56 protein-coding genes and 1 pseudogene (2 of these 57 only partly in view) are annotated in these 57,671 nt (G+C 36.3%); 25 read left to right on the forward strand and 32 right to left on the reverse strand.

The window, feature by feature from the left end; all coding sequences use genetic code 11:
• The 3 genes from BK577_RS02550 to BK577_RS02560 form a co-directional block, all read right to left on the reverse strand.
• Positions 1-502, reverse strand: the 5' portion of a protein-coding gene (locus BK577_RS02550) for a carbohydrate ABC transporter permease (RefSeq protein ID WP_078431475.1). It extends 392 nt beyond the left edge of the window; the window shows 502 of its 894 coding nt (coding positions 1-502); its start codon is at positions 500-502; its stop codon lies off the left edge, out of view.
• A 14-nt stretch (positions 503-516) separates the two neighbouring features.
• On the reverse strand, positions 517-1,371 hold the full coding sequence (locus BK577_RS02555) for an ABC transporter permease (RefSeq protein ID WP_078433437.1): 855 nt from the start codon (positions 1,369-1,371) through the stop codon (positions 517-519).
• 334 nt (positions 1,372-1,705) lie between these two features.
• Positions 1,706-3,388, reverse strand: coding sequence for an extracellular solute-binding protein (locus BK577_RS02560; protein WP_078431476.1), 1,683 nt, complete (start codon positions 3,386-3,388; stop codon positions 1,706-1,708).
• Positions 3,389-3,651: 263 nt separating this feature from the next.
• Between BK577_RS02560 and BK577_RS02565 the strand changes: the two genes are divergently transcribed.
• Positions 3,652-5,208 (forward strand): response regulator transcription factor, encoded by a 1,557-nt coding sequence (locus BK577_RS02565; RefSeq protein WP_078431477.1) that lies wholly within the window; start codon positions 3,652-3,654, stop codon positions 5,206-5,208.
• Positions 5,208-6,920, forward strand: a complete 1,713-nt coding sequence (locus BK577_RS02570) for a sensor histidine kinase (RefSeq protein WP_078431478.1) — start codon at positions 5,208-5,210, stop codon at positions 6,918-6,920. The genes BK577_RS02565 and BK577_RS02570 overlap by 1 nt, the downstream gene beginning before the upstream one ends.
• A gap of 61 nt (positions 6,921-6,981) precedes the next feature.
• Here BK577_RS02570 and BK577_RS02575 read toward each other — a convergent pair whose 3' ends face one another.
• Positions 6,982-8,418: a glycoside hydrolase family 1 protein gene (locus BK577_RS02575; RefSeq protein WP_078431479.1), complete on the reverse strand. Its 1,437-nt coding sequence runs from the start codon at positions 8,416-8,418 to the stop codon at positions 6,982-6,984.
• A gap of 276 nt (positions 8,419-8,694) precedes the next feature.
• Here BK577_RS02575 and BK577_RS02580 point away from each other — a divergent pair, with 276 nt between their 5' ends.
• The 3 genes from BK577_RS02580 (at position 8,695) to BK577_RS02590 (ending at position 11,382) form a co-directional block, all read left to right on the forward strand.
• Positions 8,695-9,834: a YibE/F family protein gene (locus BK577_RS02580; RefSeq protein WP_425435895.1), complete on the forward strand. Its 1,140-nt coding sequence runs from the start codon at positions 8,695-8,697 to the stop codon at positions 9,832-9,834.
• Positions 9,831-10,595 (forward strand): YibE/F family protein, encoded by a 765-nt coding sequence (locus BK577_RS02585; protein WP_078431480.1) that lies wholly within the window; start codon positions 9,831-9,833, stop codon positions 10,593-10,595. The genes BK577_RS02580 and BK577_RS02585 overlap by 4 nt, the downstream gene beginning before the upstream one ends.
• A gap of 142 nt (positions 10,596-10,737) precedes the next feature.
• Positions 10,738-11,382, forward strand: coding sequence for a hypothetical protein (locus BK577_RS02590; protein ID WP_078431481.1), 645 nt, complete (start codon positions 10,738-10,740; stop codon positions 11,380-11,382).
• 167 nt (positions 11,383-11,549) lie between these two features.
• Here BK577_RS02590 and BK577_RS02595 read toward each other — a convergent pair whose 3' ends face one another.
• The 3 genes from BK577_RS02595 to BK577_RS02605 form a co-directional block, all read right to left on the reverse strand.
• Positions 11,550-12,464 carry an NAD(P)/FAD-dependent oxidoreductase gene (locus BK577_RS02595; RefSeq protein WP_078431482.1) on the reverse strand — a complete coding sequence of 305 codons (915 nt, stop codon included), beginning with the start codon at positions 12,462-12,464 and terminating at the stop codon, positions 11,550-11,552.
• A 78-nt stretch (positions 12,465-12,542) separates the two neighbouring features.
• Positions 12,543-12,983, reverse strand: coding sequence for an Rrf2 family transcriptional regulator (locus BK577_RS02600; RefSeq protein WP_078431483.1), 441 nt, complete (start codon positions 12,981-12,983; stop codon positions 12,543-12,545).
• A gap of 100 nt (positions 12,984-13,083) precedes the next feature.
• Positions 13,084-13,635 (reverse strand): PadR family transcriptional regulator, encoded by a 552-nt coding sequence (locus BK577_RS02605; protein ID WP_169908068.1) that lies wholly within the window; start codon positions 13,633-13,635, stop codon positions 13,084-13,086.
• Positions 13,636-13,901: 266 nt separating this feature from the next.
• On the opposite strand from BK577_RS02605, the gene BK577_RS02610 reads away from it, so the two are divergent.
• The 3 genes from BK577_RS02610 (at position 13,902) to BK577_RS02625 (ending at position 17,385) form a co-directional block, all read left to right on the forward strand.
• Complete coding sequence (locus BK577_RS02610; protein ID WP_078431485.1) at positions 13,902-15,134, forward strand: cytochrome P450; 1,233 nt, start codon at positions 13,902-13,904, stop codon at positions 15,132-15,134.
• 736 nt (positions 15,135-15,870) lie between these two features.
• Positions 15,871-16,527, forward strand: coding sequence for a GntR family transcriptional regulator (locus BK577_RS02620; RefSeq protein WP_169908069.1), 657 nt, complete (start codon positions 15,871-15,873; stop codon positions 16,525-16,527).
• Positions 16,528-16,614: 87 nt separating this feature from the next.
• Positions 16,615-17,385: an SDR family NAD(P)-dependent oxidoreductase gene (locus BK577_RS02625; RefSeq protein ID WP_078431488.1), complete on the forward strand. Its 771-nt coding sequence runs from the start codon at positions 16,615-16,617 to the stop codon at positions 17,383-17,385.
• A 52-nt stretch (positions 17,386-17,437) separates the two neighbouring features.
• On the opposite strand, the gene BK577_RS02630 is transcribed toward BK577_RS02625, so the two are convergent.
• Genes BK577_RS02630 through BK577_RS02640 form a run of 3 tightly spaced genes read right to left on the reverse strand, consistent with a single transcriptional unit; the run spans position 17,438 to position 19,364 of the window.
• Positions 17,438-18,226 carry an ABC transporter permease gene (locus tag BK577_RS02630; protein ID WP_078431489.1) on the reverse strand — a complete coding sequence of 263 codons (789 nt, stop codon included), beginning with the start codon at positions 18,224-18,226 and terminating at the stop codon, positions 17,438-17,440.
• The gene (locus BK577_RS02635; RefSeq protein ID WP_078431490.1) at positions 18,223-19,128 is read right to left on the reverse strand and encodes an ABC transporter ATP-binding protein; all 906 of its coding nucleotides are present in this window, start codon (positions 19,126-19,128) and stop codon (positions 18,223-18,225) included. The genes BK577_RS02630 and BK577_RS02635 overlap by 4 nt, the downstream gene beginning before the upstream one ends.
• A complete protein-coding gene (locus tag BK577_RS02640; protein WP_078433439.1) occupies positions 19,125-19,364 on the reverse strand; it encodes a PLD nuclease N-terminal domain-containing protein in 240 nt (79 codons plus the stop codon). The genes BK577_RS02635 and BK577_RS02640 overlap by 4 nt, the downstream gene beginning before the upstream one ends.
• Positions 19,365-19,486: 122 nt before the next feature.
• Here BK577_RS02640 and BK577_RS02645 point away from each other — a divergent pair, with 122 nt between their 5' ends.
• Entirely contained in the window at positions 19,487-20,029 is a 543-nt protein-coding gene (locus tag BK577_RS02645; RefSeq protein WP_078431491.1) for a helix-turn-helix domain-containing protein, read from the forward strand.
• A 49-nt stretch (positions 20,030-20,078) separates the two neighbouring features.
• On the opposite strand, the gene BK577_RS02650 is transcribed toward BK577_RS02645, so the two are convergent.
• Positions 20,079-20,570 carry a hypothetical protein gene (locus tag BK577_RS02650; protein ID WP_078431492.1) on the reverse strand — a complete coding sequence of 164 codons (492 nt, stop codon included), beginning with the start codon at positions 20,568-20,570 and terminating at the stop codon, positions 20,079-20,081.
• Positions 20,571-20,808: 238 nt separating this feature from the next.
• Between BK577_RS02650 and BK577_RS02655 the strand changes: the two genes are divergently transcribed.
• Positions 20,809-21,798 carry a glycerophosphodiester phosphodiesterase family protein gene (locus tag BK577_RS02655; protein WP_245823415.1) on the forward strand — a complete coding sequence of 330 codons (990 nt, stop codon included), beginning with the start codon at positions 20,809-20,811 and terminating at the stop codon, positions 21,796-21,798.
• Positions 21,799-21,999: 201 nt separating this feature from the next.
• Here the strand turns inward: BK577_RS02655 and hxlA are convergent, their stop codons facing one another.
• From hxlA to BK577_RS02700, 9 genes are all read right to left on the reverse strand, one after another.
• Positions 22,000-22,611, reverse strand: coding sequence for a 3-hexulose-6-phosphate synthase (gene hxlA / locus BK577_RS02660; RefSeq protein ID WP_078431494.1), 612 nt, complete (start codon positions 22,609-22,611; stop codon positions 22,000-22,002).
• A gap of 69 nt (positions 22,612-22,680) precedes the next feature.
• Complete coding sequence (locus BK577_RS02665) at positions 22,681-23,631, reverse strand: sugar kinase (protein ID WP_078431495.1); 951 nt, start codon at positions 23,629-23,631, stop codon at positions 22,681-22,683.
• An 85-nt stretch (positions 23,632-23,716) separates the two neighbouring features.
• Positions 23,717-24,388: a ribose-5-phosphate isomerase RpiA gene (gene rpiA / locus BK577_RS02670; protein ID WP_078431496.1), complete on the reverse strand. Its 672-nt coding sequence runs from the start codon at positions 24,386-24,388 to the stop codon at positions 23,717-23,719.
• A 17-nt stretch (positions 24,389-24,405) separates the two neighbouring features.
• On the reverse strand, positions 24,406-25,692 hold the full coding sequence (locus tag BK577_RS02675) for a TRAP transporter large permease (RefSeq protein ID WP_078431497.1): 1,287 nt from the start codon (positions 25,690-25,692) through the stop codon (positions 24,406-24,408).
• Positions 25,692-26,177 (reverse strand): TRAP transporter small permease, encoded by a 486-nt coding sequence (locus tag BK577_RS02680; RefSeq protein ID WP_078431498.1) that lies wholly within the window; start codon positions 26,175-26,177, stop codon positions 25,692-25,694. The genes BK577_RS02675 and BK577_RS02680 overlap by 1 nt, the downstream gene beginning before the upstream one ends.
• A gap of 17 nt (positions 26,178-26,194) precedes the next feature.
• Positions 26,195-27,217 (reverse strand): TRAP transporter substrate-binding protein, encoded by a 1,023-nt coding sequence (locus BK577_RS02685; RefSeq protein ID WP_078431499.1) that lies wholly within the window; start codon positions 27,215-27,217, stop codon positions 26,195-26,197.
• Positions 27,218-27,237: 20 nt separating this feature from the next.
• Positions 27,238-27,870 (reverse strand): bifunctional 4-hydroxy-2-oxoglutarate aldolase/2-dehydro-3-deoxy-phosphogluconate aldolase, encoded by a 633-nt coding sequence (locus tag BK577_RS02690; protein WP_078431500.1) that lies wholly within the window; start codon positions 27,868-27,870, stop codon positions 27,238-27,240.
• A gap of 17 nt (positions 27,871-27,887) precedes the next feature.
• The gene (hxlB, locus tag BK577_RS02695; protein ID WP_078431501.1) at positions 27,888-28,445 is read right to left on the reverse strand and encodes a 6-phospho-3-hexuloisomerase; all 558 of its coding nucleotides are present in this window, start codon (positions 28,443-28,445) and stop codon (positions 27,888-27,890) included.
• Positions 28,446-28,469: 24 nt separating this feature from the next.
• Positions 28,470-29,474 carry a LacI family DNA-binding transcriptional regulator gene (locus tag BK577_RS02700; RefSeq protein WP_078431502.1) on the reverse strand — a complete coding sequence of 335 codons (1,005 nt, stop codon included), beginning with the start codon at positions 29,472-29,474 and terminating at the stop codon, positions 28,470-28,472.
• A 249-nt stretch (positions 29,475-29,723) separates the two neighbouring features.
• Here BK577_RS02700 and BK577_RS02705 point away from each other — a divergent pair, with 249 nt between their 5' ends.
• Positions 29,724-30,440 (forward strand): sugar phosphate isomerase/epimerase family protein, encoded by a 717-nt coding sequence (locus tag BK577_RS02705; RefSeq protein ID WP_078431503.1) that lies wholly within the window; start codon positions 29,724-29,726, stop codon positions 30,438-30,440.
• A 98-nt stretch (positions 30,441-30,538) separates the two neighbouring features.
• Here the strand turns inward: BK577_RS02705 and BK577_RS02710 are convergent, their stop codons facing one another.
• The gene (locus BK577_RS02710; protein ID WP_078431504.1) at positions 30,539-31,420 is read right to left on the reverse strand and encodes an aldose 1-epimerase family protein; all 882 of its coding nucleotides are present in this window, start codon (positions 31,418-31,420) and stop codon (positions 30,539-30,541) included.
• A 154-nt stretch (positions 31,421-31,574) separates the two neighbouring features.
• On the opposite strand from BK577_RS02710, the gene BK577_RS02715 reads away from it, so the two are divergent.
• From BK577_RS02715 to BK577_RS02730, 4 genes are all read left to right on the forward strand, one after another.
• Positions 31,575-31,946, forward strand: a complete 372-nt coding sequence (locus tag BK577_RS02715; protein ID WP_078431505.1) for a group-specific protein — start codon at positions 31,575-31,577, stop codon at positions 31,944-31,946.
• Positions 31,947-31,962: 16 nt separating this feature from the next.
• On the forward strand, positions 31,963-32,478 hold the full coding sequence (locus BK577_RS02720) for an RNA polymerase sigma factor (protein WP_139367316.1): 516 nt from the start codon (positions 31,963-31,965) through the stop codon (positions 32,476-32,478).
• On the forward strand, positions 32,459-32,701 hold the full coding sequence (locus BK577_RS02725) for a hypothetical protein (RefSeq protein WP_078431507.1): 243 nt from the start codon (positions 32,459-32,461) through the stop codon (positions 32,699-32,701). The genes BK577_RS02720 and BK577_RS02725 overlap by 20 nt, the downstream gene beginning before the upstream one ends.
• Positions 32,702-32,927: 226 nt before the next feature.
• Entirely contained in the window at positions 32,928-33,212 is a 285-nt protein-coding gene (locus BK577_RS02730; protein WP_078431508.1) for a hypothetical protein, read from the forward strand.
• 199 nt (positions 33,213-33,411) lie between these two features.
• Here the strand turns inward: BK577_RS02730 and BK577_RS02735 are convergent, their stop codons facing one another.
• Positions 33,412-33,783: an iron chaperone gene (locus BK577_RS02735; protein WP_078431509.1), complete on the reverse strand. Its 372-nt coding sequence runs from the start codon at positions 33,781-33,783 to the stop codon at positions 33,412-33,414.
• Between the two features lie 367 nt (positions 33,784-34,150).
• On the opposite strand from BK577_RS02735, the gene BK577_RS02740 reads away from it, so the two are divergent.
• Positions 34,151-35,986 carry a hypothetical protein gene (locus tag BK577_RS02740; protein WP_078431510.1) on the forward strand — a complete coding sequence of 612 codons (1,836 nt, stop codon included), beginning with the start codon at positions 34,151-34,153 and terminating at the stop codon, positions 35,984-35,986.
• A 106-nt stretch (positions 35,987-36,092) separates the two neighbouring features.
• Here the strand turns inward: BK577_RS02740 and BK577_RS02745 are convergent, their stop codons facing one another.
• Positions 36,093-36,881 carry a MerR family transcriptional regulator gene (locus BK577_RS02745; protein WP_078431511.1) on the reverse strand — a complete coding sequence of 263 codons (789 nt, stop codon included), beginning with the start codon at positions 36,879-36,881 and terminating at the stop codon, positions 36,093-36,095.
• A 226-nt stretch (positions 36,882-37,107) separates the two neighbouring features.
• Complete coding sequence (locus BK577_RS02750; protein ID WP_078433440.1) at positions 37,108-40,194, reverse strand: efflux RND transporter permease subunit; 3,087 nt, start codon at positions 40,192-40,194, stop codon at positions 37,108-37,110.
• 228 nt (positions 40,195-40,422) lie between these two features.
• On the opposite strand from BK577_RS02750, the gene BK577_RS02755 reads away from it, so the two are divergent.
• On the forward strand, positions 40,423-41,274 hold the full coding sequence (locus tag BK577_RS02755; RefSeq protein WP_051475598.1) for a TetR/AcrR family transcriptional regulator: 852 nt from the start codon (positions 40,423-40,425) through the stop codon (positions 41,272-41,274).
• Between the two features lie 367 nt (positions 41,275-41,641).
• Positions 41,642-42,208 (forward strand): VanZ family protein, encoded by a 567-nt coding sequence (locus BK577_RS02760; protein ID WP_245823416.1) that lies wholly within the window; start codon positions 41,642-41,644, stop codon positions 42,206-42,208.
• A 63-nt stretch (positions 42,209-42,271) separates the two neighbouring features.
• On the opposite strand, the gene uidA is transcribed toward BK577_RS02760, so the two are convergent.
• Complete coding sequence (gene uidA / locus BK577_RS02765) at positions 42,272-44,080, reverse strand: beta-glucuronidase (protein ID WP_078431513.1); 1,809 nt, start codon at positions 44,078-44,080, stop codon at positions 42,272-42,274.
• Between the two features lie 114 nt (positions 44,081-44,194).
• On the opposite strand from uidA, the gene BK577_RS02770 reads away from it, so the two are divergent.
• Complete coding sequence (locus BK577_RS02770) at positions 44,195-45,358, forward strand: helix-turn-helix domain-containing protein (RefSeq protein ID WP_078431514.1); 1,164 nt, start codon at positions 44,195-44,197, stop codon at positions 45,356-45,358.
• Between the two features lie 17 nt (positions 45,359-45,375).
• Here BK577_RS02770 and BK577_RS02775 read toward each other — a convergent pair whose 3' ends face one another.
• From BK577_RS02775 to BK577_RS02785, 4 genes are all read right to left on the reverse strand, one after another.
• The gene (locus BK577_RS02775) at positions 45,376-46,788 is read right to left on the reverse strand and encodes an MFS transporter (RefSeq protein WP_139367254.1); all 1,413 of its coding nucleotides are present in this window, start codon (positions 46,786-46,788) and stop codon (positions 45,376-45,378) included.
• A gap of 265 nt (positions 46,789-47,053) precedes the next feature.
• The gene (locus tag BK577_RS02780) at positions 47,054-47,482 is read right to left on the reverse strand and encodes an organic hydroperoxide resistance protein (protein ID WP_078431516.1); all 429 of its coding nucleotides are present in this window, start codon (positions 47,480-47,482) and stop codon (positions 47,054-47,056) included.
• Between the two features lie 192 nt (positions 47,483-47,674).
• Entirely contained in the window at positions 47,675-47,845 is a 171-nt protein-coding gene (locus tag BK577_RS25855; RefSeq protein WP_169908070.1) for a hypothetical protein, read from the reverse strand.
• Positions 47,846-47,875: 30 nt separating this feature from the next.
• Positions 47,876-48,421, reverse strand: coding sequence for a cupin domain-containing protein (locus tag BK577_RS02785; protein ID WP_078431517.1), 546 nt, complete (start codon positions 48,419-48,421; stop codon positions 47,876-47,878).
• Between the two features lie 142 nt (positions 48,422-48,563).
• On the opposite strand from BK577_RS02785, the gene BK577_RS02790 reads away from it, so the two are divergent.
• Positions 48,564-49,184, forward strand: a complete 621-nt coding sequence (locus BK577_RS02790; RefSeq protein ID WP_078431518.1) for a LysE family translocator — start codon at positions 48,564-48,566, stop codon at positions 49,182-49,184.
• Between the two features lie 67 nt (positions 49,185-49,251).
• Here BK577_RS02790 and BK577_RS02795 read toward each other — a convergent pair whose 3' ends face one another.
• Positions 49,252-49,833, reverse strand: a complete 582-nt coding sequence (locus tag BK577_RS02795; protein ID WP_078431519.1) for a LysE family translocator — start codon at positions 49,831-49,833, stop codon at positions 49,252-49,254.
• 132 nt (positions 49,834-49,965) lie between these two features.
• On the opposite strand from BK577_RS02795, the pseudogene BK577_RS02800 reads away from it, so the two are divergent.
• A pseudogene (locus tag BK577_RS02800) lies at positions 49,966-50,846 on the forward strand (LysR family transcriptional regulator).
• A gap of 111 nt (positions 50,847-50,957) precedes the next feature.
• Positions 50,958-52,100 (forward strand): NADH-dependent flavin oxidoreductase, encoded by a 1,143-nt coding sequence (locus tag BK577_RS02805; protein ID WP_078433441.1) that lies wholly within the window; start codon positions 50,958-50,960, stop codon positions 52,098-52,100.
• A gap of 56 nt (positions 52,101-52,156) precedes the next feature.
• Here the strand turns inward: BK577_RS02805 and BK577_RS02810 are convergent, their stop codons facing one another.
• Positions 52,157-52,621, reverse strand: coding sequence for a 2-thiouracil desulfurase family protein (locus BK577_RS02810; RefSeq protein WP_078431520.1), 465 nt, complete (start codon positions 52,619-52,621; stop codon positions 52,157-52,159).
• A gap of 212 nt (positions 52,622-52,833) precedes the next feature.
• Entirely contained in the window at positions 52,834-53,427 is a 594-nt protein-coding gene (locus BK577_RS02815) for a GNAT family N-acetyltransferase (protein WP_078431521.1), read from the reverse strand.
• A 225-nt stretch (positions 53,428-53,652) separates the two neighbouring features.
• On the opposite strand from BK577_RS02815, the gene BK577_RS02820 reads away from it, so the two are divergent.
• From BK577_RS02820 to BK577_RS02830, 3 genes are all read left to right on the forward strand, one after another.
• On the forward strand, positions 53,653-55,398 hold the full coding sequence (locus BK577_RS02820; RefSeq protein WP_078431522.1) for a LytS/YhcK type 5TM receptor domain-containing protein: 1,746 nt from the start codon (positions 53,653-53,655) through the stop codon (positions 55,396-55,398).
• Positions 55,395-56,126 carry a LytR/AlgR family response regulator transcription factor gene (locus tag BK577_RS02825; RefSeq protein ID WP_078431523.1) on the forward strand — a complete coding sequence of 244 codons (732 nt, stop codon included), beginning with the start codon at positions 55,395-55,397 and terminating at the stop codon, positions 56,124-56,126. The genes BK577_RS02820 and BK577_RS02825 overlap by 4 nt, the downstream gene beginning before the upstream one ends.
• Before the next feature lie 138 nt (positions 56,127-56,264).
• Positions 56,265-57,671 carry the 5' portion of a carbon starvation CstA family protein gene (locus BK577_RS02830; RefSeq protein WP_026560915.1) on the forward strand. It continues 45 nt past the right edge of the window, so only the first 1,407 of its 1,452 coding nucleotides appear in the window; it begins with the start codon at positions 56,265-56,267; its stop codon lies off the right edge, out of view.

Here is a 57,671-nt window from a genome sequence, read left to right on the forward strand (position 1 = left end):
GTACACCTATAAAGAAGTTCATGACCAAAATAATGCTAAAGATCTGGACTGCACCAGGTAATACCAAGGACCATATAGTATTAAGGAGATCTAAGTTTTTCACTATTAAATAAGTAGGAATCATCCCCCCATTAAACAACATGGCAAAAATAATAAGATTCATATAGATATTTCTGCCTCTAAAATGTCTTTTAGACTTAGAAAGCGGGTATGCCATCAAGACAATTAAGATCATATTAATAATGAGCGAAAGAACCACTCGTTGAATCGAGATAGAAAATGAGCGCCAAAATTGGCTATCCTCCATGATCATTGTATAGGCTTTTGTTGTAAAATTGATAGGTGTTAAACCTACAGCATTTGCGGCAACAGCCTCACTACTACTAAAAGAAATAGCAACAATATTCCATAATGGCAGGAGACAGATTAGTCCTAAAAATAGGACGATTGTATAGATGATCACTTTTCCTAAACGCCCTGAAAAAGTCTTATTCTGTACCACAATCCTCTACCTCCTTAAAATAACTTTCGATCTGTGTATTTTTTAGCAGCATTGTTTGCTGATAAGATTAAAATTAATCCTATTAATGACTTAAATAAGCCTACTGCTGTACCAAAGCTATATTCACGGCCGAGTAGTCCAATTCTGTATACATAAGTATCCAGAATGTCTCCTGTTTCATAAACCATAGGTGAATAAAGATTGTAAATTTGGTCAAAACCGGCATTCAATATATTAGGAAGACTGAGAATAGCTAATAAAAGAATGATAGGCAGCATACCTGGAAGTGTTATGTGCCAAACCCGCTTCCACCAACTGGCTCCATCCATACTTGCTGCTTCATGAAGCCCGGGGTCTATTGCTGTTATTGCAGCTAAATAGACAATGGAATTAAATCCAAATTCCTTCCAAACATCTGTCCCAATGATTAACGGTTGAAATAGCTTATTACTTCCAAGAAAGTTGAGCTTTTCAAAACCCAGAAAAGTTAAAATTTGATTTACCGTTCCGTCAAGGTTAAACATATTTACCACAACAGATGCCAATACAACCCATGATAGAAAATGAGGTAAATAGACAACGGTTTGAATTGATTTTTTTAACAGCTTAACCCTGACTTCATTTAATAAAATGGAAAATACAATTGCCATTACAGTTCCTATGATGATTTTCCCAAGTGCGATGACAAGTGTGTTTGAGAATATTTGACCGATATCAGGTAATGAAAACATATACGTAAAATGATCAAATCCAACAAATTCAGACCCTAGCATTCCCTTTGCTGGAATATAATCTTGAAAGGCCATGATGATCCCAAACATTGGGATATAACTAAATATGAATAAAAAGATCATCCCGGGCAACAGCATAAGATGATACGAAGCTTCTATTTTAGTCAATCTTCTTCTTTTTTTCTTTTGATAGATGGACTCTAAATTTGTATTTGCATGCTCTATCTGTTTCATGACATATTCTCCCTCCTTATAGAATAAGGACTGCCAGGCAGCCCTTACAGGTTGTAGACCAAGTATAATTACTAGCCCCCAGATTGATTGAAAACGCTTGTCTTTCGAGGCACGAAGCCTTGTGAGGAGCGGAGTTACCGGGGTTGGTAATGAGCACCGCAGCAAGGTGAGTAACAAAGAAAGCAAGCGTTTGCCAACAGTCTGTAAGGACTGCCAAGCAGCCCTTATTTAGGATTCCTTACTCCTCTTCAGCAAGGACCTCTTCTATTTCAGCAATGATCTCATCTCCACCTTGACTTTTCCAATTGGATACAAAGGTATCAAAATAATCAAGAGGCTCTGCACCTGTGACAATTTTAATGAAGTCTTCTTCTTCTAGTTTCAGAAGGTTCGCTCCTTTTTTCTCTAATGTCTCCGTATTTCCGTAGTACACCGGAGTTACCCAATTGAATTTATCCTCTTTTGTCAGTTTATCGATCATGCCCATCCCTTTTACTCGAGAATGATATTTTGACCAATCCGCTGTATCAGCTTCTGCAGGATTTTCTGTATATTTCATAATACTTGTCGCTGCATCCCTTGCCTCAGATGATGCGATTTCTTCCATCTCAATTTCACCATTAACTGCACCCATTATATTTGAATAATCGAATAATAAATTATCAGATTTTAACACTTCAATATTAAACGGTCTTGTTGAACCATCAACACCCAGTTCTTTGTATTCTGCAACCTCTGGATAATCAGTTGCTAAATCTTTCGAATTTGCAAGCTCATCATAGAAAAGATTCAATATCTCTATGGCTAATTCAGAATGTTCATAGTCTTTTCTGACAACGATAAATGCGCCAGTTGGGTTCGTATGAGCAACATTTACTTTTCCATTTTCATCTTCTAATGTATAAGCTTCGAAATTTGCATTCTTATCCATTTCTCTTACAGTTGATAATCCCCAGTCAGGAATATGCCATGGACCAGTTACAATACCTGTTTGTCCGTTTGTTACAAGAGCCATAATGTCATCCCATGTTCTTGTTCCAAACTGTGGATCAAGGATTCCTTCTTTATACCACTCAGACAAGACACCTAGTGCCTGCTTTGTCCCCTCTGTTATGGAGCCATTCGTGATATTTCCATTTTCATCTTCCAGCCAAAATCTAGGATACGCATTAAATATTCCGGCAATAGATGTCATATTAAGCGCAGAGCCTCCGTAGCTTTCGGAATTTAACCAGTAAGCCATTGGAATTCCGATAGGATTGCCCGTTCCTCCAGGATCTTTTTCAATAAATGCCTTTGCCGTTTTTTCTAGTTCATCTAATGTAATGAGACGGTCACCATCAGCATCAATTTCCAGTCCCAGCTTTTCTGTCCAGTCTTTACGAATCCAAATCATATTAGGAGCTTCATCCCCAATTGTCGCCGGAAGCGCCATTAGCCGCCCGTCAAATGATGCATCTTCTAAACTTCTTCCATCATATGAATTGTATATATCTTTAATGTAATCGCTTGCATTTTCATCATATACATCCGATAAATCTGCTATTAAGTCATTCTCAACTAATTCTTTCAATTCTTCTCTTGAATCAACCCGCATCATATCCGGTAGTTCTCCAGAAGAAATAGCAAGTGCAACCTGTCTTGTATAATCTTCTCCTTCACCTTCAAATGCATTTACTATTTTTGCACCTAATTTCTCTTCTACTAGACGAGTATAGGCATTATCCTCATACGTATCACCTTCAGGTAATTTTGGATTTGCTGACGTTACACGTCCCATTTTTATGACTTTTTCTCCATTCTCTGACGCAGTATCTGCTGCATTTGATGGTTCTTTCTCTACACATGCCACTAAAGAAACTGTCATAACAGATACTATGGATAGCATGGTAATCCGTTTAAATACTGAGTTACGCTTCATTGTTCTCCCCCTCGTATTTCCCTTTTTGTAAGCCATGTCTTTGGCACACTTTTAGTGTAATGGTTTTAGCTTTCTTCAAAAATATTAAATAAACCGTTTTCATGTACATTTTTCCGGAACATTTTTCACTAATTGTCCTCCAAAAAAACTCAATGATATAATGAACAAAAGCGCTGGAGCTGGATGTCAACGCGCTTATCCACAGTACAAGAGTTTTATAATTTCCTATACTTGAACAAATATTATATCTCGGAGGGAAAAATATGTATCGAATCTTAATTGTAGATGACGAAAAAGACGAACGAAACGTTATTCGTTTTCTTCTCAATAAATACCGTTTTCAACTTGATATAATGGAAGCAAGTAATGGAAAAGAGGCTCTTACTCTATTAAGGAAACAACCTGTTCATATTTTATTTACAGATATTAAAATGCCTTTTATTGATGGGATTGAGTTAGCTACAAAAGCGCGAGAACTTTATCCTGCTATTCAAACCATCTTTTTTAGTGGTCATGATGATTTTGACTATATAAAAAAAGCTCTATCATTACGAGCTGTTGACTATATTTTGAAACCGGTAAAACCTGATGAATTTCTACAAACACTTCGTTCAGTCATACAAAATATTAAAACTCTGGAAAAAGACCTAGCAGAAATAGAAGCAAATACAGAACTCTTAAAAACCCATATTCTTAATCGTCTTATAAATAAGACTCCTTTGCAAAAACTTAAAAATGAATACCCTTCCATCAATTTCGACTTTTTATGTGATTATTCATACATGATTTTAATGCAGTTTGATGAACCTTTTTTCGATCGGCTTCCTGAGGAAAAAGATACTCTATTTTTCTACCATACAATCGAAAAGGCTATTCCAAATTTCTCATGCAACTTTATTGATCTTAATCCTTTTCAAATTCTATTGTTAGTTAAGAAAAACGGAGAGAACTGCTTACACACTAAGCAGACTGCAACAAGCATTCAAAAACAAATTCATGAAGAATACGGTATAAACTGTTTTACCTCGATCAGCACGAAACTGTCATCACCTAGTGAGATGCCAAAGTTCTACGAGGAGTTGGAGAAGGATATCGAAGACCGTTTTTTCTATTCTGACACCTATGTATTTCCAAAAGAAGCCATACAAATCGAAGATAAAGGATATCCTGAAGGAGATGATGCCCTCCTTCTTGCCATAAAAAATGCTGTTACATTTGCTGATATTGTTAGTTTTAAACAAAATATGAACCTTTTGTTCGAAAAGTACCGCTTAAATTTGGAAATATCTCATATCTATGTGAGATTTTTATTTTCAAAACTATTACAGCTGCTAGTGTGTGATCTGCCCTTATATGATAAAAAAACCATTAATAAAAAAATGGAGACAATATATTCCTGTCATCATTTTTCTGATATTGAAGAGATTTTAACATCCGTACAAAATGAGATCATAAAAAAATTGGAGGATGAGAGAAAATCTCCAAAACATGTGATCCAAATTGTAAAAAAATATATACAAGAACATTACCAGGAAGATTTATCTTTGAATTTATTATCTGAACAAGTCTACTTATCACCAGGATATCTAAGTGAAATATTCATCCAGGAAACAGGTTGCGGGATCAATAAATATATTAAGAATCTAAGAATGGAAGTTGCTAAAGATCTACTCAATAATACAAATATGAAAGTGAATGATATATGTCATAATGTTGGCTATCAAAATCTCTCATACTTTGTTAGGAGTTTTCGGGAGCATTTCGGAGTAAGTCCGGAAAAGTACCGTCAAAGGGATAAAAAAATGAAAGAGAACTCATAATGATGCACAATATAAACAAATGGTTTAAAAACCTAAAATTTAGAAATAAAATCTTATTTATCTGTTTACTATCCGGTCTACTCCCAGTCATTACATTAGGAAGTTTCTGGTATAATCAGGTACAACATTTATTCATTACACGCGAAAATGAAGTGTTGGATGAATCTCTTAATCAGGCAATCTCAAGCCTTGATTATAAAGTAAACACTTATTTTGATGCAATGAATCATATTGTTTGGAATGAAGATGTAAAAAGAGGTGTTACATCTACTTATGATAATAACTATGAAATGTTTTTATTTTATCACTATACACTTGATCCACTATTAAGCACTTCGAAGTTTTTACAAACAGATATTAATAGAATTACGATTTATAGTAACAATAAGATGCATTCACACGGTGAGAGTCTCAGACCTTTAACAGATATTAAACAATACAGTTGGTTTGAAAGCATTTCGGAAACATCCACACCAACATTAATCGTATCAGCTAAAGAGAAATCATTCGAGGTTGCCAGCCAATTATTTGATCGTCACCATAATACAACCAATATTGTTTACATGGATATCGATTATGAGAATGTGTTTGAATCAATGTCTACCTTATATGAAAATAATTACGGACTCATTATTCTTGATGAACATGATAAACCAGTGTTTCAAATAAACCAATTTTCAGAAACAAATATGTCTTATGCGCTAACAGAAAACGAATTGTTAAAACAAGTACGTGAGGATACATTAAAAAAACACTATATCTATAAGAAAGCTGAACTTACCCCTTATAACTGGACAGCCTATCTTTATCGTCCGTATGGTACAGTCTCCGCTTCTTCTTTCGGACTTGAGCTTACTTTTTTTATCGTTGTTCTTTCTTCCATCCTGATTCTGTTTTTATCTATTTATTTTCTTTCAAAAGTGGTCGTACGACCGTTAATCATGTTATCTAAAAATATGGAACAGGTTGAAAAAGGGGATTTGGTCGTAACTGTGACCAACACTGCATCTGATGAAATCGGTCACTTAATTCAAAAGTTCGGGAATATGGTTCATAAATTAAATACAATGATTAATGAAGTATACAAAAGTAAAATTGCTCGCCAAGAATATGAAATGAAAGCATTACAAGCCCAAATTAATCCTCACTTTTTCTATAACAGCCTGTCTCTGATCAACAGCAAGGCAATTATGGCTGATCAAGAGGATATTAGTCAAATGGCTCAATATCTTTCAACATTTTACCGTACGACATTGAATCAAGGAAAGCATACTATATCTATTAAAGATGAACTTAAAAATACAACTTCCTATATTCAAATTCAACGAATGATGCATTCTGATTCATTTGAGGTTCATTGCGAAGTAGAGAAGGATATTCTTGATTACACGATGATTAATCTTCTTTTACAGCCGTTAGTGGAAAATGCAATCAATCACGGAATTGACCACAAAGTAACGCCCGGTAAAGGAATCTTAACCATATCAGGTAAACAAACTGAGGATCACTTAATTTTCACAGTTTCTGATAATGGTTGTGGGATAGAACCTGAAAAGCTGGAAACCATTTTAACCAACAAAACAAAGGGTTATGGAGTAAGGAATGTCCACCACCGTGTACAACTTTCCTACGGGCAGGAGTTTGGTTTAGCTTATCAAAGCGAAGTCAATAAAGGAACAACAGTAACCCTTACGATTCCTAAAAGGCGGTAAGGGTTACGAATTAGGTATTGCTGAATTATTAATAACGCCTCTCACCTGAGAGGCGTTATTTTTATAATTTTTCTCCATTACTTTCAATCACGTCTTTATACCAATAAAAAGACTTCTTCTTTTTCCGTTCTAATGTTCCGCTGCCATCATCATGTTTGTCCACATACACATAGCCGTACCGTTTGGAGAATTCCCCCGTTGACATGCTGACCATATCAATACATCCCCAGCTTGTGTAGCCCATTAACTCCACACCATCTTCGATTGCTTCACCCATTGCTTTAATATGTTCACGTAGATAGTCAATTCTGTAGTCATCATTGATTGAGCCGTCTTCTTCCACTTTATCATACGCTCCTAATCCGTTTTCCACGATAAATAGAGGCTTTTGATAACGATCATATAATTTGTTTAAACTGATGCGTAACCCTTCTGGATCAATTTCCCAGCCCCAGTCGCTTGCCTCTAAAAATGGATTTCGAATTCCACCGATAATATTTCCCTCAGATGATTCTTCATCTGATTTCACTTTCTTCTCCGTGCGGGACATATAATAACTAAAGCCGACATAATCGACTGTCCCTTCCTTCAACAATTCCAAATCACCATCTTGAATATCTAATTCTATATTATGTTCTTTAAAGTATCTCTTAATGAAAGCAGGATACTCACCACGGACTTGAACATCTCCACAGAAATAGTTGAACAGCTGTTCTTCCCGTAATGCATGCATCACATTTTGCGGATTGCTATCAAATGCATAAACTGGTGCAAAAAGGATCATGCAGCCAATTTGAGAACCAGGAATGATCTCATGGCATGCTTTAACCGCAATCGCACTTCCAAGAAATTGATGATGATAGGCTTGGAATGTAGGCTGGTATTTATCCTCTTCAGATTGAATTGAAAATCCGAGTCCATTGATTGGCATAACTAAACCACTATTGATTTCATTAAAGGTCATCCAATTTTTAACCTTGTCTTTATAACGAGTAAAAATTGTATTCACATATTTTTCAAAGAACGTCACAACTTCACGATTTCTCCAACCACCATATTCTTTTACTAAATGCAAAGGCATTTCATAGTGTGAAATTGTCACAACCGGTTCAATTCCATACTTATGCAGTTCATCAAACACACGGTCATAGAATTCCAGTCCTTCTTGATTGGGCTCTACTTCATCACCGTTTGGAAAAATTCGTGTCCATGCAATCGACATGCGAAATGCTTTGAATCCCATTTCGGCAAACAATGCAATATCTTCTTTATAACGATGGTAAAAATCTATTGCTTCGTGATTTGGATAAAAATATTGATCCGGATGGATTTCAAAGTCAAAGCCTGGCTTTACTAAAAATTCATACCGTGCTTTACCTCCCGGAAGAACATCTGCAATATTTAACCCCTTATTTCCTTCATTATATCCACCTTCAATTTGGTTAGCTGCTGTAGCGCCACCCCATAAAAACCCTTTTGGAAAAGGATAACGTGTCATGTTGTATACCTCCAGATTATATTCCATATTAATATTGACTTTTTTTGTCATTTTATTAGTTTTCAATACCTCTATTAAAAACAATACATACTTTTAAATGGAACGTAAACGAGTTAGCTGGAAATAGTTTTTTGTCACACCATTTGGAATTTGTTCCACATATGTAACACTGTGTTTCTAAAAATCCACCTCCACTTCATGGATCACCTTTACTTCAAGTAAAAAAATATACTAATATGGAGTGTATTAGATTTCACTATATTTGGAGGATATAGATTGAACGTTATCGAAACAAAGGACAAAAAAATGAAAAATAGACAAGTTATTTTATATCTACTATTAATACTAGCTTTTGTGGCATCGCTTATTTTTGTTACCAACAATTATTCATTTTACGATCGTCCAATCGCTGAAGTTACACAAACAGAAGCAACAGACTCAACTGAAGTGATCGATCTATATGATAATAAAGATGAACTTTTCACTCAGCAGATTACCGCTGAATTAAAAAACGGTGATCATAAAGGACAGCTTATCCATCTGTCAAATGAATTTTCAAGTTCAAAAGCTTATGATCAAGAATTTAGAGTAGGACAAAAACTGTTCGTTTCAATTGATGAAAACAACGGGAAACATGCCCTTTTAACAGGCACAATTAAAGATCTAAAACGTGATACTTACGTGTTAATTGCTGCTTGGATTTTTGCTATTATCGTGTTAATTGTCGGTCGGAAACAAGGTTTCTTTTCTCTCATCAGTCTAGTCGTAAATGCCGTGATCTTGTCGTATGCATTAGATCTTTATCTTGATCAACCAGATCGAAACTTAATCGTAATTTGCAGCATAGCTGTTATTTTATTTACAGTGATCTCTTTGTTACTTGCAAACGGATTTAACGAAAAAACCTATGCAGCGATCATCGCTACATTACTAGGAACGTTTCTGTCTCTGTTTATCTCCTATCTCGTTATTTGGCTAACCTCTGAAGAAGGACTCCGCTATGAGGAGCTTCAATTTATAACCCGTCCTTACCAGATGGTTTTTATGGCAGGATTATTTCTAGGTTCGTTAGGAGCAGTAATGGATGTCGCGATTACCATGTCTTCTTCCATTTTTGGGTTGTACGAAAAAAATAACAATATTGCTGTAAAAGCACTAAAAAAATCAGGAATGGAAATAGGGAAAGATATTATGGGAACAATGACTAATATTTTGTTTTTTGCTTATATTAGCGGTTCAATTCCTATGTTGATTTTATATTTAAAAAATCACTCACCATTGGGATACACTCTTTCCATGAATCTTTCACTAGAATTAGCCAGAGCACTGGCTGGCGGGATTGGAATTGTCATCACCATTCCTATTGGTCTATTTACAACGATATTTTTCATTAATAGAAAGAGGGCAAAATTATGAATGCACTAGTAGTACTTGCAGCTATCTTATTTCTATTAATGGCGCTAATTGGAGGAAAAAAAGGGATACGTTCCTATTTAGCATTGTTCTTCAACTTTGCTGTCATTTTTATCCTTCTTTTCTTTTTGAATGATCCAAATATCGATCCGATCATTTTTACGATTATGGCAAGTATTGTTATTAGCTGTATTAATCTTTTTTATATTAATAAAGTGAACAATACAACGATACCTGCATTTATTTCGACGATTATATCGATTGTAGTTCTTCTTTTATTTATTATCTTTCTTACTAAGAATGCAATGATTCAAGGCTTCGGTGAGGAAGAAGTAGAAGAGTTAAGTATTTTCTCTCTTTATATTGGAATTGATTTTACCAAAATCGCTGCATCTGTCATGATCATGAGTACAATCGGTGCCATTACGGATACAGCAATCGCCGTGTCATCACCTATGCGGGAAATCCATTTTCACAATCCAACTATTACCCGAAAGGATTTATTCACATCAGGATTAAGCATTGGAAAAGATATTTTAGGCACAAGTACGAACACACTGTTTTTTGCATTTTTCGGAGGATATTTAGCCCTGCTTATTTGGTTTAAAGATTTATCTTATTCTTTAGGTGAAATTGTAAATTCCAAAATATTTAGTGCTGAGATGCTTACATTGCTTTGTGCCGGCATCGGTGTAACGATGGTTATACCAATAACCTCCTGGATTACATCATTGTATTTACTTAAAAATCAAGAAAAAGCGTGATTAAAATGACGGTATATCTCAATCAATGAGGTGTACCGTTTTTTGTATGATAAAACGTTCCGGACAGAAAATACCTTTCTTCACCTTATATATATAATAAAGAAATTTTATCTGTAGAGATAATAGAAAAAGGGTGACGATATTGAAGATGAACGAAGCAGTAGAGATGCTCACAAAAGCAGGAGTCTCTGAAAATATAAGAACACTCACCATCAGAAAATGGATAAAAGAAGGAAAAATTACGTCGGATGATACAAATGGAGCCAGCATCGATCACCAAAGAACTGAACTTAAGCACCATAGTTTCCGAGATGAGAAAAAAGAAATGATTAGACAGTTTCAATCACAATTAAAAGTACAAGAAGGATATATTGAGGGAATCAAGGCTCTTCATGAAAATTCTATAAAGCAAAGAGAACAGTTGCATCAGGAAATTTCACTTCTCAAAAAAGAAAAGAATGATTTACAAAAGGAAGTGGATTCTTTGCTAAAAGAAAATATCCGACTAAGAAATGAAATAATTCAGCACAAAGAAAATTCCATACATACTAATTCTAGTAAAGCCCAAGAGCCAAAAAAGGAAACAGCCCCTCTACAAATGCGTTTTCCATTACAGGATTATCGCGATAAATTAGGTCTATCAAAAGTGTCTGGAAAAAAAGAAGTAATGTCTGCCTATAAAGAATTATTAAAGCTATCCCATCCCGATCACGGCGGACAGCTTAAATCCTTTCAATACATTAAAGCAGACTTTGATCAGTTTAAGAAGGATTTTAAAACTAGATAAGGACTCAACAAAAGCGCAAGCGCCTTGAACAGCCCCGACAAGCATAAGACGCAAATGAATAGAAGACGTTCTTTGTCTTCAATTCATTTGTGGCTTATGACCTCGAGGGGCTAGGCGCTGGAGCTGGATGTCAAGCCTTCCCAAGTCCTTTAATATAATGACATCCTCTAGAATTCCCTTGAAGTAAATTCCTTCATTATCAAATCGTGATTGATACCAGCTGCCGCTCGAACACCTTGGCCCGCTGCGATGATTAGCTGTGAAGGGCCGGAAAATGTGGTATCTCCTGCAGCATAGACTCCCTCAATATTTGTTCTGCCAAAATCATCAACAATAATTCCATTCGTATTATTCAGCTCACATCCAAGGGAGATAGCTAGATTATTTGGCTGCTGAAGATCAGTTGTAACAAAACCTCCCACTCGGTTCATCGTTGTACCGTCTTCAAAAATTACTTTTTCTAATTTACCATTTGTTCCTGATAATGTTTCTATTCTCTCTTTCTTTATGATCAATCCTTTCCTTTTAAGTAGGAGTTCATCATCTTCTTCTAGAATTGGGTTACCGTTTGTACACACGACTAAGTCATGGCTCCATTGATAAATCATTTTTGCCAAATGAGAGGTATTGCTATTTTCACCGATTAATACTAAAGGTTGATCTCTCAATTCCCACCCGTCGCAGTACGGACAACTGAAGAGGCTCTTTCCATAGTACTCGTTTATTCCTTTTACTCTTGGTAAATTCTCCTTAAGACCTGTTGTTAACATTACCTTTTTGCATGTGAACACTTTTCCTTCTTCAGTCGTTACTGTAAATAGGTTGCTGCTTTCTTTCTTGATTTCAATAACTTTTACTCTCTCTACTTTTACTGATGGATATTTACTAATATCATGATGTGCCAACTCCCTGAATTCACTAGGTGAAACACCATCTCTTGTAATAAAGCCGTGTGATTCCTGAGTAACTTTATTTCTCGCTTGATTATTGTCAAACAATACAACCTTTCTCTTTGCTCTCCCTAAGACAAGAGCAGCATTTAAGCCAGCAGGTCCCCCACCGATAATTGCACAATCTAACATTTGTTTTCCTCCTCGTATTAAATGTCCCTCAATTATAGATATTACAGATATTCATAGTCTCTAATTGGATTAAAAAAATTAATTTGCGATAGAATTTATATTTTCTGCCATTTTTCCATCGACCTTTTTGACCAGATCTTCAATCGTTTGTGACCCTAGATAATCCTCCATCTTTCGTTCAGCTTCATTCATTACTTTTTCAATTAAGCAATTTTCCCGATTGTGCTGGGTATGATCTAAACTGCAATTGAATAATGATGATGTTCCTTCTATGGCATGGATGATATCCAGGAAAGATATATCTTTCACATCTTTTATTAATTTATATCCACCGTTTACACCCGTTACAGATTCGATAAAACCGGATTTAACTAAAGTTGTTAATACTTTTGACAAATAAGTTGGCGAAACCTTTTGTACCTCCGCTAAAGGTTTTACCCCAATTGATTTTCCAGATGGTACTATTGCCAAATAAACAATTGTATGGAGGGCATAATTCGTTGCTTTGGAATATTTCATGTTTCTCACCTCTAATTAAAGACTTAATAAATCTATAATATCTGTGATATTAAGATATGTCAATGTTGAAGCTCCTCTATCTATTTGTATATCATGTTAATCAATTTTCGATTTCCTTTAGAAAAGATAAAAGCTTTTCCATCCATCGTATATTCTCTTCTGATTGACTAAAAGCATGTTCACTAATAAAATGCACAGCTTTCTTTTGTTTATCATCTAATCGTTCCATTCTATTTTTTATTTTTTCACTATTTTTTGACTCCCTATATTCAACCCAACGTTTCTTTTCCTGGTTAATAGCATCTTCAAGCAAAAAGACTGCTTTAAGTGGATCAATGAACTTAATTAAATAAATGGATATATATAAATCTTTCAAATTAGATACTTCTTTAAAACTATGATAAATCTCTTGTTCAAGAAACTCTCTTCCAATCTTGGTTATTTTATAAAGAGTCTTATTTGGACGATTTTCTATTTGGATGGATTCTACCGGTTCTATATATCCCTTTTTTTGCAGTGCCTCAAAATTATAATAAAATTTCCCCTCACTCATCCTATTTATAGGTAATGCATCAAGTAAATCTTTCTTTAATTTGTATGGATGACTATTTTCATCGGCTAAGCTCCCTAGTATAAATAATGAAACAGACAAGAGACATTCTCCTTTTTGATCATAAATTCCTTCTCATATCCTTTTTGATACAACTGGTTCTATTTTCACTCTATTCATTATGGCATAAAGTGACTGTGAGATAATAGTCGGTTAAAGAATAGTCTATTGAAATCAAAAATATTGATTTATAGGATGACTTCCCTATTATGTATTACTCTTTTTAAAATACTCCAATTAGAGTAGATTATAAATAGAAAGTTAATCAACATCTATAGGAGTATTTATTCTTAAGGAGGAATAAGACGATGATTAAAGAAGTTATTCCAATTAAAGAAATTACCAATTTCCATTCACGTACAGAAGAGTTTTTCCCTATTAATTGGTACAAAGAAATGCTGCAAAAACATCCTGTATACTATCATGAAAAAACGAATACATGGAATGTATTTAAATATGAGGATGTTAAACAAGTATTAAGCAACTATAAATACTTCTCAAGTGAAGGATCGAGAACAACTATTTTTGTTGGATCTAATCATAAACAGGCAAATCCTTCATCTATCACAAACATTACAAATGTGGATCCACCTCAGCATAGAAAAAGCCGCTCTTTGTTAGCAGCAGCTTTCACTCCCCGTAGTTTAAAAAATTGGGAACCCCGTATTTACCAGATTGCATCCGAACTCGTTGAAGAAATAAATGAAAATTCAGTTGTTAATATAGTCGATGCTCTGGCTGCTCCTTTTCCAAGCTTTGTAATAGCTGATCTTTTTGGCGTGCCCATTCAAGATCGTTATCAATTTAAAGAATGGATCGATATCCTTTTCCAGCCTTATGACGAAGAAAGACTTGAAGAAATCGAATTGCAAAAACAAAAGGCCGCACAAGAATACTTCCAATACCTATATCCTATTGTTATTCAAAAGAGGATGAACTTAACTGATGATATAATATGTGACTTAATTCGTGCTGAAGTAGATGGAGAAAGATTTACAGATGAAGAAATTGTACAAGTCACCATGTTGTTATTAGGTGCAGGTGTTGAAACAACAAGCCATGCCATCGCCAATTCTTTCTATTCATTACTCTATGACGATCCATCGGTATATGGAGAGCTAAGAAATAATGAAGAACTCATTCCAAATGCTGTCGAAGAAATGCTTCGCTATCGATTTCATATGTCAAGAAGAGACCGAACTGTAAAGCAGGATAATAATTTATTAGGTATTGAATTAAAAAAAGGGGATGTCGTCATTGCTTGGATGAGTGCCTGCAATATGGATGAAGACATGTTTGAAAACCCGTTTTCTTTAGACATACATCGTCCAAACAATAAAAAACATCAAACGTTCGGAAATGGTCCACATTTTTGTTTAGGGGCACCTCTCGCACGATTAGAAATGAACATTGTACTTGAGGTCTTCACACAAAAATTTTCCCACATTGAACCAGTGAACGGGTTTGAACTGGAAAAAAATCTTACGGTTTCCGCTACAGGACAATCCCTTACGAATCTACCGATGAAGGTCCGTATGTAAGCAATAAATGAACGATGAAAAGAGAACAGCATATCCTTGTTGTTCTTTTTTTTGAATAAAACCACTCATCTATCACATCCTAAGAAAAAACCCTAAGGATGAGTAAGTTGATAGCTACTTTTTTTAGAATAGTAAACGCGATCTTTCTTTGGACAGGTGTCATCAAGTTTCTTCCCAAACAATCTTTTAAACGATATTTACCTGTTACATTATTCTGTTCTTGTCTTTTATTAATCCAAACGCTCCTCAACCCCATTTTCAATTGGTGGAAGGTAAAAGGCGGAACAAAATATATGGTTTTTGATGCATTAGCGTTTATTTTCGGACCCTTTTTTACTATTAATTTGTGGGTATTTCATTTTACATACGGTAAATTTTCTTTGTATGCACTTTGTAATTTTATCATGGATGTCATTTTTGCTTATTTCTTTAGTCCAATTTTCCAAAAGATTGGACATTACAAATTAAAAAAATTCAATTCCACAACCCTTTTCTGTATTTCTTTTTCACTCGCTCTTTTGAATTATGGTTTTCAAAAAATAATTGAAAAAATAGACTCCAGCAACTCTATTTAATTCAATTTATTAATAAATGGTCTCTCATTTATCAAACCGTCTTGAAATAAAATAGGCGGTTTTTATTACTTTTACAATCACCTCACACTCCAAAATACTTTAAACTAGTAAATATGTTAAAATTAACCGAACAGATCATAATTTGTTATGGAGTGAAAAAGTTGTCAAGAAACACCTCCCCTTTTTATAGTGCTGATAATCAGTTTGGTGAATCATTACCAGAACAGATCGCTAAATATATATTAGAAAAAATAATGAAGGGTGAAATTGGTCCGGGACACAAAATTGTCGAAGAGCATTTTGCCCAAGAACTTAAAACAAGTCGTGCTCCTGTAAGGGAAGCTTTATATTTATTGCAAATAAGTAATATTGTCGAAAGAATTCCAAGGAAAGGTACCCTCGTTAAATCTTTTTCTCGCACTGAAATTCGTGAATATACAGAAGTCATGATTGGGCTTATCCAAATGGCATTAGAGCTTTCTAAAGAAAAATGGACAAAGGATTCTCTTCAATCACTAGATGAAAAGCTTACCCTTATGTCGAATAAGTTTCTAGCTAGTGAATTACTAGCTTACCAGGAGTCATCATCCATCTTAACGAAGTATCTTTTTGAAGTTGCCGGTAATAAGGCTCTTAGCAAGTTTTATGATGAATCAGTATATATTCTTAATGTGTTTGCTAAAGTTAAATGGACTATTGAAACGATGAATCATTTCCACCCAAAGATGTTGGAAGTGGTCGCTTGCATAAAAGAAAATAATATAGGTCAAGCCAAGGAAATCATTCCAGGTCTATTACTTGATACCTTAACAGAATAGAAGGTTTTTCCTTCTAAAACAAAATTGTCGACAATCGACAATAATAGCGATAACATATATATAACAAACCTAAAGGGGGAAATAGACATGAGTTTTACAGGAAAAGTTGTATTAATTACAGGAGCAGCTAATGGCATCGGACTTGCTGCAGCAAAAGCATTTGCCGCTGAAGGAGCAAAATTGGCACTTGTTGATTTAAAATTAGGTGCGTTGGAAAAGGCTGCTAGTTCAATTAAAGCAGATGATGTTTTATTATTGGCGGCTGATGTATCCAAGGAGGAAGAAGTACAACAATATGTTACAGAAACAAAAAATAAATATGGACAAATCGATGTTTTTATTAATAACGCCGGTATTAACGGAAAATTTGGTTTGTTAGATGATCAAACAATGGACAATTATCAGGCAGTCTTTGGTGTTAATGTTCTTGGTGCATTCCTTGGATTGAAACATGTCTTACCTATTATGAAGGAACAAAAAAGTGGTGCGGTTGTAAATACAGCATCAAACGGAGGATTACTAGGAGCTCCTGGTATGGGGCTTTATGTTGCATCTAAGCACGCGGTATTAGGCTTAAATAAAACAGCTGCACTAGAAGCTGCCGATTATGGCGTTCGGGTAAATGCTGTAGCGCCATCAGGAGTAGATACACAAATGATGAAATCAATTGAAACAAATGCTATGCCTGGAAAAGAAGGTGAAGCTCGCACTGCATTTGAAAACAGCGTTCCTTTGAAACGCTACTCAACTCCTGAAGAAATTGCAGATCTCATGGTTTTCCTTTCTTCTGATAAAGCTTCCTTTATCTCCGGATCTTATTATCGAATTGATGGTGGACAAGGAGCTACATCGGCTTAAATATATATATGACAATAAAGCACATCTTTTTTGAGATGTGCTTCTTATATTCTTACTCATGATGATATTTTTTAGTAGAAATCCAATAATACGTTATATAGAAAGTCAGGATTATCCAAAAAAACACTGCCGCCAAATGAATCCATACATCTGATTTAAGAGATCCGAATATTAATAACTCCATGGCATGAATACTCATACTAGCTGGATTAAAGAGATCAATAACTGGATGAATAGTAACTATTATTCTACATCCAATTAGGAAGACAATTGAAATTAATGCAATGATGCCTTGACTATTAAAAATCGTACTGACCATCATAGTAAAAAAAACAATAAAGAGAACCCATACAAGATATAATAATAAGGCAATAAGCATAAGTGAAAATGGCACATTTGAAAAAAGATTAAGAACATATAAATACGAAGTAAAATATCCCAAAGCTACACTAATCACTGCTATTAAATAATTTGATACTACTTTACCACCTATATATGAAAGAACTGAGACAGGTCTTGTTAAAATAAATGCCAACATACCGTTTGTTTTATCTGCTTGAATTATTCCCATCATTGAAATGGCTAGAATCATTAGTCCCATCTGATCAAATTGAGAACCCAATGTGCTTGCGAGGACCTCTCCACCTTTTTGATTAGCCAAGCCCGGATTTATGGTAACCCCCTGACCACCGCCTAATGCTTGTAAAATCGATGGCAAATAGTAAGTTACAACTGGCTGCGTTATGCCTAAAAAGATAAACACGATCGGCAGCCAAATAACTTTAAAATCGCGAATCATTTGAACAAACTCTTTTTTAGCCAATACAATACTACAATTCATTGTTCCACCACCAATTTCAAGAAAATTTCTTCTAACGTATCTTTATTCATTTCAAATTTAACAATGTCAACTCCATGATCAAGTGCGTGTTTCAATAATAGATTTTTGTTTTTTTCAATATCTTCTATTTTGATTTTAACTTTTTGTCCAGTTACCTCTACTTCTTTTACGTAAGAAATTTTTTTCATAACTTCTATCCATTCTTGATCTTTTGCTGTAATTTCAACATACAGTTTATTATCACTATTTCGACTTAACAATTGTGAAATAGTTGTATCTTCAATTTTTGATCCACCTTTTATCATAACAAAACGTTCACATATTTCTTCTGCATCACTAAGTATGTGGGTTGATAATAATATGGTTGTATCTTTTTTTATTTCTTTTATGAGATTTATCACTTCTCTTCGTCCAATAGGGTCTAATGCCGATACAGGTTCATCCATGATAATTAGTGATGGCTTATGCAATAATGCCTGTGCAATCCCCAGTCTTTGTTTCATTCCCCCTGAAAATGTGCCTACCTTAGAATTTTCTTCTTCTTTCAGCCCAACTTTCACTAAATTCTCTGGTATTAAATCAATCAATTCTTTCTTTGGCAAACCGGATAGCTGCCCCATAAATAAAAGAGTTTCCTTAGCAGACATCCAATGATAAAAGTTAGGATACTGAGGCAAATATCCAATTTCCTTTTTCATCATGGATATGTCCCTTCCATTCAGTAAAACCTCACCGCCGGTAGGATTTATGATATCTGAAATAACATTTAATAAGGTTGATTTTCCCGCACCGTTTGGTCCGATTAACCCCACACATTCACCTGATTGTAATTCCATCGAAAATTTGTTGACTGCCGTTTTTCTTTTATAAGTTTTTGTCACATTTTTAACTTCCAGTTTCATAGTCTTTTACTCTCCTTTCTTCCTATTACGAAATACAGGATAGGACCCAAAGTATTAACAAAAAGAATGACCACCATCCAGATTAGCGCATTTTCCCTCGTTTTTCTGTGTCGATAAAGATCAAATAACGCAAGGAAAACCAAAATTGCTCCAACTGCCATTACCGGTAATACAATCGGTAGAAAAACCATAAAATCAATGTCTTTAAGATCTTTTATTCCATAATGTAGTTCCATTTTCATTATTCCTCCTATCTCATTCTCGTTATCAATAATGATAACGAGTTTCCTCACTCATTGCAATCATTATTCTCATTATTTATAATGAGAATTAAAACAACTAAATTTAGGTGAGAATCGTGAGTAATAAAGTTGAGATTTTAATGCACCCTGTCAGAATGAAAATTTGCCAAACTTTAATGAGACATAAAGAAAATGGGCTAACCCCATTGGAAATGGTAAAATTAATAAAAGATATCCCTCAAGCAACTCTCTATCGACATATTCAAATTATGGCAGACGCTGATATTATTCGGATTATTAAAGAAAAGAAAGTAAAGTCTGTTTTAGAAAAATATTATGCTTTAAATGAAGCAGAGGCAAAGCTTGATGTTGAGGAGTGGAAGAGAATTCCCAACGAGGAAAAACTGGACTATATCTCTTACTATCAACTATCTCTGATGACACAATATCAAGCTTATTTGGAAAATTTAGAGGAAAACAGACAGGAGGATCAAGCCACTTTTACTGTTGTAGAATTAAACTTAGGTGAGGAACAATTTCAATCATTTCAGAACGAATTAAACAATTTGATGAATAAATACTACAACACTTCAAGCGAAAGTAACGGATCAGAAGCCTCTGTTCGTACCATTGGAATTACGATTATTCCAAATGCTTAAATGATTGGTCCTAAATGAATAGGCGTGAACTTCTAGGTTCACGCCTATTTTACACGGTTTCCTGAGTCCGTTTGTATGAGAGAAAGCTTTTTATTTTCTCTAACAAATACTGAAAACCATATAATAGATATGCCTTATAGTGTATATAAATAAAAAACTGGATACGATTCAACCTGTTTAGGCGTATGATCTTAAACTTTTTTAAAATATCCATAACAATAAAAGCAAAAATCCCATCTGAAATAACATTAAGCATAATATACTTTTTAAAGTTTCCATATGAAACCTTTAATAACCACATGAAAAGAGGCATATAAGGACCAATACTAAAAGGAAGTTCATCTTTTATGAATAATTTCCGCTTATCATAAAACTTCCACCAGCCTCTCCTATTTCCATACAAATGATTAATGATTTCAAACAGAACAACAAAAATACCTGCCCATGAATACCGCTTAAAACTTTTCTTACCTATGAATAACAATGTTAACCACGGAAAGATGATAATTGATAGATTAAATAGTAAATGCCTCTTAGTCATAGATAACACCACCTCAACTCCTTTACACTCTCATACAGAATATCCAAAATCTACTAAAAACAACGCATGATAAAGGATTTATTACAAAAAAAGAAAAAGTCAAATCCAAGATGAGACAATATCTTTAATTATCATAATCTTATTATTCTTTAGTCATTGAGAAGTAAATAAAAATCGATATCATTATATAAGTGGACCGACCTATTATCTTACCCATATGATGGAGGCAGAAAAAAAAGTGAAATTCAAAAGAGCATTAAAACGAATCGCTATCTTTTTCATTCTATTGGTTTTATTTATTTTTCTTAATAACAGTTCTATGTTTACAAAAGATCGTGAAGATGTTGATCCCTACTTGCTTGCCCACAGAGGACTTGGACAAACATTTAGTATGGAAGGAATTGAAGGGGATACATGTACAGCAGAGCGAATCTTTGAACCCGAGCATCCTTACCTTGAGAACACCATTCCTTCAATGGAAGCAGCATTTGATGCCGGAGCCGATATGGTTGAGTTTGATATAAAACCCACAAAAGATGGACAGTTTGCCGTATTCCATGACTGGACACTAGAATGTCGAACAAATGTTGAAGGAACAACGAAAGACTATACAATGGCAGAATTGAAGAAAATTGATATTGGCTATGGATACACAGCTGATAAAGGAAACACCTATCCGTTTCGAGGAAAGGGTGTAGGACTCATGCCTTCTTTAGAGGAGGTCTTGTCCCACTTTCCAAATGAGTCATTATTAATTCACATGAAAAGTAATGACCCGGAAGAGGGAATTCAACTGGCTGAATATCTATCTAAGTTACCGAAAGAACGTATAAGTCAATTGACCATTTACGGAGGGGATGAACCAATTGCATCTGTAAAAGAACAAATTCCTGAGTTACGTGTCATGTCAATGGCTACCATGAAAAGCTGTATGATTCCGTATATTGCTATTGGTTGGACTGGTTATATTCCTTCCTCTTGTGAACATACACAATTACATTTACCAGAAAGTATTGCACCTTGGATTTGGGGATGGTCAGATAAATTTTTAAACCGAATGGAAAGCGTTGATACACGGGTTATTACTGTTGCAGGTGATGGTGGCTGGTCAGAAGGATTCGATCATCCACAGGATTTGGAAAGACTACCTTCAGACTATTCCGGCGGCATATGGACAAATCGCATTGATAAGATTTCCCCAGTTTTTGAAGATGGACCCATACATTAATCGTTAAAAATCTGCCTAACTATTTACACCAAACTCTTACTTATATGTCTAGTAGGAGTCTTGGTGTTTGAGTTCCATTGCTCTTACTGTACTTAATCCATTAGAGAATTATATAGCAATAAAAAAGTCCTGTAGAACAGAACTTGCTCTACAGAACCTATCTAAGAATCCATTTTACTATATGGTTTCTGGCACCAGCATCTAAATTCCCTTCATTTTTGCGGCTGCGAGTGCTGGTTTTTCTGCTCCTGTGATGGAGCTGCCGGCAATAATAATATCCGGTTGATGTGCAGCAATCTCACGTATGTTTTCTAAGTTAATTCCACCCGCCACTGCAACTTCAAAATTGAAGTCCTCAACAAGGGAAAATAATGTTGTATCAAACGTTCCTTCAGTTTGCTTGTCCTTTCCAACATGCAGACTGACAAGCTTTACATCGAGTTCTTTGAGCTCTGCAATTCGATCTCTAGAATGAATCTCTAATAAATCAATCATGACTTGCTTTCCCATTTCTTTTGCGACCTGTAATGTATCTTTAATCGTCAAATCAGATGAGAAGGCCATAACGGTCGTAATGTCAGCTCCTGCTTCAAATGCTTGGCGTGCTTCGTGTTTTCCAGCATCACATGTCTTCATATCAGCAAGGATTAGCTTGTCAGGGAAAAGTGAACGCATTTCCCTGATAATTGACATCCCGTACTCTTTAATTACCCCTGTTCCTATCTCAATGATATCAATGCTTTTTTCTGTTTCCTTCGCGATGCGGATACAATCCTCTTTGGTTAGGCGATCTAATGCTAACTGTAAGTTCATTTTAACACCTCATTTTATCTTCGTCCCAGGTCCGTCACCCAATTTTCAAATGAGCTGTTACCTAGTTCTTTATCGTTCAATCCGTTCTACTTCCCCAAGTCTTGCCTGAACATCTACCAAATATGGCAATCCCTCATTATCACCTTTGACACTGACAACCATCGAACCAATTGTGTTGGCAAAGTGAAGTGTTTTCTCAAGGGACCACTCATGTAAAATCCCATAAATGATGCCAGCATTAAAGCCATCTCCCGCACCAACCGTGTCGACCACCTTAGAAGCCTTCACAGGAGCTGACGTTACTATCTCACCATTAAAATAACCGACAGAACCTTTTTCTCCTTGTTTAATGGCAATAAAAGAAATCCCTAAGTCTTTCACTTTTTCGATAATAGTCGCCGGATTCTTCTCTCCGATAATAATCTCCATTTCTTCGTCACCGACAAGTAAAATATCAACATGTGGCAAAATCTCTGACAATACTTTCCGTGCTTCTTCCTTACTCCACATGCGAAGTCGGATATTTGGATCGAAGGAGATTTTTAAACCATTTCTTTTTGCAAGTTCAATAGCCTTGTAGATGACTTCTATGTTCCTCTCGCCAATTGCAGGATAGATGCCTGTAATGTGTAGTATTTTTGTTTGTTGGAAATAAGCCTCATCTAAATCATCGGCCGTCATCGTGAGAGTCGGAGATTTATCCCGGTAATAAAATGTCCGGACATTTCCATCTTCCATAATCTCTTTAAAATTCAAGGAAGTTGGATACCCATCAACAAACTCTACTTGGGAAACATCGATCCCTTCCCCGCGGGTAAAGTTATGAATGTAGCTTCCAAACTCATCGTTTCCTAACCTGCTAATATACCCTGCTTTTAACCCAAGGCGCGCGCAGCCAATCGCAAAATTCAACTCCGCCCCGCCAATCTTTTTCTCAAATCCATTAACAAACTTCATCGGTCCCGTTGCAGTTGGGTTAAGAACGACCATTGCTTCCCCAACCGTGATGATATCCTTCATTCTAACTCCTCCAAACACTTTTCCGATTATCTAAGAAATGAAAGCAGCTCCCTTTCGCTCGATTGGGGCAAAAGGAAACGACCTATTAAGTTCTTGAATACAGTTCTATTTCTCCATTTCGGGCAACAATCACTTTATCTGCCATTCCAGCAAATATCCCTGTATCTATTACTCCAACCATCTGAATCAACTTTTCATGTAAGGTTCCGGCATCATCGATTGGCCCAAAGGAGCAATCGATGATATAATTTCCGTTATCCGAGACAAAGATTTGATCGTCTTTCCTTCTTAAAGTTGGAATCCCTCCAAGCTTTTTAATATTCTCTACAGTCACTTCAAACCCAAATGGAAGAACTTCTATTGGCAGTGGGAATGTTCCTAGCTGTGAGACCATTTTCGTTGCATCGGCAATGATGATCAATTCATCGGCACAAGCATCGACTACTTTTTCTCTAACTAGTGAACCCCCGCCTCCCTTTATTAGGTTTAAAGAGCTATCAATTTCATCAGCTCCATCAATCGCCAAATCAATATGTGTAGTTGCCGAAAAATCGATTAGCGGAATGCCAAGTTCTTTCGCCAACTTTTCGGTTTTTTTAGAGGAAGGAATTCCTTGAATTTGAAGCCCTTCTTTAACCCGTACACTCAGCTTACGAAGAAACCAATTGACCGTAGAGCCTGACCCCAAACCAAGCGTCATTCCATTTTTCACGTATTTTACGGCTTCTTCTGCCGCAATGACTTTATCAACCTTCATAAAAAAATACACCTCTTTTAAAATAATCCTGGATTAATAGCTTTTGGAATGAAAAATGCAATATCCGGGAAAAATGCGATAAATAACAAGACGATAATGATAATGACAATATACGGAATGACTGCCACAAAGGACTTTTCAATTGACATGTCACCAATTTTTGCTGCAAGTAAAAGACAGAGACCATATGGCGGTGTAATCAAACCAACAGCTAGAGTAATAACAACAATTAACCCTAAGTGGACCGGATCAATTCCAAATTCCAAGGCTGTTGGCAAAATCACAGGGACGAATAATATCATAGCTGGTATCGCATCCATAAATGTTCCAATAAACAGGAAGAACGCAATAATAATAACGATAAACAACCATTCTGCACCAACATTATTTGTAAAGAACTCCTGAGCCATTGTTCCTAATTGGTAATAACTCATTAATTCCCCAAGTGCACTTGCGCAAGCCAAGGCGAATAGTGACAGAGAACTTAATGACAACGTATCCATTAAAATTTTCGGCAAATCTTTGACTTTTAACGTTTTATAATAAAACATACAAACAATTAAGGTGTACAGTGATGCAACAGCTGCAGCTTCTGTAGCAGTAAAGAATCCTGTAATGATTCCTCCAATAATAATAATTGGAGTGAGTAACGCAGGTATTGCTTCAATGAACAACTTTGCAAAATCTTTCACTTCTACACGTTCAGAACGCGGGAATTTTTTCTTCACTGCAAGAATATAAACAAAAACCATCATGCCAACCCCAATTAAGATTCCCGGTATAATTCCGCCAAGGAATAATGCACCAATGGAGGCATTTGTTAAACCCGCAAAGATAATCATTGGAATACTAGGAGGGATGACAACACCTACTGTGGAAGATGCAGCAGTAACCCCAACAGCCATTTCTTTGTCATAGCCCTTTTTGAGCATGCTCGGAATAAGAATCTTACCAACACCGGCTGTATCTGCTTGAGAAGCGCCGGATACACCTGCAAACATCATCGATACAAGAATATTCGCATGGGCCAATCCCCCACGAATCGGTCCAACAAGTGCGAGTGCCAAGTTAATTAGTTTTTCAGAAATTTTTCCAGCGTTCATTAAGTTTGCCGCAAGAATAAATAATGGTACCGCTAACAAAACGAATGAATCGAGACCATTGACCATTTTCATTGGTACAGTGGCTTCAGGAGTATAAGGGATTCCAAATATACCAAGTAATGCGACGATTCCGATGACAAAGGCAATTGGTACACCGATTAACATTAAGACAATAAATAATCCAAGAAGTAAAAATCCCATTATCCTCTTACCTCCTTCGCTTTTTGTGATTGGATATGATGAATCAAATGAGAGACAGAGTAAATGATCATGGTCCCAGCCATAATCGGAATGGCAATCCAAATGTATCCCATTTTCATGTCAGGAAGTGTTGCCCATGTGTAATTCCAAAACTCTTTTACGACGATCAATCCAAGGAAGAAAATACAAACATTAAATGCAATTAAAACAAGGTCATTAAAAACATTGAGGGATACTTTCTTTTTTCCCGTTAATTTTCTGATGATAAAGTCAAAGTTAAAATGTTCACGACGATTTACCATCACTGCTGCTCCCATGAAAATTGCCCAAATAAAGGAATAGTTTGCAACCTCTTCGGTCCAGAGTATCGATATTCCTAAATATCTTGTAATGATTTGCAGTAAAATCACTAAAAAGAACACTGTTAAGAATAAAATACCGATCGTAATTTGTAGTTTTTCAAGTGCCTGCACAAAACGCTTCATCTCTATACCCCCTTAGATTATTCCAAATCAATAATCTTCTGTAGTAAATCTTCTACTTCGATTTCTTTAGCCAAATCTTCTAAAATAGGTCTAGCGATATCAATAAATGGTTGTGTATCAATATCATTTACAATCGCTCCTTCAGCAACGGCCTTTTCCTTATATTCTATATCTTGAGAATTAGTAGCCTCACGCTCTGCTTTCACTGAAGCTTCCGCTGCATTTAGTAAAATCTCTTGATGTTCTTCAGAATATTGATCAAATTTTTCCCCATTGATTAATAAAAAGCGTGTGGTGTAGTCATGACCTGTTTCGGTAATGTACTTCCCGTTTGGTGTTGTGTGATGAGACTGTTGGACAAAAAATGGGTAAGCGTTTTCAGATGAATCAACAACGTCCTGTTGTAACCCTTGATAAAGCTCTCCCCATGAGATCCCTGATGGAATCGCTCCAGTTGCTTCCCAGAAGTCGGAGACAACACCTGATGTTTGTGTCCTTAATGAAACACCTTTTAGGTCATCTACGGTGTTCAGCGGTTTCTTTCCATAATAATGTCGAACACCGGCAGACCAATAACCTAATAGTTTAAAAGAGTTATTAGATTTCTCGTTAATGATTTCTGCCATCTCTTTTCCCACTTCCCCATCCACAGCGCTTAGCCAATGGTCATAGCTTGTAAACAGATAGGGTGCAGAAAATAAATCTACTTCTCTAATTCCTGTTTGGGTCATAAATCCAGGGGAAACGAGTACCACATCTGCAGCACCTAATTGAAGTTTTTCAACAAGCTGAGATTCCTCTGTTCCAATTGTTCCTGCGTGTACTTCGACTTCAATACTTCCATTTGATTCGCGCTCCGCCACTTCTTTAAACTTCAACATTCCTGTTTGATAAGGATTGTCTGGAGACGTTTGATTATGTGCAGCGATTATTTTAATTTTGCCATCTCCATTTGTTTCAACAGCTGTATTATTACACCCGGTTAATAGTCCAATGGTTACAATAACGAGTAATAGAAAAGTATATTTAGATTTCAGCATGCTCCCATCCCCCTTATGCTTTAAAGTTCTGTCACCTTAGCAACATATTGTTTCGCGCGTTCCGTTAATTGCTTGTAATCATCTTCAGAGTTTAACGATGCAGCATTCACCAAATTACTCCCGATTCCAACTGCCTTGCAGCCTTTTGATAAATACTCATTCATATTGTCTAAGGTTATTCCGCCTGTTACCATTGCTTGAACATGTGGAAGCGGTCCTAAAATATTTTTCACATAATTTGGTCCAAATGCATCTGCCGGGAACACTTTTACCATTTGTGCACCGTGCTCATAAGCAGTTTGGATTTCCGTTGGCGTCAAAACTCCCGGAATGTTTAAAACTCCATACCGATTGGTTAATGTCATTGTTTCGAGATTTAGTGTAGGCGATACAATGAAGGTCGCCCCTGCCATAATCACCTGACGAGCTGTTTCAGGGTCAAGCACTGTGCCTGCACCAATGTTTACTTGATCCCCTATATGTTTAACGGCAGTCTCTATGATTCTAGTGACATTTGGTGTTTCCGCTGTAATTTCAACAGAAGTGACTCCACCCTTTGCCAACGCTTCTAAAATCGGGACAATGTTTTCTTCGTTTGCTTTACGGATAACTGCAACAATTTTATTCTCTTTAATCTCATCTATTAAACTCATTTTTTTAACCCCTTTCCCTATTCTAAATTTGCATGTTTTTGATTTAAGCTTGAATGACTTTTACCTTCCGGCTTTTGCAGTAAAAGATAAACAATAATAGCATCTAAAAGTAAATGAGCGGATTGGTCAAACTGACTTCCAAGCGGCTGAATCGTATCAGGCTCTGAAGCAAGCCGCTTTTTTGTGGCAGCTGGAATTGTAATCGTGCAATCGCTAAGCTCCCCAATAACAGAATCTTTATTCGTTGTAACCAAGGCCACTTTTGCGTCAATTTTCTTTGCTTTTTTAGCATATTGGACTAGCGAACCTGTGCTTCCTGAACCAGAAATCGTCAACAATAAATCCCCTGTTTCAATACTTGGAGTAATCGTTTCACCGACAACATACACAGGGTATTCACTATGCATCATTCGCATCGCAAATACTTTTCCGATTAATCCGGAACGTCCTGTACCTGCAATGAAAATACGCTTTGCGTTTTGCAGTTCATTAGCCAATTTAGCGGCTTCATTTTCGTCAATTTGTGCTAATACTCCAGAAATTTCTCCAGCAATAGTTTCAATAATTTTTTTCATCTTTAATCACCTTTCTAATAAAAATTAACAAGATTCTCGTACAATTAATTTTGGCTCAAAACGGTAGATTTTCGCTTGATTGATTATATCTTTCGTTTGAATTCTTTCGAATAAGAGATTCGCTGCCTTTGCCCCCATTTCAAAAGACGGTTGGGCAATGGTCGTTAATGATGGACTGTAAATATCTGCAAAAGAGACTTCATCAATCCCAATCACCCCGATTTCTTCAGGAATACGCATTTGATTTTTTTTTACATAAGTTAATAGCTCCATTAGAACGTGATCATTTGTTGCCAGAATGGCTTTAGGCGGATCTTTTAAATGGATTAATTTTTCAATCAAACTTTGCATTTCTGAAGTCTTTCCACTAACGATATATTCCTCATTAAGCGGAATTTGATACTCCAGTAAAGCGTTCTTGTACCCCTTAAGTCGTTCCATACGTGGGGTGATCGCATGTTCGAAAGGTGGAGATAACAAGGCTATTTTTGAATATCCATTCTTCACCAATGTTTCAACCGCTATAAATGCAGCCTTTTCATTATCTAGTAATACTGTGTTTGTTTCGATCCCTTCAATTAAGCGATCGATAAAAACGATGGGATAGTTCTCTCTTACTAAATCTTGATATAATGCTATATTTCCCCCTGTTGGAAAAGCGATAATGCCATCTACTTGCTTTGCTCTTAACATTTCAATATATTTCTTCTCTTTTTCCGGTTGATTATCGGCATTACAGATAATCACGTGGAAATCCTTTTCATTGCAAACATCCTCAATTGCTCGGATCACCTGTGTAGAGAAGACATGCAAAATGTTTGCAACGATGACCCCAATCGTTGTGGTTGACTTTTGTTTTAAACTTCTTGCTAGAATGTTCGGTCTATAGCCAAGAACATTAATGGTTTCTTCAATGCGCGCTTTCGTTTGCTCTCCCATATAGTCGTAGCGCTGGTTTAAATATTGGGATACAGTGCTTTTTGAAACACCTGCATGTTGGGCAACATCTGCAATCGTAACCTTTTTCATCTATTGGACTCCTAAGTAATATGATTATTTTTAGATAAGTTTGAGTAAATCGGTTTAGTAAATCGGTTTAGTGAAATTATAAAACAATTGTAAGCGTTTTACAACCCCTTTTTAAAAAATGAAATAGAAAAGCAAGGAACGGAATAATGAATATTTTTTACATATTGTGGGACGCTTTCCTTCATGTTATAGTGTTGTAAATGCATCTACTAAACCGGTTTAGTAATAGTTCATCTAGGAGGTTGAATGATGACGAAGGTTATTTTACCTACACTCATTTTTAATAAACCTATTTCTATAGAGAAACAGGTTACAAAAATTAAAGAATACGGTGCTGATGGAATAGAAGTACGACGGGAGTGTCTAACAGATGTCTCAACAGAATTGGGGATATTAAAACGATCGATTGCAGCTTCTAACTTGGACCCAGTTATCTATTCGGTTCCAATAGAGTTATGGCTAGACTCTTATTCCCTGAATCCGATTGCAGAGACATCCATTAAGGAGGCTGCGTTTCTAAATGCTACCCATATAAAGTTTTCCCTTGGAAAGTTTGATGCGAACAAGGCTGACACAGACACTTTTGACAAATGGCTGAAAACCAATCTGCCAAAAAATTTGAAAATGTTAATTGAAAACGACCAATCCACATATGGAGGAACGTTACTTCCAATCCTATCCTTTTTCCAATGGAAGAAAGAAATATCTGTCGGCATGACGTTTGATGCTGGCAATTGGACAGTCAATCAAGAGGATTGGCTTCATGCTTATCATTCATTAAACACATGGATTGAATACCTCCACTTAAAATCAGTTACTAAGTTGAAAGAAGGATGGGTAAGCATACCTCCCTCTAATGAACACTTAAAGATCTCTTTTCCAGCCTTTACAGCCATTGAATTTCCATTAGCCAATCCTAATAGTGAAGCTCCACAATGGATGAACAAACTCAGAAAAAAACACTAAAAACGCAGAGGTATTACACCTCTGCGTTTACCTTTCGGGTTTTACCCTGTTACGGTAAATCCAAACGTCATTTAACTTATAACAAAAAAATCGAAATACTATAGAAACTTCATTTTATACTCGGCTTTAAAAACGCCACCCATTTCAATCTTATTTATTCCAAGTTTCTCCTCCAGTTTTCCGGATGTATGATATGTATCTGCAATGCCATACCATGGCTCAATACATACAAACGGTGCCATCGTATCGAAGTCCTCCATATATTTCGACCATATTCCTACAAACGGAAATGCTTCAAACATGACTTCTACACCGTGACCTGATTTAGTTGAAATCAATTTAATATGATCAATATTACTGTAAACAAGAGCATCATCTTTAAAGAGAGAATTAGAAAGCTTAATCATTGAAATATCATTAGCCGTTCTTTTCTCATGAATGAGCGAATCTATTAGCTCATATTCAATCACATTCTTATTTGTAGATGGCGTAAAGTGTAAACTATAGTCCTCAATTGCTTCATTTTCTAAAAGTGGCACCTTAAATGCAGGATGCGCACCAATAGAAAAATACATATCCTCTTTGTTTTCGTTTAGAATTTCCCATTGAACAATGAGTGAATCTTCTTGAAGTTCATAATGAATAAAAGCTTTAAATTCAAAAGGAAAAATCGAAGTATACTGTCCTGCAGACTCAAAAACAAAAGAAACATTCGTATCCGATTTAGCATGCAGTTCAAATGTAACATCACGCAAAAAGCCATGTTGGGACATTGAGTAGGTCTGACCATTAAATTCATATTGGTCTTCTTTTAATCGTCCGACTATCGGGAATAAGACCGGAGCAACGCGTCCCCAGTATTTATCATCTCCTAACCACATATAATCGAGTCCCGTTTTCTTATGTGTTACTTTACGTACTTCTGCTCCATTGCTTAAAAACTCTACTTTCAACCAATCATTTTCAATTCCAATTACCATCTTTAAACCCTCATCTCTATCTCATATTCGTACCCTAATTATACCCTTAACGATATATATCGCTAATAAAGAGATAAAAACTTTTTATTTTTAATGAACTTTTTTTCCTCTTCATTTGTATAGTTAGTAAAGATATTGATGGGAGATGTTACAAATGGATACTGGTTGGATTGTTTCTCTTATTGTTGCAGGTTTTTTAATGATTTTTATTTTAGTAATTGCCATTCCAATGGATCGTAAATATGTTGTCCGTGAAAATGGTAAAGTCAATTATAAGAAAACGAACATATATTTAAGATGGAACGTTTTTGATACACTAACCCTAGGACTATCAATATATTCCATTATTTGTGTTCAAGCTCTTAATTTTTTGGTTTCTAGTGGTGAAACGATTGAAAATGATTTTGTACAATTTTTTACAAACCAAGGACAGGTATGGACACTTGTCTCAATATTGTACTTAATAAGTAGGGTATCTATGACATTGAAAGCTATTAAGGAACGCTGGGGCGATGAGATTGAGTGAACGCGAAGACGAATTGATGATCGCTTATCAAAATGGTGATGAAGAAGCGTTAGAAAGAATCTATACCCTATTAAGACAGCCTCTTTATTCGTTTATTTTTCGTTATTCTAGAGATGAGCAATTAGCCATTGATATCGTTCAAGACACATTTGTTAAATTACAACGCTATAAGCATGACTACAATCCAAGGAAAGGCAAACTCAAGTCCTATCTTTTTCAAATTGCTTATCGACTAATGATCACAAAATTAAACCGCCGTAAGAAATGGAGATCTCTATTACCCTTTCTTACTCCAATACAAAAAGAGGAATTTCTTTATATTGAAAAAATGACAATTCGGGAGGCCGTTGCGAACCTACCTGAAGGACAGCGTGCAGTTGTATTACTTTTCTACTATCACGATATGCTGCAAGAGGAAATAGCCGAAATCCTGAGCATACCTAAAGGGACGGTGAAATCAAGATTACACATGGCAATCAAACGATTAAGAGAAGAATTGGAGGAAGAGGAATATGAGACAGGATCTAAATAAGGATCATCATCTGCGTAAGAGATTAGATGAATATCACGTAAATATACCCAATTTCCCAATGAAAACTAATCGGTGGGAACGATTCATTCACTTTCTTGCTTCACCTACAAAAGATCCGCTTGATCCATTAATTTCAACACCTAATGGACTTTTAGTTCTAAAACTTGTTCCAATAATCGGAACCACTGCAATTGCATTCATACAAGTTTTACTTTTTTTATAAAAGATATAAACAATAATTCATTTTAAAGGAGTACACACCATTAACATAAAATGGTATACTCCTTTAAATGGATTACACTATACACTATGATTTTCCTCAATTCTTGCCAATACATTACTCCTTTGATATCCCTTTATTTCAGAATGATAAATATTTTGACATATTTTTATTAAAAATGGGAAAAGTAATCAAGATGTTAATTATACTTTTTGAAAGGGGATTTCCCATGAATAATAAGTGGATTCTTATGTTAGTAGGAATAGTTTTTTCAGCAATGATTGCTGCCGGTTGTAATGCTGAACCAGATCCTGCACCTCCTGCAGATGATCAAAATCAGGTAGATGAAGAAAATGGTACAACTGATAATAATGGTGACACAGATGACAATTTACCTGGTGTTGATGAAGATGATACAATGACAAAAGATGATGAAAATGATGCAGACCCTGATCCGGAAGATGTAATTGAAGATGTAGAAGATATGGGAGATAAAAATAATAAAGACGAATAGAAGATAGTACTTGTAAAAAAGAGGCTGGGACAAAACTAAAATGTTCATTACTAATGACGAATAATTTTGGTTAGAATAGGCCCTTAATAGAAAAAATCCGAACTAATTCAACATTCTAATCGTAGAATCATGAATTATAGTTCGGATTTTTCTTTGGCTAAAATACTTTTGTCCCAGCCTCTTTTTTTAAAGAATTGTACTATTCCCGCCAAAATTTGGTATATTCAGCTTTATCCTGGATATTAAATTCAATCATTTTCTCAAGCAATTCGTAGTTTACCGGCTTTTTCCATGGAATTCGAAATAAACCTTTGGTAGCACTGTAGCCCGCTTGTGCAATGTCGTCAGAAAAGCGTGTAATGCCTACTTCTTCGGGTGAAACGCTCATATGTTGCTTCGCTGTGGAAAAGCCGATAATATATGTGCCATGATCTGTAAACATTGGGGTATTCCACTTTATTTGCCCTTCCAAATTAGGAAACCTATCCGCAACCCACGCTAATACTTCCTCTGTCCGCTCACGGTGGTCGGGATGATCAATACCTGCTAAATATTTCGCAAAAACATCCATACACTTCCTCCTCCACTATTACTATAACAATTGCTACTTCATTTCTAAAAGTTAAGCCAGCATTAATTTTTCCGTTCTACTTCACTGCTTTATAAAACAAATTATATCATGATTCCACATGTATTAAATATTCTGCTTATTATTTCCGAAAATTAGTTACATATTATGGCAAGCTGTTTTTGATACTTTGTATTTTCAAATGTAAATATAAAGGTAAAAATGAGTTCGTTAATAAAATATTATAAGCAACGATGTATGTGAAAACAGTCTAATTAAATGAAACGAACAGTTTATTATTAGTAGTTTTACATGCTAGAATTGAAGATGCCATTATAAAAAATTAACTTAGATTTAGAAGGTGCTGTTTATGCCGGACTGGTCTTATCATCCATTAAAAAAACTCTTACTCAATAAGCTACATGCAAAAACAAGCCGGGAGTTTCTTCATAAATCAATGAGTACAATAGCATCCACTCCTGGAGGTAGGTCTGTTATTGGATTTTTGGGACATATGAACCCTCCACGGGAACTTCAACAGAATATTTATCGTACAAAATTTTCTTCTCCTATTGGGTTAAGTGGCCATATTGATCCAAATATGTCAGGTTTAAATGCCTTTCAAGAATTGGGCTTCGGATTTTTAGAAATAGGACCCATTGTGTTATATGGACCTTCGGATAAAAAAGAACCGAAGTGGGAAAAAGGAAAACTTTTGTTTTCAAATCAGCAGGAAAAGGTTCCTCTGAAACTGGTAATTAAAAAATTAACAAGACTGAATATCCGTATTCCCATAATTGCTAAAATAGATGCACAAGTTACTAGAAATGAGTGGGAGATCATTGTGCAACATTTAACGCCATATGTAGACGCATTTATTGGAACACCCAAGCAAATACACTCATATATCACAACTAATAGGTCACAGTGTTTGGATCGTTCTTTTTATATGTCTTTTTCTCCTGATGAACTAGATAATAACAACATACAATTGAAAGATTTAACACAACATTCATGTATTGGTGGCGTAGTGATAAATGCACCACGTCAAACTGAGGGCAGCTATTGGTATGAAGCCACACATGCAAATGAGCTTTTAACAAAAACAATAAAACGGGTCAAAGCTCTATTTCCTGAGCTAATAGTTATAACCTCAGGTGGAGTGGAGACACCAGAAGATGCTTTTTCTTTAGTTCGTGCCGGTACAGATTTGTTCATGTTAACAGATGGCTATGTAAAAGCTGGACCAGGACTGCCGAAGCGAATTCATGAAAGATTATTATATGAAGAAGTTCAACCATTGAATAACCAGAACTGGTATTGGTCATTTCTGTTTGGACTCTCCATCTTAATTGGAGGTATCATTGCCTTATATTTTGCCATTACAAGTATTATCCTTCCTTATGATGAAGCCTTTATTGGACTGACTAAAGCAGATATCTTACAAGTAAATCCACTTATCCTGGCGTTTATGTCCCATGATAGAATGGCGTTAGCAGGCACAATGATATCCGGCGGTATCATCTATATTCAGCTTGCACGACATGGAATTAAATATGGTATGCATTGGGCTAAAATTACGTTTCATAGTGCAGCAATCATAGGTTTCCTTGGAATTTTTCTATTTATCGGCTTTGGGTACTTTGATTGGCTACATGGTTTGTTTTGGCTTGTCTTATTACCTATCTATTATTTCAGCTACAGAGAAGGAAAAAAGATTATCGATTTCCCTGCTTCTAGTCATGGTAAGAATGATAGAACATGGAAACTTGGTCTTTATGGACAACTCATGTTTATTATTCTGGGCTTTTCGATCATTGTTGGAGGTATCGTTATTTCTATAATAGGTGTGACAAATGTGTTTATAACAACAGACGTAAGCTTCCTGTGTATGTCACCACAAATGATCGATACTTTAAGTAACAATTTAATTCCTGTTATCGCACATGACCGAGCTGGATTTGGAAGTGCACTAGTAAGTGTTGGTTTACTTGTTTTAATGCTCTCATTATGGGGGTTCAGAAAAGGAGAGCACTGGATTTGGAATACCCTTGCGATTGGAGCATTACCTGCATTTATAGCTGGAGTAGGAACACATTTCTATATCGGTTATACAACCTTTATCCATTTACTTCCTGTTTACTTTTTAATCATCTTATATTTTACAGGTCTAGTATTATCTTATCCTTTCTTAAAGAAAAAATAAAAACTCCCCTTAAGATAAGCAGTTGTTCATGTTTAACCTATCTTAAGGGGTGCTTAACAAGCTTTATTCTCATTGAATTACACTTTTCGTATACCTTCTTGACATTTCAATCGTCATTTTCATTATATAAAGCTTCCATCACTCTTCCTATTTCCAATAAGTAGGCTTCTTCTTTAGGTGTTAATAAAGTAGGAAACTGAAAATTTATGACATCTGATTCCATTACTTCCTGTGCTTGTACAAGTTGATCTGCAAGCTCTTCTTTATTTTCGACATGTTTTGTTGCCAATTCAGTTAGTTTAACAAGAACATCAAATGCTTCTGGCGATTGTGGTGAAACTTCATCTTTCATCAATTTTTTCACCGTTGCCAACCAATCTAACATTTCAACATCTAATTGTTGACGCTGTTTTTTGGGAAGAGAAAAAAATTGATTCGCAATGTCATCTGAAAAATATTCTTTTACCCATTCCATTTGGTCTTGTTCATGTTCCATCTGAAAAAGTAAAGAACTTAAAACCGTCCACGTGATCGACTTTCCATTTTCGATTAAAAATTGAACTCGCTCTACTGCTTCGATTGCACGATTTAACTCGTTTCTCTTTTCTGTCAGAAGATTATGTTGCAAGGGTAAAGATTTATTCAGTTGAGTAACAGCATCCGTATCGTTTTCAATTAATTTTTTTATTTCCTGTAAAGAGTATCCTAAAAATTTTAGAGACTGAATTTGTTGCAGTTTCGCTAATTCAGTTAATCCGTATAACCTGTGGCCAGAGCTGTTTTGTTGTGTTGGTTTCAATACTCCGATTTCTTCATAAAACCGTAAAGTTCGTACCGTGATCCTTGCTCGTTTTCCAAACTCACTAATAGTAAAAAACGGTTCTTGATTTTCCATTATTCGTCATCCCTCCATAAATTTAGGTTAGCATATGACGTAAGGGAGGGAGCAAGACAAAAACAAATTTGGCGTATAAAATTCCACTAATTAGTTGAAAGACCCTCACAACCTACCCGCATTAGACTTCATGAATAATGTAACATTAGTTGGATAGCGATTTTTTCACTTTGGCTATATATTAAAACCCTCAATCCAAAGATTGAGGGTTCTCGTCATTCCAAGATTAATTTTCTTCTACTTCTTTACGATTTTTCTTCAACATTTTTGAAAGTACCTCATATACAATCGGCACAATGACTAATGTTAAAATGGTTGACGATGTGAGACCACCAATTACTGTGATGGCTAATCCTTTTGATATTAGGGCTGATCCTGCACCCTCAAATACCATTGGAATCATCGCGCCAATCGTTGCAATAGCTGTCATTAAGATTGGGCGTAGTCTTGTAGCTCCTGCTTCAATAATCGCATCACGTAATGACATTCCATCGCGTTCCATATGAATAATACGATCCACAAGAACAATCGCGTTTGTCACAACAATACCGATTAACATCAATAGCCCCATCATAACCGATACAGAAATTGTTTCACCGGCGATCCATAGCCCTACAAAGGAACCAATTACGGCAAATGGTAATGAGAAAAGAATCGCGAATGGTGCTAAACCTTCACCGAATGTGACAACCAAGATAAAGTAAACAATGAGAATTGCTGCAATCATTGCGATACCTAGTTGTGTAAATGTTTCTTGCATGTCTGCTGCAACACCAGCAACTCCAGTTTCTACACCTTTAGGTAAATCCAAATCATTAATCTTCTCATCCGCTTCGGTTGTTGCCGTAGAAACATCATCAGTCATTACTGTACCAGAAACAGTTGCATAGAATTCCCCTTTACTACGGGATAGTGTGTTATAAGTCGTACCCTCTTCTGTTTTAACTAGCTCAGATAAAGGCATTGTGGAACCTGTAGCAGTAGGGATTTCTGTTTCAAGTAGTTCATCAATTGATGTTGCGTCCATTTTTTCTTCGCGTTGAACGATAACATCTATTTCTTCTCCGTCATTTTCCACTGTTGTTAACACTTCTTCAGAGCCTGTAGCTGATAATGTTCCAACGATTTGTCCAGTTGTTAAACCATATTGCATAATATCCTCGTGATCTATTTTCAGCACATGTTCAACATATGGATTTTCCATATCAGATTCTACATCTTCAAGGTTTTCTACCTCTTTTAATGCGCCCTCTACTTGATTAACTGCCTTATTTAGATCATCTAAGTCTTCACTATACAGTGTATAGCTTACTTCGTTTGTTGCCATTCCTCCGCCCATCATGTCCTGGGATTTCCATTCACCTGATTGGCCAATGTTAAAGACATACTCTTCAACTTCTTCTTTTACATCGGAGAAGTTTTCCGTATCTTCATTAAAGAATAGATACATTAATGCACCGTTTCCTCCACCCATCATCATCGTGGATGCGTCTGCACTATCACTATTGTTAAATGATAATTGAACAGTCTCCAGATCATCACGCTTCATTAATTCTTTTTCGACTTCTTCAAGATTTTTTAACGTTTCATCTTCAAGTTCACCTGTAGCTGGTGTATAAGTCAAATAGATTACTTTTTCTTCTTCAGACCCCATAAAACTGAAACCAATTAGTGGAGTCAGCGCAAGTGAGCCAACTAATAATACGATCGCAATTAAGGATGTAATGATTTTATGATTTAGTACTTTTTCTAGAACACCTTTATACCAAGTTGCAATTCTTCCAACCTCTTTATGCTTCGATGCTTTTTTCTCTCCGTATAATTTCTTACGGAATAAGAAGTGAGAGAGCGCCGGCACAATTGTGATTGCAACAAGCAATGATGCACCAAGAGCAAATGTCATTGTTAAAGCAAATGGTCTAAATAATTCACCAACCATCCCGCCCACTAACATAAGTGGTGCGAATACCGCAACTGTTACAAGTGTGGAAGAAAGAATTGGTTTAAACATTTCAATTGTTGCTTCACGGATTAACGCACGTCCTCGAAGCTTCTCTTCTTCAAGGTGCATCCTTCTATATATATTTTCCACTACAACAATCGAGTCATCGATAACCCGGCCAATCGCAACCGTAATCGCACCCAATGTCATAATGTTTAATGTTATATCAAGCCAATTTAACAATAAAAATGCCATAAAGATGGATACTGGAATTGATATAATCGAAATAATCGTTGATTTGATATCACGAAGGAATAAAAGAATAATGATGATCGCGAACAAACCACCGAATAATGCTTTTTCTACCATCGTGAAAACGGAATCTTCAATTGGTTCCGCTTGGTCTAACGTAACATCGATAACTAAACCATCTATGTCCTTTTCTTGTTCCGCAATTAAATCTTTCACAGCGTTCACAACGTCTACTGTGTTTGCCTGTTGTCCTTTTGTTATTTGGACAGAAATGGCTTCTTCCCCATTTGTACGCGAAATAGATTGTACCTTACCAACTGTTTCTATCTTTGCAATATTACCTAGTTTTACAAATGGATTTGGATTTTTCTCTGATGGTGTAACAGGTATTAGCAGCTCTTTTAATTGCTCAACAGTTTTAATATCACCGTCAATAGAAAGAGCTTGTTCACCTTCTTTATATTCCTGCAGGCCTAGAGATAAGGCCATATCACTTGCTTGGACCATTTGCTTAACAGTATCCTCAGTTAAGCCTAACTCTTCCATTTTTGCATGGTCGTAAGTGAATTGTACTTCCTCAAGATGTTGACCGGTAATCGTTGTAGATCCAACTCCATCTATTTTTTCTATTTCCGGGAGGATTGTTTCTTCAACGGTTGTAGATAAGTCAACAATATCACCCTCTGTGCTGCTGATAGATAACGCAACAACCGGCATCATATTCATACTAAGAGCCATTATTGTTGGTTCTTCAGCATCCTCGGGCAATGAAATATTATCAATTGCTGCTTCAAGTTCACGTTTTTTCTCATCCATATCTACGCCATATTCATACTCGATCTGGACTTGAGCCACGTTTGCTGAAGAATTTGAATAAACAGCCGCAACATCTTCAAGGCCCTCTATATTCTGCTCCATTGGCATCGATATTTCATCCATTACTTGCTCAGCCGTTGCCCCTGGATAAACCCCCATCACAATTAAATACGGTATGGATACATCCGGAATACTTTCCATTTTCATTTTTGTCCCGGAATATAAACCTGCAACAGTTATAATAATCGTTAATAACCATACAGCAAGTTTATTTTTCAGGACGAAGTTGACTAAACTTTTCAAAAATGACACCTTCCTCTTCCTTTTGATTAAGGTTGATTACTCTGATATAATGTAAATGTTAATGACCAGTTAGTCACAATAAACTTAATATAACTGACCAACCAGTCATACGTCAATTTTTTTGTTAGGCCATTTGTCATTATTTACGGCTATGATTAACAAAAGTTTCACATTTATTCCGTATTCGTTATAATATAAGTTCGAACTTGGGATCCGGGGGTTATTTTTATGAAAGCGAAAGATATGCAAATTATAGAAGTTGGGATGAGACTTTTTGCGAGTAAGGGATTTTCTGCAACCTCCGTTCAAGAGATTGCTTCAGAAAGTGGCATTTCCAAAGGTGCTTTTTACTTACACTTTAAATCAAAAGATGATCTATTGTTAGCCATACTACAACATCATTTTGATATGATTCATAAAGCATTTTCCGAAGTAACAAAAGACATTCAAAATCCTCGCGATAAGTTAATCCGGGAACAAATGGCTCTGTATTCTCATTTTATTACCCATCGGGAACTTCTCGTCATGCTGGCTAAAGAGCAGGCTATCCCAAGAAATGACACGATTAAACAGCTTCTATTTGAAAAGCAAATGGAATCACATCAGCATTATCGAAAAAGAATCATTGAGATTTACGGACCGGAAGTTGAGCCGTTCTCATGGGATATTACCATTATCCTTGAAGGAATAGTTAAATCGTATATGGGTGTTCTATTGTTTTCAACACATGATTTTGATTTGAAAAGCCTGACCGAATTTTTGCATAATAGGCTGGACAGTATCGTAAAAGACATTCATAAAGACAAACCCTTCTTAACAAAGGATAAAGCAGAATCCATTTTGGCTAATTTTTTATTCTCTGATCATCCATCCATGTCAAATGTACTGAAGAATCTTGAAGAAGAAATAGAAAAACTAGGGTCAGATGAATTAGTCATTACTTTTCAAGTATTAAAAGAGGAAATTGGAAAGGAAAAACCTAGATTACCAGTTATTCATGGTATGTTATCAAATTTCGATGGTTATCCAACTCTTGATTCATATCGATCTTTTATTTCAGAATATTACTCAACTAAATAAACTTACTAGCCTTCGTTTGACTGTACTGGTCACGGTGATCTCGTTCACTATGTACTAAGTTACGGTCTATTTTTATTGGAATCACCTCTATGGAAATACAGATTTCATTGATCCCCTATCCCCTCTCGTTAAATCCTTCAAATAAGACCGTCCTGATAAGAGTTCCTTTGTATTAAGGAACCAGCACATCAAATCTCTTCTAGTTGTATGGATACTTTTTAAGAAATTTACACTAGAAGATTAATAAATCCTTGCACATTTCTTAATAAAAACTTAAAAATGATTGACTATACTGTAAGCATTCCAGAACGTAATAAATTCTGCTCACATATAGATTTTAAAAAAATTAAAATTTGGAGGAAAAATAGTGGAAAATTCAATTATGTTTACAATTCATTCGTGGTATGTCCTTGTCCCAATTTTTATTGGTATCTTACTATTTATGATGGTTGAAACGTTTCTTAGAAAGAAAAACAGCTTGGGGCAATTTCTCCTATTAACATCCTTTTTTCTTTATTTTTTATGTATGGTACATTTAGTTTTCTTCCCTATAGATGTAAATATAGGAAAATACGCAAATGTAACTCCATGGTATATGACTATTAATTTTATTCCACTAGTAACAATTGATCTCAAAACATTTCTACTAAATATCATCATGATGGTCCCGTTTGGCATGTACCTGCCCTTACTTAATAAAAAATATCATTCATTGAAAAAGGTTGCCTATCATGGATTATTGATTAGCTTGTCTTTTGAAGTGATTCAAGCAGTCGTTAAAGCAACACTAGGAAATGGTAGAAGTTCCGATATTAATGACCTTATTGCAAATACACTGGGTGCTGCGGTAGGTTACTTATTATTAAAAAAAGTAACGAAGGTAGCTGCGCTAAAGGGTTTAGTTAATAAGGTAAGTCTAGTTAAGGAAGCTTAAAAGAGGAACATATAAAAACCACACATCTTTCAGAGATGTGTGGCGACTTTCAAATTTACAAAATTAGATCTGCTGTTCTTTAACTTTTTTATATCCAAATTCAGGTATACTTTTCCAACGCTTACGTAAATCATGTGCGACAGCCTTCGGTTTACGTTCACGGGTGAAGATGCCTTTTTTGTTCCCCTGTACACGCATAATTCCTTGGCTTGTCGCAAAGTCAGCGAAGTTCCACACTTGTTCACCAATGAATTCATCATATTCATCAAAGATTTCATGGTTTACACGATAATATTCCACCTGGAACTCTTCTGTGAACATGACAGGATCTACGTCATGCATGCCGGCTACTGTGTCTGCCCCATATTCAGTGAACATGATCGGTTTGCCTGGACAGCGTTTTTTCCAGCCGTCAAATTCCTTACGGATATTCTGACGAACCATCTCCCAATCCCCGCTATCAACATACCAGCCATAATAACGGTTCAGTGCGAGTACATCAATAAGTTCAGCGATTTTGTCTGTTTCCGGATTCGACCATTGATGTGTAACAATTGTTACCGGACGCTTTTGTGGATCAAGCTCTTTTGTCAGCTTCACTAATGGTTCAAAGTATTCGCGTGCACCTTCTTCTTCTGAAGCCGGTTCGTTCGCTACTGACCACATAACAACACATGGGTGATTTTTATCTCGTTCTACAAGCTCTCGAATCACTTGTTCATGTGCTTCTCTCGTGCCAATATGTTCCCATGTATTACGCTTTTCTCTTTCACCAAACAATGTAGCTGCGAAGTTTAAATGAACTCCGACCGCAGGGGTTTCATCAATGACGACAATTCCTTCTCTGTCTGCAAGGCGCATTATTTCTTCTGAATACGGATAATGTGCAGTGCGGAACGAATTGGCGCCAATCCATTTTATTAAGTTAAAATCGAGCACATTTGCTGCTTCATTAAAGCCTCGTCCATGAATAGGTGTGTCTTCATGCTTACCAAATCCTTTAAAGTAAAACGGCTTTTCATTTATTAAAAATTGACCGTCTCTTACCGCAACAGTACGAACTCCAATTGACTGGTCATATATATCTATGGCTTCACCATTTTGTAAAAGTTCCACACGCAATGTATATAAGTAAGCATTTAACGGTTCCCAGTGTCTAACATCCGGAATTGTAACAGCGCCTTCCAAATCAACTGCTTCAGCCACAATCTGACCGTCTTCATCCAGGACATTTACTCTTACTTCAGCTTCACCCTCTGCCTCAACTTTATACTGAATTGTACCATCAAGTTCAGTTATAACTGTAATATCTTTTACATAGATTTTGGGTGTTGTATAAATTTTTACCGGGCGATGAATGCCGGCGTAGTTAAAGAAGTCAAAGTTTGGATTGTTTTTCGCCCTTTTTCCGATGACGTCAACTTCTACTTCTGAGTAAAAACCAACTGGCAGGGTTGATTCATCGACAATATTATTCACAGCAACTGTCAGACGGTTTTGTCCTTTTTGCAAAAAACGATTAATTTCTGCCTCAAACGGTGTAAAACCACCTGTATGCTCTACAGCAAGTTCTCCATTTACATAAACTTTCGCTTTATGTGTTGCAGAACCAAATCGGAGTACAATGCGCTCAGAAGTTAAAATAGCGGGAACAGTAACCTCTCTCTCATACCAGACCCAGCCGACATGGTTTCGGATATCTGCTGTAAGTCCTGTATCATTAAAAGATGATGGAACAGACATGCTCATTGTATTAGTCAATGGTTTAGAATACCAATTTTCGTCAAAGCCATTCCCTTTATCAAGCTTAAAATTCCAGATTCCATTTAATTCAATCACTGTACGTGTATCTGTTAAAATCGGATATAACATTTAAGTGCACCTCTCTTTTGTAAGTGTTTACAGATAATATTATAAGGCGTATAATTAAGTGGAAAAATAACTATTCTTGCACTTATTGAACATTTTTAACCAGGAGATGATAAAATGGGTGATTCTTTTCAATTATCTTCGTCCATTATGTCCTTTTTTCAACTAACACATATGAATGTATACGCTTTTGAAGCTTCTGGTTCAATGATTACCCTTCATGCTCCACATTCCATTCCAGATCATCTGAACAAAGCAGCATTCAATGCTCTTATTGGAGTTGTCCATCAGCAGCCTACTATTTGTCATTTCTGGCATCACGATCAGATCGTATATATGGGAGGTGCATATGATTCGGACACAGCAGTTATTGCCGGACCTTTCTTAACACAGCTTCCACATGAACAAACAGGCTCACTGAATGAACATACATTGCGAAACCTGCCAATTTTAAACCAAGCTGCCCAACACAGTGCTGCAAGTCTGCTCATGCATCTAAAACAAATGGAAGCCGTTTCGATTTCGTCAATTGAAGCAACAGAGTCCTCTTCTTCCCATTCAAAAACTCGTGAAGAAGAAGCTGACCATTCGATTATTAATCTGCGGTATAAGATTAATAATGATATGATTCATGCAATTGAAACAGGAGATGCTGAGTCACTTGAAATGCTGATTAAAAAAACCGGAAATTTATTTGATTTTTCATCCCGTTTTCCCAATAAACCGCTCCGGGCCATTAAAAACAGCTTAATTATTTTAAATACGACCTTCAGGCTGGCAGCGGAACGCGGTGGAGTTCCACCTATACTGCTGCATTATCTATCTGAAAAATTCGCAATCTCTGTTGAGAGAATAAACAGCGTTCATTCTCTCAACAAGCTACAGGAAACAATGGGAATCGAATATTGTCACCTTGTACGTCAAAATCAATTAAATGGCTACTCCATGCTGATTAAAGAAGCTGTTCGCTATTTTCATAGCCATTTTACGGAACCATTTGATGCCGTGGAACTTGCTGACGAACTTGGCGTTCATCCTTCACATCTTGCACGCCAATTTAAAAAAGAAACCGGGTATACAATGAGTCAATTTGTCCATCAGCTCCGCATTCAAAAAGCAAAGCGGCTATTGAAGAAAGACAATGCTTCTATTGAACACATCACCGGTAAATGCGGATTTGAAGACGCTGCTTATTTTATCCGTGTGTTCAAAAAATTCACCGGCATGCCTCCAGGGAAATGGCGGTCGTATGGAAGTGACAAAACAGAGATGTCTCAATGAGAGACACCTCTGTTTGATTAATCTTGTTTTTTTCGTTTTTCAGCCAAATCAACTGCCAGCTGATTTGTTTTTTGTTTATTCAGAGGATACAAGAAAACAAGAATAAGGAAAATCAACCCGTAAATGATAGATGGCACGAGCGTGGCGAGTGAGTGAATCCCATTTAACGCTTCCTGTGTCTGGGCAGCACGCGCTGCATCGTACCCGACTGCTGCAACAGCAAAGCCTCCTACACCGCCTGCGATTGCCTGACCAATTTTCCGTGCCATAGAATAGACGGAGTAAACGGTTGCATCTTCTCGTAAACCGGTTACATATTCATGATAATCAATGACGTCTGTCACAAACGCCCAAATAACAAGGTTGAAAAAGGCAAAACCAAACATTCCGACTGCTGAGAAAGCCACAAATTCAATCGCAGATAAATCTTTCAAGTAGTACAAGACAAAATATACAACTGCAGCAAGTCCCATTCCGATCGCTGCTGTTTCTTTTTTACCTAGTTTCTTAACCATCGGTTTTACAAGTGGAATCGCAATGAAAACTGCTCCAGTCTGAACCAGTCCAATCATACTCAACGCTGTGGCATTGCCGAAATAATCCTTAAATAAATACACATTTACTGCATTAATCAGCATTGTGTTTACCATAAAAATCAAGGAAGCAATTAAAATCCAGATTAGCGGCTTATTCTTAAGCATCCCTTTCATTGTTACTTTCATACTGCCCTTTTGCTGATTCGGATCCTGTGCAACAAGGCGCTCTGTTGACAACTTGTAACATCCAAAGTAGCAAGTAATAGCAAGTATGCCAAACAACACTGCGACCATCAACATACGGTCTGCGTTGATCTCGTTATCCACGAATACAACTAGTGGACCAAGTACATTAATAACCAAGGCAGCCAACATTGCCCCCATTGTTCTCCACGTTGAAAGAGTGGTCCGTTCAACCGGATTGTCTGTAATAACAGATGCCATCGATCCATACGGAATGTTCACTGTACTGTAAAGCGTACCCCACACAATATAGGTGACAAAAGCCCACGCCAGATAAAATCCGTCAGACATACCCGGAATTTGAACAAACATAAGCACACCTGTTAATACAAGTGGAAATGACATTCGCAAAATCCACGGTCTGAATTTCCCCTGTGCTGTTGGTTTTCTTGTGTCAATAAAACGACCCCAGGCAAAATCAGCGACCGCATCCCATAAGCGAGCTACCAGAAATAACATTCCTACAAGTGCTGCACTAATATGAAAGATATCTGTATAAAAAACCATTAAAAAAGCACTTACAAGCATAAAGAAGAAATCATTTCCAAGATCCCCAAGCAAATAGCCAATCTTATCCTTCACACCAAAAGGAGCGTTTTCATTTTTTTCTCCGCTTGGAAGCGGGGTGTATTCCTGCTTTGCTTCTTCCATATCTTTGACCCCCATATTCTTGTAGTAACTCTTTCATCACGCGTATATGAAAGTGTTTTCATTCTCTAATTATAGGTTTTTAGCAAGAGATAAAAAGAACGATTCTTGCATTTTTTGTATTAAACTAGCACTCAATAAAAAATTTGAGTACAAAAAAAGGTTTCCTGAAAGGAAAACCTCATTTGACTCGAACTCTAGTTTATTTAAATGAGTTTTTATGATTTTGATTTAGTATATTTTATCTCCTACAGAACCAATGATAAAGTTAAATTGCTTCACATTCTAAACGTACATCGATATTCCCTTTCGTGGCCTTTGAATATGGACAAAAGCCGTGAGCTTTATGAACAAGTTCTTCAAGAGTGGCTTGTTCAATCCCCGTTCCCTTTACATGAAGTGTCACACCCAGTTTAAACCCTTGGTCAATTTCATCTTTAAGTAAACTAACATGAGCAGTTACTTCAGACTCAAATGTAATACGTTGTTTACGTGAGATCATTTGTAAAGCACTGTCAAAACAAGCAGCATAGCCTGCAGCAAATAATTGCTCAGGATTGGTTGCTTCCGGATTTGACTTCGCACGTGGAGTACCCGGCATAGCCACTTCTAAGTTTAGGTATCCACCTTTAGATTGAACACGTCCTTCTCTTCCGCCTACTGCAGAAACACTTGAAGTAAATAAAACATTTGACATATAAAACACTCCTCTATAAAAATGTATTTTCTAAAATTAAATTTTGCACAACTAATTAAATTATAAGTTCATCATAAACAATCCGAATTATAATGTCAACAATTAAATTGTGCACAATGTAAAATACAGTGGAATCAAATGATGCCACTATACCCTAAAAAAGCTAAATATTGACTTGTAGAAAGTGAATTTTCATCTCTCTTTTTTATTTTTTTCCCTAACCGTTAAAATTTGTGCCTCTGCTCCATATTCAATTCGAATGGTTTTCCTTGCATCAACGGATGTTCTCGCAGTGACTGCTTCCGTTCGTACTTCTCCTCTTATCTCCATCTCAACTACAAAGCATTTTGAACCGCATCTCATGTGGACCTCCTGATTCTATCATTTCATAGTTTAAAAAGCTGGTGGGGTTACAGAAAATAAGATAGCTGCTGTTTCATCAAATGGATTCTCCCACTTGTGCTTCATATGTTTTGGTATTCTGACACTATCTCCCGCTTCTAATAAGTAGTCATCATCATCTAAATAGATTTTAATTTTCCCCTCTAATATAAAGGCAACTTCCTCTCCTTTATGTTCTAATAGCTCCTCTGAAGAAGATGAATTTGGAGGAAGATTCATTATGGCTGTTGCAAGGGTCCCGGTAAACTCTGGAGAAACAAGCTCATACGTGATATTCTCTACAATCATGTTTTTTCTTTGATTAGACCTGACCACTAAATCTGATGTTTTTGTCTCTTCAAGTAAAAAACTAAATGTTGGGACTTCAAGAACTTTAGCCAATACCTTAAGAGTTTGTATGGAGGGATTGGCTAATCCTCTTTCAATCTGACTTAACATGGAGGGAGTGATTTCAGCTAATTTGGCTAATTCCCGACTACTAAGTCCCTTTTCCTTCCTAAATCGTTCAACTTTTTTCCCAATATCAATATTTTCCATGACGCCCCCTGTAATTAAATTACACTTAATTTATTTAAATTATATTTAACACAATCAATTAAAATATGTTAAACTACACTTAACAATAATTAAATTATATTTTATTGACCATCTTGTATCAAGTGATTAAGGAGTGATAGTAATGAATGATTTTCTCACTTTTTTAGTTCTTACATTATTTGTCGTTATGAGCCCTGGTGTTGATACAGCACTCATTACAAAAAGAACCATTGCTGACGGACGGAAAAACGGCTACAAAATGGCTTTAGGAATTACATCAGGATCATTGGTTCATACATTTGCCGCTGCATTTGGCCTATCAGCCATACTCTTACAATCATCCCTTGCATTTGACATTGTAAAGTATATTGGTGCCATATATTTACTATATCTTGGCATTTCATCTCTTATTAAAAGACAGAATGATCATGATCTCCAAGTAGCACCAGGTTCTACCCTTAAAAGGAAATCCGCTTTTCACCAAGGATTTTTATCAAACGTTCTAAATCCTAAAGTGGCCATGTTCTTTATCACATTCCTCCCTCAATTCGTAAATGCAGGTTCCGATGTCACCGTTCAATTTATCACGATGGGTGTCGTTTACACATTGCTTTCAATCACGTGGTTCTTTCTATATGTCTTTTTTATCAATTATCTACGTGAATGGCTTCTGACGGAAAAGGTGCAGAAGATCATGGATAAAGCAACTGGTCTTGTTTTAATAGGTTTTGGTTTAAAGCTGGCATTCGAAAAACAACATTAATTCTCCATAAACAGGCGCTAATCCTTCCTAAGATTAGCGCTTGTTTTATTTAGGTACGTAAGATTTTCTATAGAAAAATACTTACCGCAGAGTAAACCAACAACAAACACATGATGATTCGAAACACCTTGTCATGTCTAACGAACATTTTTTTGAAAATAGAGCCGAATCCCGCCCAAAGTAGTAATGCTAACCATCCAAGTAATATGGATAATGATAAATAAAACCCAGTGGATTTAATTGTCTGATGAAACGGCAGGATAAACGTACTCATTAAAGTTAAAAAAAATAAGATACTTTTTACATTTATAACTTGAAAGATAAAACCTGAAAAAAATGAGGTTTGACCTTCATTCATCTCATTCTTTGCTGACTCTTTTGGAAAACCTATTCTCCAAGCCAGATAACAAAGGTAGGCTGCACCAGCTATTTTAAAATAAGGCTCAATAACAGGAATCCATTTGTAAATCCAAGTAGTAAAAATCCCGCTTATAATCCCCAGAAAGGCAAACCCTGCCAATATACCCGCACTAAATTTCCAGGATCCTGCAAAACCGAACTTTCGTGCTTCATTCATCATCAGGATATTACTCGGGCCTGGTGTAAGAGATGTGATCATCACATATGAAAAAAACGCTACTATACTCATAAACTCACCTTCACTTACTCATTTACTGTCTGTTAAGTCCTATTGTATGATGTAATTAACTATAAATAAAATTGAAATTAAATTTTTCATTATCATTTTTTTCGATAGATAAAAAAGAGAAGGAGAAACAATATGGAAATTAGACACCTTATTACCTTTCAAACGATTGTGGAAATAGGAAGCTATACAGGGGCGGCTGAGAAACTGGGATATACTCAATCCACCATAACTTCTCATATACAGGCACTCGAACATGAAATCGGAGGAGAGCTCTTTACCTATGTAAAAAGAAAATTACAGCTTACTCATTTAGGTAGCGAACTAATACCTTTGGCTGAGGATCTACTTTCTACCCATAATCAAATTAGGAATATGAAAAGTGTCAACGAGGTAAAGGGAGTGTTAAAGGTGGCTACACCAGAGTCTTTAACCGTTTCCCGTTTAAGTCCAATCATAAGGGAGTACTCCTTAAAATATCCTCATGTCAAACTCATATTAACAAATGGTACATGTGGTCAAAATCAAATTGACTTACTAAGTGGACGTGTAGATGTAGCGTTAATGGTCTATCCTGCAATAAATCCGGACAAATGCATTCACCATCATTTATGCGAGGAAAAAATTGTCCTTGTAGGTAGTAATGATGGACCAAATCAATTGGAGGAATATCAAAAATACAGCCCCACTAAATTTTTCATTACAAATGAAGAAGGGTGTAGCTACCGGACTATGTTTGAACGCTATCTTTTAACACATCACATGAATACCTTTCAAACGATGGAATTATGGAGTATTGAAGCTATTAAACAAACGGTGGCAAGTGGTCTGGGGTTTTCTGTTTTGCCCTATATTACAGTAAAAGAAGAGATTGAAAGTGGAAAACTTAAAATCCTTATCCATTCTGAAAAATTCGAGCCTTCCTACTCACATATGTTGATTAAGAAGAAAAAATGGCTTCCCCCGCAGTCAAAGCTTTTACTGAACTAGTTATTAGTGCATTTGATAAGCAATAGTTTTCCTATTATCTTTCATAAACTTTAAAAGTTAAGTGAAGCATATTGATGTACAAATCAAATCTGTTATTTTATCATAGCCGTATTCTCATGAAGGAGGGAACAAGTTTGATGAATGAGCAAAATAAATCTTTATTAACTTCCTATACATTACCTAATGGAATTCAATTAAAAAACCGAATTGTCATGGCACCGATGACAAATTTCTCTTCTAATCCAGATGGTACAGTCACAGATGCTGAGGTGAATTACTATGCAAGACGTTCCAAAGGAGTCAGCATGGTAATTACAGCTTGTACATATGTCACTCCAAATGGAAAAGGATTTCACGGTGAATTCGGGGCTGACACTGATGAAATGATCTCAAGCTTAAAAAAGTTAGCAAAAAACATTAAAGATCAAGGTGCAAAAGCAGTACTGCAAATTTTCCATGGTGGAAGAATGTGTCCGCCGGAATTAGTTCCTAATGGTGAAATTGTTAGTGCAAGTGATATTCCTGCTGAAAAAGGCGGTGTTTCCACAGATGAGCCTGATGTAAAACCAAGACCATTAACAGAGACTGAGGTTGAGGAAATCATCCATGCTTTTGGAGAAACGACCCGTCGTGCGATTGAAGCAGGATTTGATGGAGTTGAAATTCATGGAGCAAACGGATATTTAATTCAACAATTCTTCTCCCCGCATTCAAATAGACGTGAAGATCGATTTGGTGGAAGTCTTGAAAAACGAATGACATTTCCATTGGCAGTTGTGGATTCAGTGAAAAAAGCAGTTCAGGAGCATGCAAAAACCCCATTTATTGTTGGGTATCGTTTTTCTCCGGAGGAACCTGAAACCCCTGGGATTACAATGGATGAAACACTTGTCTTAGTCGATGCTTTATCAGATAAAGGCCTTGATTATTTGCATGTTTCATTAATGGATTTCTTTTCAACACCAAGAAGAGGTGTTGAGGATTTAACGAAAACTAGAATTGATTATCTCAAGGAAACAATTAATAACAGAGTTCCACTTATAGGGGTAGGTTCTATTTATACAGCTGAAGATGCGCGTAACGCATTTGCAAGTGGAATTCCTCTTCTGGCACTAGGTAGAGAGTTAATTATTGATCCTGATTGGGTTCAAAAAATTGCTGAAGGAAAAGAAGATGAAATTGTTACAAAAATTGATAAAGATAAGCAAGAAGCATTGGTCATTCCTGATCCTCTGTGGAATGCTATTATCAACACACCTGGTTGGTTTCCAGGGGTTTAATTCTTTTGATATCAAACCTTCCGCTCGTGAATGTTCATGATCGGAAGGTTTTTCTTTTATACAGAAATTGAGTGATCATCAAGCTGTTCTTCTGAGATTACTCTTATACCGTTTCGTTTTAATAAGACAGTTGTGACTCCATTTCCGGCAATTTTCTCTCCTGAAAATTTCCCATTGTATATCATCGAACTTCCACAGGATGGACTATATTCCTTAAGGACAACAACTGTTGCCTTTACATTCTTAGCTTGTTGTAAAGTCGTGTATGCACCTTTTATGTATAATTCAGTTACGTCCCTACCTGATTTCTCGATTACTTTAGCTTTCCCATCCAATACATCTTCTCCATTACCTCCTATGATTTCAGCAGGTTCTCTGGGGGTTGAAAAACCGCCAAGTAGTTCAGGACATACAGGGATTGCCTTTTTTTCTTCTATTAGTTTATTAATCTTATAATTTAAACAATGTGTACCGTTATATCTTACCTCTAAACCAGCTAAACAAGAACTGACTAGTATCATGGGGATCACCTCGTTTGTAATCATAATCTCTCAATTAATCAGATTAAAAATTTGGATATTTCTTCCGTTTTTTTAATTATTAGTTTCTTCTTCATACTCTGTTGTTATTTAATGCATTGGGAGATGGAAATTTGTCGTTCCATTGCGCTCCACTACCGATTTAAAAAATAGTATCCAAATCAACACTCTTGAAAATAGGAAACACATATCTTTTATTTAATAGATATCGACCAATTTAAAAAGTTTTTTTGTTTTACTTCATCCCATTCACTTTCTATTACACTGTAGTATACAGAATTCCGGTATGTTCCATCTTTTCTGATCATGTGATTTCTTAAGATTCCTTCCTTCATTCCGCCGATTCTCTCGATAGCTTTTTGAGATCTAAAGTTTCGTTCATCTGTTTTGAATTGGACGCGAATAGCTCCAAGCTCCTCAAAACAATAGCTTAATAAAAGATATTTGCATTCTTCATTTATTTGTGTACCCCATACAGATGGATGTAACCAGGTCCAGCCTATTTCCAGTGATTTATTTAAAGGGGAGATATCTAGAAAACGTGTGCTTCCAATTATTTTGTTGGTTTCTTTTTGTATAATGACAAAGGGAAATTCCGCACCCTTTTCCTTTTTATATAGAGCTGATTCCACAAAATCCTTCATATCATCAAAGCTTGCTATCTCTTTAGGTAAGTGAGTCCATATATTGCGATCACACCCTGCTTCGTATAGCCCTTGCATGTGATGCTTTTGCATAGGCAAAAGTATCACATGTTCACCTTCTAATATTTCGAGTTTAATATCCATAAGGAACCCTCCTTTTATTAATCCTTCACTACTGTTTCAAATACCTTACAAATACTTAAGATAACAGCTCGATTTCTTAACTATATACGATATGTGGATTCCCTGACAGAGTTTTGGTAAATTTAAAGGTGATATCAAATTTTTTTTACAATCTTAATAGACAAAATCATCAACTGGGAAAGGTAACTTTAGGGACAGTTTCCATTTTCAAAAGGGGTTTTTCACATGTTTGATTTATTACTCACAATGGTCGAACGCCTTGGTATCATTGTCATGATTGCCTTTATATTAACGCGATTCAAATTCTTCCGTGAAATGATTTATCATGATCAGCTTAATCGTAAACAGAATGTGACGGCAATCATCTTCTTTGGCTTTTTCGGGATTATAGGTACATATTCAGGCTTGAGCCTTAGTACAGAAACCCTCCAATTTAACCGTCTTCCTTCTGATCTTTCCACAGATGAAGCAATTGCCAATTCGCGCGTAATTGGTGTTGTTTTAGGTGGTCTTCTCGGCGGATACAAAGTCGGGGTTGGTGCAGGTTTAATTGCAGGGCTTCATAGGATCACATTAGGCGGATTTACGGGGATTTCCTGTGGTCTTGCTACCATTCTAGCAGGAGTGATCGCCGGATTCTTTCATAAAACGAACAAACATGTAAAGTTACGTTCCGCTTTTTTGATTGGAGCATTAGCCGAGACATTGCAAATGATTGTCATTTTGCTTATTTCACGCCCATTTGAACAGGCTGTGGCATTAGTCGAAATGATCGGTATCCCTATGATTTTTGCGAACGGAGTCGGATCTGCGCTTTTTCTATTGATTATTAAAAGCGTATTTAATGAAGAAGAAAAGGCCGGTGCTATGCAGGCCCAGAAAACATTGCGGATTGCTGACCAGACGCTTGCTTATCTGCGCAATGGTCTCACCACTGATTCAGCTGGTGCGGTTTGTCACATTATCCATAATGAAATCAAGTCAAGTGCCGTGGCGATTACGAATACTACAGAAATTCTCGCACATGTTGGTCTTGGCTATGATCATCACCGTGCGGAAAGCCCAATACAGACAAAGATTACGATTGATGCGATCAAGCAGGACAAGATTGTTGTCGCGAATCAACGCTCCATTCATTGTCGTGATGAAAGTTGCCCACTCGGTGCGGCTGTAATTGCTCCTTTAAAGTTGCGAAATAAACCAATCGGCACGTTAAAATTTTATTTTCGTTCTGAAAAAGAAATAACGAATGTTGTGATGGAGTTGATTACCGGACTTAGTTCGATGATCAGTAATCAGCTTGAAATCTCTGAAGCAGATAAGGCTTACCAGCTTGCAAAAGAAACAGAAATCAGGGCACTGCAAGCACAGATCAGCCCGCACTTTTTATTTAATACACTTAATACAATCGTTTCCCTTGTCCGAATTGATCCGGCAAAAGCACGTAAATTGCTTGTTTCTTTGTCACATTTTTTACGTCAAAATCTGACTGTGACAACACATACTAAGATTATGTTGGAGCAGGAATTACGACATGTAAAAGCATATCTTGCGATTGAGGAAGCCCGTTTTGTTGATCGTTTGACCATTATCTATGATATAGATGATGGAGCCATTCATCAAAGCATACCTCCGCTTACACTGCAGCCACTTGTTGAAAATGCAATGAAACATGGATTCAAGGATAAAGAGGAAAACTGTTTGTTGAATATTACAATAAGAAAGAAAAAGAACATCACTTATATAAGTGTAAAAGACAATGGAAAAGGAATGAGTAGAGAACTAGCCAATCAACTTTCGCAAACTCCGATACAATCCGAGAAAGGAAGCGGTCTTGCCATTTATAATGTAAATCGAAGGCTGACAATGATGTTCGGAGAAGCTGCAGCACTAATAATTGCAAGCGAACCTGATAAAGGCACAGACATTTCCTTTTCAATTCCATATGAAGTGGAGGAAAAAAACAAATGAAATCAACCATAAAGACATTAATTGTTGATGATGAATTATATAGCCGCGATGAGCTAAAACATTTATTACAGGAGTTCCCATCGATCAACATTGTTGGTGAAGCAGAATCTGGCGAAGCAGCCGTTATGAAATCTCTTCAGCTTCAGCCTGATGTTGTTTTTTTAGATGTAGAAATGCCAAAAATGAATGGAATGGCAGCAGCAAAAGCACTAATGGAATTGAAAAAAGTCCCGCTTATTGTCTTTGCAACAGCGTATCCGCAATTTGCTGCAGAGGCGTTCCGCTATGATGCAATTGATTATTTATTAAAACCTTATGATGAAGATCAGTTACAGGAAACCATTCAGCGGATTGAAAAAAAATTAGTAAATAACGATGAAGGTGAGACAGGTAAACGTTCCGGAAAACTTCCAGTTGAAGCAGAGGGTGAGATTTTTTATCTTGAGCCTGCAGACATCCTGTATATATACAGGGACGAAAAAGTAACGAAGCTGATTACAAAAACTGGAGAATTTGAAACAAAAACACCTCTTAAGGACCTGGAAAGCAGACTTGTTGCTTTCGATTTTTTCCGAATACATAAGAGCTATCTTGTAAATTTATCCTATGTTTCAAAACTAACCCCTTGGTTTAATGGCGCATATCAGTTGCAAATCGAAGGGAGAGACGAAATGTTGGCCGTTAGCAGAAATTATGTGAAGTCACTAAGAATACACTTGGAAATTTAATCCCTTTCCTTGCATCTTAATTCTGATTTTCAACATGATAACCTCTGTTTTTGACCTTTTGGTCTCAAACTCCCCCTTTCATACTGGTATTCTATTATACTAAATGTAAACGCATTCATAAAAAAAGGGGGAGTCATGATGTTTACGTTTTTAGGAGGTATTGCTCTTTTAATTATAGGTTATTTTACGTATGGTAAATTTATTGAAAAAATGTTTGGGGTGAAAGAAAGTCGTGCAACTCCTGCATATGTGAACAGTGATGGTGTTGACTATGTTCCAATGAGCACATCGAAGAATTCACTCATTCAATTGTTAAATATCGCAGGAACGGGACCTATTTTTGGTCCGATTATGGGGGCGCTTTACGGACCGGCTGCCTTTATATGGATCGTTGTCGGCTGTATTTTCGCCGGGGCTGTCCATGACTATTTAACAGGGATGATCTCAATCCGTAACCGCGGCGCCCATTTACCTGAGCTTGCTAGTAAATTTCTTGGTAAAGTTATGAGACATGTTGTAAACGCATTCGCAGTCCTGCTTCTTCTTTTAGTAGGAACCGTGTTTGTCTCAACACCTGCAAGTCTTTTACATGTATTAATGGATGGCAAGATCGCATTAGGCTTAATTATTGGATTTATTTTCCTTTATTATATTTTAGCAACGCTTTTACCAGTGGATAAAATTATCGGTCGTTTATATCCGTACTTTGGTGCATTGCTTGTAATCAGTGCACTTGGTGTGGGCATTGGGTTAATTGTAACAGGAGCACCAATTCCTGAACTTTCATTCCAAAATTTCCATCCTGATAACGCGCCTATTTTTCCATTGATCTTTTTCACGATCACTTGTGGTGCTCTTTCAGGCTTCCATGCTACACAAACACCTATCATTTCGCGTACAACGCAAAATGAAAAACAAGGTCGTAAAATTTTCTACGGTATGATGATTGCTGAAGGGATCATTGCTATGATTTGGGCAGCAGCATCTATGAGCTTGTTTGACGGCTATAACGGTTTAAATGAAGTGCTTGCAGCAGGTGGTCCTGGTGCGGTTGTAAGTGAAGTTTCAACAACGATGCTCGGCGCCATCGGAGGTACACTTGCCGTACTAGGTGTTGTCGTTTTACCAATTACATCTGGTGATACTGCTTTCCGTAGTGCACGTATGATTATTGCTGAATACCTGAACATCGCCCAAAAGAAATTTTCGAGCCGTTTATGGATCGCGGTTCCGTTATTTGTTATCTCCTTAATTTTGACTCAGATTGACTTTAACATCTTATGGAGATATTTCAGCTGGGCCAACCAAGCAACAGCGGTAATTGCATTATTTGTTGGAGCCATGTATTTATATATTGCAAAGAAAAACTACTGGGTATCACTTATCCCGGGATCGTTCATGCTCGTTATGGTGATTACCTATATCCTTAATGCCCAAATCGGCTTCCGTTTATCAATGGATGTTTCATGGTATGGCGGTGTGATCGGAACGGCAATCCTGCTTGTCCTATTCTTCCGTGCTGCTAAAAAGGCTCGAGCTAAGAAT

Origin of the sequence: Metabacillus halosaccharovorans (assembly GCF_002019635.1) — a bacterium.
Lineage (GTDB): Bacteria > Bacillota > Bacilli > Bacillales > Bacillaceae > Metabacillus > Metabacillus halosaccharovorans.

What these genes read in the sequence shown, in the direction of transcription:
- BK577_RS02710 (WP_078431504.1), bottom strand. Translation starts at nt 31,420, where the DNA reads ATGGTAATTGGAATTGAAAATGATTGGTTGAAAGTAGAGTTTTTAAGC.
- BK577_RS02610 (WP_078431485.1), top strand. Translation starts at nt 13,902, where the DNA reads ATGATTAAAGAAGTTATTCCAATTAAAGAAATTACCAATTTCCATTCA.
- BK577_RS02650 (WP_078431492.1), bottom strand. Translation starts at nt 20,570, where the DNA reads ATGACTAAGAGGCATTTACTATTTAATCTATCAATTATCATCTTTCCG.
- BK577_RS02790 (WP_078431518.1), top strand. Translation starts at nt 48,564, where the DNA reads ATGAATGATTTTCTCACTTTTTTAGTTCTTACATTATTTGTCGTTATG.
- BK577_RS02685 (WP_078431499.1), bottom strand. Translation starts at nt 27,217, where the DNA reads ATGCTGAAATCTAAATATACTTTTCTATTACTCGTTATTGTAACCATT.
- BK577_RS02730 (WP_078431508.1), top strand. Translation starts at nt 32,928, where the DNA reads ATGAATAATAAGTGGATTCTTATGTTAGTAGGAATAGTTTTTTCAGCA.
- BK577_RS02705 (WP_078431503.1), top strand. Translation starts at nt 29,724, where the DNA reads ATGACGAAGGTTATTTTACCTACACTCATTTTTAATAAACCTATTTCT.
- hxlA (WP_078431494.1), bottom strand. Translation starts at nt 22,611, where the DNA reads ATGAACTTACAGTTAGCATTAGATCGCCTAACCAAAGAGGATTGTATC.
- BK577_RS02795 (WP_078431519.1), bottom strand. Translation starts at nt 49,833, where the DNA reads ATGAGTATAGTAGCGTTTTTTTCATATGTGATGATCACATCTCTTACA.
- BK577_RS02715 (WP_078431505.1), top strand. Translation starts at nt 31,575, where the DNA reads ATGGATACTGGTTGGATTGTTTCTCTTATTGTTGCAGGTTTTTTAATG.
- BK577_RS02640 (WP_078433439.1), bottom strand. Translation starts at nt 19,364, where the DNA reads ATGGAACTACATTATGGAATAAAAGATCTTAAAGACATTGATTTTATG.
- BK577_RS02675 (WP_078431497.1), bottom strand. Translation starts at nt 25,692, where the DNA reads ATGGGATTTTTACTTCTTGGATTATTTATTGTCTTAATGTTAATCGGT.
- BK577_RS02600 (WP_078431483.1), bottom strand. Translation starts at nt 12,983, where the DNA reads ATGAAATATTCCAAAGCAACGAATTATGCCCTCCATACAATTGTTTAT.
- BK577_RS02805 (WP_078433441.1), top strand. Translation starts at nt 50,958, where the DNA reads ATGAATGAGCAAAATAAATCTTTATTAACTTCCTATACATTACCTAAT.
- uidA (WP_078431513.1), bottom strand. Translation starts at nt 44,080, where the DNA reads ATGTTATATCCGATTTTAACAGATACACGTACAGTGATTGAATTAAAT.
- BK577_RS02570 (WP_078431478.1), top strand. Translation starts at nt 5,208, where the DNA reads ATGATGCACAATATAAACAAATGGTTTAAAAACCTAAAATTTAGAAAT.
- BK577_RS02680 (WP_078431498.1), bottom strand. Translation starts at nt 26,177, where the DNA reads ATGAAGCGTTTTGTGCAGGCACTTGAAAAACTACAAATTACGATCGGT.
- BK577_RS02725 (WP_078431507.1), top strand. Translation starts at nt 32,459, where the DNA reads ATGAGACAGGATCTAAATAAGGATCATCATCTGCGTAAGAGATTAGAT.
- BK577_RS02735 (WP_078431509.1), bottom strand. Translation starts at nt 33,783, where the DNA reads ATGGATGTTTTTGCGAAATATTTAGCAGGTATTGATCATCCCGACCAC.
- BK577_RS02785 (WP_078431517.1), bottom strand. Translation starts at nt 48,421, where the DNA reads ATGGAAAATATTGATATTGGGAAAAAAGTTGAACGATTTAGGAAGGAA.
- BK577_RS02755 (WP_051475598.1), top strand. Translation starts at nt 40,423, where the DNA reads ATGAAAGCGAAAGATATGCAAATTATAGAAGTTGGGATGAGACTTTTT.
- BK577_RS02560 (WP_078431476.1), bottom strand. Translation starts at nt 3,388, where the DNA reads ATGAAGCGTAACTCAGTATTTAAACGGATTACCATGCTATCCATAGTA.
- BK577_RS02815 (WP_078431521.1), bottom strand. Translation starts at nt 53,427, where the DNA reads ATGGATATTAAACTCGAAATATTAGAAGGTGAACATGTGATACTTTTG.
- BK577_RS02810 (WP_078431520.1), bottom strand. Translation starts at nt 52,621, where the DNA reads ATGATACTAGTCAGTTCTTGTTTAGCTGGTTTAGAGGTAAGATATAAC.
- BK577_RS02585 (WP_078431480.1), top strand. Translation starts at nt 9,831, where the DNA reads ATGAATGCACTAGTAGTACTTGCAGCTATCTTATTTCTATTAATGGCG.
- BK577_RS02770 (WP_078431514.1), top strand. Translation starts at nt 44,195, where the DNA reads ATGGGTGATTCTTTTCAATTATCTTCGTCCATTATGTCCTTTTTTCAA.
- BK577_RS02745 (WP_078431511.1), bottom strand. Translation starts at nt 36,881, where the DNA reads ATGGAAAATCAAGAACCGTTTTTTACTATTAGTGAGTTTGGAAAACGA.
- BK577_RS02825 (WP_078431523.1), top strand. Translation starts at nt 55,395, where the DNA reads ATGAAATCAACCATAAAGACATTAATTGTTGATGATGAATTATATAGC.
- BK577_RS02595 (WP_078431482.1), bottom strand. Translation starts at nt 12,464, where the DNA reads ATGTTAGATTGTGCAATTATCGGTGGGGGACCTGCTGGCTTAAATGCT.
- BK577_RS25855 (WP_169908070.1), bottom strand. Translation starts at nt 47,845, where the DNA reads ATGAGATGCGGTTCAAAATGCTTTGTAGTTGAGATGGAGATAAGAGGA.
- BK577_RS02700 (WP_078431502.1), bottom strand. Translation starts at nt 29,474, where the DNA reads ATGAAAAAGGTTACGATTGCAGATGTTGCCCAACATGCAGGTGTTTCA.
- BK577_RS02780 (WP_078431516.1), bottom strand. Translation starts at nt 47,482, where the DNA reads ATGTCAAATGTTTTATTTACTTCAAGTGTTTCTGCAGTAGGCGGAAGA.
- BK577_RS02740 (WP_078431510.1), top strand. Translation starts at nt 34,151, where the DNA reads ATGCCGGACTGGTCTTATCATCCATTAAAAAAACTCTTACTCAATAAG.
- BK577_RS02565 (WP_078431477.1), top strand. Translation starts at nt 3,652, where the DNA reads ATGTATCGAATCTTAATTGTAGATGACGAAAAAGACGAACGAAACGTT.
- rpiA (WP_078431496.1), bottom strand. Translation starts at nt 24,388, where the DNA reads ATGAAGGTTGATAAAGTCATTGCGGCAGAAGAAGCCGTAAAATACGTG.
- BK577_RS02555 (WP_078433437.1), bottom strand. Translation starts at nt 1,371, where the DNA reads ATGCTGTTGCCCGGGATGATCTTTTTATTCATATTTAGTTATATCCCA.
- BK577_RS02635 (WP_078431490.1), bottom strand. Translation starts at nt 19,128, where the DNA reads ATGAAACTGGAAGTTAAAAATGTGACAAAAACTTATAAAAGAAAAACG.
- BK577_RS02625 (WP_078431488.1), top strand. Translation starts at nt 16,615, where the DNA reads ATGAGTTTTACAGGAAAAGTTGTATTAATTACAGGAGCAGCTAATGGC.
- BK577_RS02690 (WP_078431500.1), bottom strand. Translation starts at nt 27,870, where the DNA reads ATGAGTTTAATAGATGAGATTAAAGAGAATAAAATTGTTGCAGTTATC.
- BK577_RS02665 (WP_078431495.1), bottom strand. Translation starts at nt 23,631, where the DNA reads ATGAAGGATATCATCACGGTTGGGGAAGCAATGGTCGTTCTTAACCCA.
- BK577_RS02630 (WP_078431489.1), bottom strand. Translation starts at nt 18,226, where the DNA reads ATGAATTGTAGTATTGTATTGGCTAAAAAAGAGTTTGTTCAAATGATT.
- BK577_RS02775 (WP_139367254.1), bottom strand. Translation starts at nt 46,788, where the DNA reads ATGGAAGAAGCAAAGCAGGAATACACCCCGCTTCCAAGCGGAGAAAAA.
- BK577_RS02720 (WP_139367316.1), top strand. Translation starts at nt 31,963, where the DNA reads ATGATCGCTTATCAAAATGGTGATGAAGAAGCGTTAGAAAGAATCTAT.
- BK577_RS02575 (WP_078431479.1), bottom strand. Translation starts at nt 8,418, where the DNA reads ATGACACGTTATCCTTTTCCAAAAGGGTTTTTATGGGGTGGCGCTACA.
- hxlB (WP_078431501.1), bottom strand. Translation starts at nt 28,445, where the DNA reads ATGAAAAAAATTATTGAAACTATTGCTGGAGAAATTTCTGGAGTATTA.
- BK577_RS02820 (WP_078431522.1), top strand. Translation starts at nt 53,653, where the DNA reads ATGTTTGATTTATTACTCACAATGGTCGAACGCCTTGGTATCATTGTC.